42 protein-coding genes, 7 tRNA genes and 1 riboswitch (2 of these 50 only partly in view) are annotated in these 57,671 nt (G+C 71.1%); of the genes, 21 read left to right on the top strand and 28 right to left on the bottom strand.

Annotated elements, in window-relative coordinates; genetic code table 11:
* A protein-coding gene (locus IE263_RS03465; RefSeq protein ID WP_189931959.1) for an ATP-binding SpoIIE family protein phosphatase crosses the window boundary here: on the bottom strand, positions 1–1,309 show its 5' portion. It extends 344 nt beyond the left edge of the window; the window shows 1,309 of its 1,653 coding nt (coding positions 1–1,309); the start codon lies at positions 1,307–1,309; its stop codon lies off the left edge, out of view.
* Between the two features lie 285 nt (positions 1,310–1,594).
* Entirely contained in the window at positions 1,595–3,004 is a 1,410-nt protein-coding gene (locus tag IE263_RS03460) for an NAD(P)/FAD-dependent oxidoreductase (RefSeq protein WP_189931956.1), read from the bottom strand.
* A gap of 382 nt (positions 3,005–3,386) precedes the next feature.
* Here IE263_RS03460 and IE263_RS03455 point away from each other — a divergent pair, with 382 nt between their 5' ends.
* Positions 3,387–4,154, top strand: a complete 768-nt coding sequence (locus IE263_RS03455) for a TetR/AcrR family transcriptional regulator (RefSeq protein WP_189931954.1) — start codon at positions 3,387–3,389, stop codon at positions 4,152–4,154.
* Positions 4,155–4,486: 332 nt separating this feature from the next.
* Positions 4,487–6,448, top strand: coding sequence for a sigma-70 family RNA polymerase sigma factor (locus IE263_RS03450; RefSeq protein WP_189931952.1), 1,962 nt, complete (start codon positions 4,487–4,489; stop codon positions 6,446–6,448).
* Positions 6,449–6,451: 3 nt separating this feature from the next.
* Here IE263_RS03450 and IE263_RS03445 read toward each other — a convergent pair whose 3' ends face one another.
* Together IE263_RS03445 and IE263_RS03440 are read right to left on the bottom strand one after the other, a co-directional pair.
* On the bottom strand, positions 6,452–9,850 hold the full coding sequence (locus IE263_RS03445) for an ATP-binding protein (protein ID WP_189931950.1): 3,399 nt from the start codon (positions 9,848–9,850) through the stop codon (positions 6,452–6,454).
* 146 nt (positions 9,851–9,996) lie between these two features.
* Entirely contained in the window at positions 9,997–12,099 is a 2,103-nt protein-coding gene (locus IE263_RS03440) for an asparagine synthase-related protein (protein WP_189931948.1), read from the bottom strand.
* 723 nt (positions 12,100–12,822) lie between these two features.
* Between IE263_RS03440 and IE263_RS03435 the strand changes: the two genes are divergently transcribed.
* The 4 genes from IE263_RS03435 to IE263_RS03420 all read left to right on the top strand — a co-directional run bounded on the left by IE263_RS03435 (position 12,823) and on the right by IE263_RS03420 (position 18,048).
* Positions 12,823–14,247, top strand: coding sequence for an NsdA family TPR-like regulatory protein (locus IE263_RS03435; protein ID WP_189931946.1), 1,425 nt, complete (start codon positions 12,823–12,825; stop codon positions 14,245–14,247).
* Between the two features lie 162 nt (positions 14,248–14,409).
* Entirely contained in the window at positions 14,410–15,636 is a 1,227-nt protein-coding gene (gene lhgD / locus IE263_RS03430) for an L-2-hydroxyglutarate dehydrogenase (protein WP_189932064.1), read from the top strand.
* 118 nt (positions 15,637–15,754) lie between these two features.
* On the top strand, positions 15,755–16,561 hold the full coding sequence (trmB, locus tag IE263_RS03425; RefSeq protein ID WP_189931944.1) for a tRNA (guanosine(46)-N7)-methyltransferase TrmB: 807 nt from the start codon (positions 15,755–15,757) through the stop codon (positions 16,559–16,561).
* Positions 16,562–16,611: 50 nt separating this feature from the next.
* Positions 16,612–18,048 carry a PrsW family intramembrane metalloprotease gene (locus IE263_RS03420; RefSeq protein WP_373311842.1) on the top strand — a complete coding sequence of 479 codons (1,437 nt, stop codon included), beginning with the start codon at positions 16,612–16,614 and terminating at the stop codon, positions 18,046–18,048.
* Between the two features lie 40 nt (positions 18,049–18,088).
* Here the strand turns inward: IE263_RS03420 and IE263_RS03415 are convergent, their stop codons facing one another.
* From IE263_RS03415 to IE263_RS03400, 4 genes are all read right to left on the bottom strand, one after another.
* Positions 18,089–19,033, bottom strand: coding sequence for an aldo/keto reductase (locus IE263_RS03415; RefSeq protein WP_189931942.1), 945 nt, complete (start codon positions 19,031–19,033; stop codon positions 18,089–18,091).
* Positions 19,034–19,171: 138 nt separating this feature from the next.
* Entirely contained in the window at positions 19,172–20,212 is a 1,041-nt protein-coding gene (locus tag IE263_RS03410; protein ID WP_189931940.1) for a M23 family metallopeptidase, read from the bottom strand.
* Between the two features lie 9 nt (positions 20,213–20,221).
* A riboswitch (cyclic di-AMP (ydaO/yuaA leader) is annotated at positions 20,222–20,379 on the bottom strand.
* 311 nt (positions 20,380–20,690) lie between these two features.
* Positions 20,691–20,764 (bottom strand) — tRNA-Met (locus tag IE263_RS03405).
* Between the two features lie 73 nt (positions 20,765–20,837).
* Positions 20,838–21,965: a dihydrofolate reductase family protein gene (locus IE263_RS03400; RefSeq protein ID WP_189932062.1), complete on the bottom strand. Its 1,128-nt coding sequence runs from the start codon at positions 21,963–21,965 to the stop codon at positions 20,838–20,840.
* Positions 21,966–22,184: 219 nt separating this feature from the next.
* On the opposite strand from IE263_RS03400, the gene IE263_RS03395 reads away from it, so the two are divergent.
* Together IE263_RS03395 and IE263_RS03390 are read left to right on the top strand one after the other, a co-directional pair.
* A complete protein-coding gene (locus IE263_RS03395; RefSeq protein ID WP_189931938.1) occupies positions 22,185–22,706 on the top strand; it encodes a MarR family winged helix-turn-helix transcriptional regulator in 522 nt (173 codons plus the stop codon).
* Between the two features lie 164 nt (positions 22,707–22,870).
* The gene (locus IE263_RS03390; protein WP_189931935.1) at positions 22,871–23,506 is read left to right on the top strand and encodes a GTP cyclohydrolase II; all 636 of its coding nucleotides are present in this window, start codon (positions 22,871–22,873) and stop codon (positions 23,504–23,506) included.
* Between the two features lie 17 nt (positions 23,507–23,523).
* Here the strand turns inward: IE263_RS03390 and IE263_RS03385 are convergent, their stop codons facing one another.
* From IE263_RS03385 to IE263_RS03370, 4 genes are all read right to left on the bottom strand, one after another.
* A complete protein-coding gene (locus IE263_RS03385) occupies positions 23,524–23,922 on the bottom strand; it encodes an ASCH domain-containing protein (RefSeq protein ID WP_189931933.1) in 399 nt (132 codons plus the stop codon).
* A 42-nt stretch (positions 23,923–23,964) separates the two neighbouring features.
* Positions 23,965–24,645, bottom strand: a complete 681-nt coding sequence (locus tag IE263_RS03380; protein ID WP_189931931.1) for an NUDIX domain-containing protein — start codon at positions 24,643–24,645, stop codon at positions 23,965–23,967.
* Positions 24,642–25,010 (bottom strand): TIR domain-containing protein, encoded by a 369-nt coding sequence (locus tag IE263_RS03375; RefSeq protein ID WP_189932059.1) that lies wholly within the window; start codon positions 25,008–25,010, stop codon positions 24,642–24,644. The genes IE263_RS03380 and IE263_RS03375 overlap by 4 nt, the downstream gene beginning before the upstream one ends.
* Before the next feature lie 115 nt (positions 25,011–25,125).
* On the bottom strand, positions 25,126–25,914 hold the full coding sequence (locus IE263_RS03370) for a DeoR/GlpR family DNA-binding transcription regulator (protein ID WP_189931929.1): 789 nt from the start codon (positions 25,912–25,914) through the stop codon (positions 25,126–25,128).
* A gap of 185 nt (positions 25,915–26,099) precedes the next feature.
* On the opposite strand from IE263_RS03370, the gene IE263_RS03365 reads away from it, so the two are divergent.
* Positions 26,100–27,869 carry a SpoIIE family protein phosphatase gene (locus tag IE263_RS03365; protein ID WP_189931927.1) on the top strand — a complete coding sequence of 590 codons (1,770 nt, stop codon included), beginning with the start codon at positions 26,100–26,102 and terminating at the stop codon, positions 27,867–27,869.
* Positions 27,870–27,889: 20 nt separating this feature from the next.
* On the opposite strand, the gene IE263_RS03360 is transcribed toward IE263_RS03365, so the two are convergent.
* Complete coding sequence (locus IE263_RS03360) at positions 27,890–28,609, bottom strand: leucine-rich repeat domain-containing protein (RefSeq protein WP_189931925.1); 720 nt, start codon at positions 28,607–28,609, stop codon at positions 27,890–27,892.
* A 252-nt stretch (positions 28,610–28,861) separates the two neighbouring features.
* Between IE263_RS03360 and IE263_RS03355 the strand changes: the two genes are divergently transcribed.
* Entirely contained in the window at positions 28,862–29,413 is a 552-nt protein-coding gene (locus tag IE263_RS03355) for a TSCPD domain-containing protein (protein WP_189931923.1), read from the top strand.
* Between the two features lie 125 nt (positions 29,414–29,538).
* Here IE263_RS03355 and IE263_RS03350 read toward each other — a convergent pair.
* The 6 genes from IE263_RS03350 to IE263_RS03325 form a co-directional block, all read right to left on the bottom strand.
* A tRNA-Lys gene (locus IE263_RS03350) sits at positions 29,539–29,611 on the bottom strand.
* 90 nt (positions 29,612–29,701) lie between these two features.
* Positions 29,702–31,228 (bottom strand): amino acid permease, encoded by a 1,527-nt coding sequence (locus tag IE263_RS03345; RefSeq protein WP_189931921.1) that lies wholly within the window; start codon positions 31,226–31,228, stop codon positions 29,702–29,704.
* Between the two features lie 48 nt (positions 31,229–31,276).
* Complete coding sequence (locus IE263_RS03340; protein WP_189931919.1) at positions 31,277–34,345, bottom strand: FG-GAP repeat domain-containing protein; 3,069 nt, start codon at positions 34,343–34,345, stop codon at positions 31,277–31,279.
* Positions 34,346–34,560: 215 nt separating this feature from the next.
* Positions 34,561–36,717, bottom strand: a complete 2,157-nt coding sequence (locus tag IE263_RS03335) for a DEAD/DEAH box helicase (protein ID WP_189931917.1) — start codon at positions 36,715–36,717, stop codon at positions 34,561–34,563.
* Between the two features lie 217 nt (positions 36,718–36,934).
* Positions 36,935–37,465 (bottom strand): hypothetical protein, encoded by a 531-nt coding sequence (locus IE263_RS03330; RefSeq protein ID WP_189931915.1) that lies wholly within the window; start codon positions 37,463–37,465, stop codon positions 36,935–36,937.
* 87 nt (positions 37,466–37,552) lie between these two features.
* Complete coding sequence (locus tag IE263_RS03325; protein ID WP_003999986.1) at positions 37,553–37,903, bottom strand: metallopeptidase family protein; 351 nt, start codon at positions 37,901–37,903, stop codon at positions 37,553–37,555.
* Positions 37,904–38,020: 117 nt separating this feature from the next.
* Here IE263_RS03325 and IE263_RS03320 point away from each other — a divergent pair, with 117 nt between their 5' ends.
* The 8 genes from IE263_RS03320 to IE263_RS03285 all read left to right on the top strand — a co-directional run bounded on the left by IE263_RS03320 (position 38,021) and on the right by IE263_RS03285 (position 45,023).
* The gene (locus IE263_RS03320) at positions 38,021–39,580 is read left to right on the top strand and encodes a metallophosphoesterase family protein (protein ID WP_229910772.1); all 1,560 of its coding nucleotides are present in this window, start codon (positions 38,021–38,023) and stop codon (positions 39,578–39,580) included.
* Between the two features lie 80 nt (positions 39,581–39,660).
* Positions 39,661–39,733: transfer RNA gene (locus IE263_RS03315), tRNA-Glu, on the top strand.
* Between the two features lie 37 nt (positions 39,734–39,770).
* Positions 39,771–39,845 (top strand) — tRNA-Asp (locus IE263_RS03310).
* Positions 39,846–39,869: 24 nt separating this feature from the next.
* Positions 39,870–39,943, top strand: a tRNA-Phe gene (locus IE263_RS03305).
* 194 nt (positions 39,944–40,137) lie between these two features.
* Positions 40,138–40,205 (top strand) — tRNA-Phe (locus IE263_RS03300).
* A gap of 149 nt (positions 40,206–40,354) precedes the next feature.
* Positions 40,355–44,299, top strand: a complete 3,945-nt coding sequence (gene hrpA / locus IE263_RS03295; RefSeq protein ID WP_189931911.1) for an ATP-dependent RNA helicase HrpA — start codon at positions 40,355–40,357, stop codon at positions 44,297–44,299.
* Between the two features lie 94 nt (positions 44,300–44,393).
* Positions 44,394–44,468, top strand: a tRNA-Asp gene (locus tag IE263_RS03290).
* A gap of 363 nt (positions 44,469–44,831) precedes the next feature.
* Complete coding sequence (locus IE263_RS03285) at positions 44,832–45,023, top strand: DUF6274 family protein (RefSeq protein WP_189931909.1); 192 nt, start codon at positions 44,832–44,834, stop codon at positions 45,021–45,023.
* Between the two features lie 473 nt (positions 45,024–45,496).
* On the opposite strand, the gene bldC is transcribed toward IE263_RS03285, so the two are convergent.
* Both bldC and IE263_RS03275 read right to left on the bottom strand, forming a co-directional pair.
* On the bottom strand, positions 45,497–45,703 hold the full coding sequence (gene bldC, locus IE263_RS03280; protein ID WP_003949541.1) for a developmental transcriptional regulator BldC: 207 nt from the start codon (positions 45,701–45,703) through the stop codon (positions 45,497–45,499).
* Positions 45,704–46,261: 558 nt separating this feature from the next.
* Entirely contained in the window at positions 46,262–47,104 is an 843-nt protein-coding gene (locus tag IE263_RS03275) for a DUF8083 family protein (protein ID WP_189931907.1), read from the bottom strand.
* Between the two features lie 221 nt (positions 47,105–47,325).
* On the opposite strand from IE263_RS03275, the gene IE263_RS03270 reads away from it, so the two are divergent.
* Together IE263_RS03270 and IE263_RS03265 are read left to right on the top strand one after the other, a co-directional pair.
* Positions 47,326–48,420 carry a Leu/Phe/Val dehydrogenase gene (locus IE263_RS03270; RefSeq protein ID WP_189931905.1) on the top strand — a complete coding sequence of 365 codons (1,095 nt, stop codon included), beginning with the start codon at positions 47,326–47,328 and terminating at the stop codon, positions 48,418–48,420.
* 338 nt (positions 48,421–48,758) lie between these two features.
* Positions 48,759–49,007: a DUF3073 domain-containing protein gene (locus IE263_RS03265; RefSeq protein ID WP_189931904.1), complete on the top strand. Its 249-nt coding sequence runs from the start codon at positions 48,759–48,761 to the stop codon at positions 49,005–49,007.
* A 68-nt stretch (positions 49,008–49,075) separates the two neighbouring features.
* On the opposite strand, the gene purM is transcribed toward IE263_RS03265, so the two are convergent.
* The 7 genes from purM to purS all read right to left on the bottom strand — a co-directional run bounded on the left by purM (position 49,076) and on the right by purS (position 57,289).
* The gene (gene purM, locus IE263_RS03260; protein WP_189931903.1) at positions 49,076–50,188 is read right to left on the bottom strand and encodes a phosphoribosylformylglycinamidine cyclo-ligase; all 1,113 of its coding nucleotides are present in this window, start codon (positions 50,186–50,188) and stop codon (positions 49,076–49,078) included.
* Positions 50,189–50,225: 37 nt separating this feature from the next.
* A complete protein-coding gene (purF, locus tag IE263_RS03255; RefSeq protein ID WP_189931902.1) occupies positions 50,226–51,752 on the bottom strand; it encodes an amidophosphoribosyltransferase in 1,527 nt (508 codons plus the stop codon).
* Positions 51,753–52,004: 252 nt separating this feature from the next.
* A complete protein-coding gene (locus tag IE263_RS03250) occupies positions 52,005–52,442 on the bottom strand; it encodes an META domain-containing protein (RefSeq protein WP_229910771.1) in 438 nt (145 codons plus the stop codon).
* A gap of 111 nt (positions 52,443–52,553) precedes the next feature.
* The gene (locus IE263_RS03245) at positions 52,554–53,351 is read right to left on the bottom strand and encodes a maleylpyruvate isomerase family mycothiol-dependent enzyme (protein WP_189931900.1); all 798 of its coding nucleotides are present in this window, start codon (positions 53,349–53,351) and stop codon (positions 52,554–52,556) included.
* A gap of 718 nt (positions 53,352–54,069) precedes the next feature.
* Complete coding sequence (gene purL / locus IE263_RS03240; protein ID WP_189931899.1) at positions 54,070–56,328, bottom strand: phosphoribosylformylglycinamidine synthase subunit PurL; 2,259 nt, start codon at positions 56,326–56,328, stop codon at positions 54,070–54,072.
* On the bottom strand, positions 56,325–57,029 hold the full coding sequence (gene purQ, locus IE263_RS03235) for a phosphoribosylformylglycinamidine synthase subunit PurQ (protein WP_189931897.1): 705 nt from the start codon (positions 57,027–57,029) through the stop codon (positions 56,325–56,327). Before purQ ends, purL begins: the two co-directional genes overlap by 4 nt.
* Positions 57,026–57,289: a phosphoribosylformylglycinamidine synthase subunit PurS gene (gene purS, locus IE263_RS03230; protein ID WP_015659417.1), complete on the bottom strand. Its 264-nt coding sequence runs from the start codon at positions 57,287–57,289 to the stop codon at positions 57,026–57,028. Before purS ends, purQ begins: the two co-directional genes overlap by 4 nt.
* A gap of 362 nt (positions 57,290–57,651) precedes the next feature.
* On the opposite strand from purS, the gene IE263_RS03225 reads away from it, so the two are divergent.
* Positions 57,652–57,671, top strand: partial view of a histone-like nucleoid-structuring protein Lsr2 gene (locus IE263_RS03225; RefSeq protein ID WP_189931895.1) — the 5' portion only. 298 nt of this gene lie beyond the right edge of the window; the window shows 20 of its 318 coding nt (coding positions 1–20); it begins with the start codon at positions 57,652–57,654; its stop codon lies off the right edge, out of view.

Here is a 57,671-nt window from a genome sequence, read left to right as displayed (position 1 = left end):
GGGCCGCTTCGACGCCGCCGAGCAGTTCCAGGGCCGCGTTGCGGAACAGCTCGCTGTCGGCGCCGGTGCGGGCCGGGTGCTGGAGGACCAGGACGGCCACGTCGTCGTCGTGGTCGGCGGTGACGCCGGCCGAGCGGACCAGTCGGTCGCAGACGACCTGGGGTGTGCCGGTGGCGCCGGCCAGGGCGCGCTCGAGGGAGGCGATGCCCTCGTCGAGGTCCTCGTCGCGGCGCTCGACCAGGCCGTCGGTGTAGAGGACGGCGGTGGAGCCGGGGCCCAGGGAGATCGAGCCGGAGGAGTGCATCCAGCCGCCGGTGCCGAGCGGGGGGCCGGTGGGTTCGTCGGCGCGCTGGACGGCGCCGGTCTCGTCGCGGACCAGGATGGGCAGGTGGCCGGCGGAGGCGTACACCAGCCGTCCCTCGTTCGGGTCGTGGACGGCGTACACGCAGGTGGCGATCTGGTTGGCGTCGATCTCCGTGGCGAGGCCGTCGAGGAGCTGGAGGACCTCGTGCGGAGGGAGGTCGAGGCGGGCGTAGGCCCTGACCGCTGTGCGGAGCTGGCCCATGACGGCCGCCGCGCGGACGCCGCGGCCCATGACGTCGCCGATGACGAGGGCGGTGCGGCCGCCGCCCAGGGTGATGACGTCGTACCAGTCGCCGCCGACGGCGGCCTCGGTGCCGCCCGGATGATAGGTGGCGGCGATGCGCAGGTCGTCCGGTTGTTCGAGCTCCTGGGGGAGGAGGGAGCGCTGGAGGGTGACGGCGGTTTCGCGCTGACGGCGTTCGCTGGCTCGGAGGCGTTCGGCGGCCTCGGCGTGGTCGGTGACGTCGGTGGCGAAGATCAGGACCGCGCCGTCGCCGTTGTGCTCGGCGACCGGGGTGCAGGTGAAGGTGTAGGAGCGGCCGTCGGGTGCCTTGCGGGACTTCAGGGTGCGGGGCTTGCCGCTGCGCAGGGCCTGGTCGAGGAGGGGCATCAGGCCGAGGTCGCGCAGTTCGGGGAGGGCCTCGGCGGCGGGTTCGCCGCAGGGGCGTACGCCGAAGGCCGCCGTGTAGGCGTCATTGACGTAGGCGAGGCGGTGGTCGGGGCTGTGGACGAGGGCGACGAGGGCCGGGAAACGGTCGAGGACCTCACGGACCGGGAGTTCGTCGACGGCGGGCACCGGGGGCGGCTCGTCGGTGAGTTGTTCGACGCGGGCCGCGGGTACGGAGCCCTCGCTCCGCCGGTCCGTGGTGGTGACCGTGTGCTCGGCCCGCGCGGCGGCGCGGCGCTGTGTTCCGGGGAGCCGGGCGCTCCAGCGCGTGAAGTTCACGAATCCTTGCCTCGTGTAGTCGTCGACGGCCGGCTCCGGGCCCGGCCTGGGCTCCGGGGGCCGCGCGGCGGTGACCGCACATTGTTGCAGCACCCGGGATATGCAGCACTTGGGAACAGCCTCGTCAGTTCGCGGGGCGGGCGGTGGCCCGCGGGGGCTCGGGGAGAGGTTCGGAAGAAGGGCTCGGAGAGGGCTTGTGAGGGCGTGGGCAGCAGTCTGGCAGTGTGGCCGTCCGGGCCGACATCCGTCAGACGCCGGGGCGGCCGGAGGAGTTCCTGTATCCGGTCAGGACAACCCCTTCGGGTTGTTGTTCGAGTCGCCCTGTGAACCGTCCTGGGGGCCGTTCTTCGGGGTGTCAGAAGGCTTTCCACCCGCGGCCAGTTCGAACTCCGCACGGGGATGTTCGAGTGAACCGAGCGAGACGATCTCTCGTTTGAAGAGCCCTGACAGCGTCCACTCCGCGAGCACGCGCGCCTTGCGGTTGAAGGTGGGCACGCGGCTGAGGTGATACGCGCGGTGCATGAACCAGGCCGGGTAGCCCTTGAGCTTGCGTCCGTAGACGTGTGCGACGCCCTCGTGCAGTCCGAGGGAGGCGACCGAGCCGGCGTACCGGTGGGAGTACGTCTGGAGGGCCTGGCCGCGCAGGGAGCGCACGATGTTGTCGGCGAGGACCCTGGCCTGGCGTACGGCGTGCTGGGCGTTGGGGGCGGTGTGGGTGCCGGGGGCGGTGACGTCGGGGACGGCGGCGGCGTCTCCGGCGGCCCACGCGTGCGTGACGCCCTCGATCGTCAGCTCGGGGGTGCACTTCAGCCGGCCTCGCTCGGTGAGGGGGAGGTCGGTGGCGGCGAGGAGGGGGTGGGGTTTGACGCCGGCGGTCCACACGACCGTACGGGTCGGGAAGCGGGCGCCGTCGCTGAGGACGGCGACGCGGTCGGCGCAGGACTCCAGGCGGGTGCCCAGGCGGACGTCGATGTTGCGGCGGCGCAGTTCGCTGACCGTGTAGCGGCCCATGTCCTCGCCGACCTCCGGAAGGATCCGGTCGGAGGCCTCGACGAGGATCCATTTCATGTCCTCGGGCTTGACGTTGTGGTAGTAGCGCGTGGTGTAGCGGGCCATGTCCTCCAGCTCGCCGAGCGCCTCCACGCCGGCGAAGCCGCCGCCGACGAAGACGAAGGTGAGGGCGGCGTCGCGGATCGCGGGGTCGCGGGTGGAGGAGGCGATGTCCATCTGTTCGATGACGTGGTTGCGCAGGCCGATGGCCTCTTCGACGGTCTTGAAGCCGATGCCGTAGTCGGCGAGGCCCGGGATGGGCAGCGTGCGGGAGACGGAGCCGGGTGCGAGGACGAGTTCGTCGTACATCACCTGTTGGGGGCCGGTGCCCTCCTCGTCGGTGGCGAGGGTGGTGAGGGTGGCGGTGCGCTTGGCGTGGTCGATGGCGGTGACCTCGCCGACGACGACCCGGCAGTGCGGCAGGACGCGGCGCAGCGGCACGACGACGTGCCGGGGGGAGATGGAGCCGGCGGCCGCCTCGGGCAGGAACGGCTGGTACGTCATGTACGGGTCGGGCGTGACGACCGTGATCTCGGCCTCGCCCCGGCCGAGTTCCGGTTTCAGCTTCTGCTGGAGCCGCAGGGCCGTGTACATCCCGACGTAGCCGCCGCCGACAACGAGAATGCGCGCACGTTCCTTCACCATCCCATGACGCACCCGACGCCGGAGTTTGTCCACAGCCCCGGCAAATTGTGTGACCATGGGCCGGCCGGGCGCGGGGTTGGCCGAAACGCTGGCATGGCGGGAAGGCGCGCAGGTCAGCGGGTGTGCGCCGGAGTGCGGGATGTGGCGCAATCGGGACGTATACGACCCGTACTCCGATCGGGGGGCGACCCGTGCGGAACCTGCCCCTTCTGAATTGACTGCCTCTCAACTATGTTCGTGTGTCGACGGGGTGTAGGGGGAAGCGCTCCTGGGTCCGCGACGGGCGGGTCCGGGTGGTTCGCGGTCCCCCTGTTCCACGCACTCCGGCTTTCGATGGCGGGGAGAGTCTCCGGGGGGAGACGTCATTACCGGGGGATCATTCATGCACATTCAGGACACGCATTGGTCGTCCGCGTCCGCCCTTGCACCGGGCGGCGCGGTGAGCGCGGCGGTGGGCAACGGGCGCGGGGACGGCCCGCGGACCACGCCGCTGCGCGTGGACGCACAGCGCAATCTGGAGCACGTGCTGCGCGCGGCGCGCGAGGTCTTCGGCGAGCTGGGCTACGGCGCGCCGATGGAGGACGTGGCGCGGCGCGCGCGGGTCGGGGTCGGCACGGTGTACCGGCGCTTCCCGAGCAAGGACGTACTGGTGCGGCGGATAGCCGAGGAGGAGACCTCCCGGCTGACCGACCAGGCGCGGGCCGCGCTAGGCCAGGAGGACGAGCCGTGGTCGGCGCTGTCGCGCTTCCTGCGGACGTCGGTGGCCTCGGGTGCCGGGCGGCTGCTGCCGCCGCAGGTGCTCAGCGTCGGGGTCGCCGACGAGGGTGCCGAGGGCTCGTCGGCAGGCGAGGCGCGGGTGCCGCAGCAGCGGTCCCAGCCGAGCGGCGGCGAGCTGCGGCTGGTGCCCGAGGAGGGTGTGCCGGCCGCCGTGGACGACGCCGGGGCGGCGGCGCTGCTCGACGTGGTGGGCCAGCTCGTGGAGCGGGCGCGGGCGGCGGGCGAGCTGCGGGCGGACGTGTCGGTGTCGGACGTCCTGCTGGTGATCGCGACGGCGGCTCCCTCGCTGCCGGATGCGGCGCAGCAGGCGGCGGCTTCGGCGCGGTTGCTGGACATCCTGCTGGAGGGGCTGCGGTCGCGGCCGTTGTCATGAGGGGCGGGCAGCCTCGTCGTGTCCGTCCCGTGAGGGCAGGGCGGGGTTGCCGGCGCAGTCAACGGGAGCGGTTCGCGCTGCTCGAAAAGGTGACTGTGGGCGAGGGTGCGGTGTGGCCCTCGCCCCGGTACACCACGGGGGGCTGATCCGGGCATTTCCGGCTCGCTGATCAACTCCTGTCTGCAGTAGGGCAGTTGACACCTTCGCGTCCGGATGAGCCCTGGGTGGACGGTCCGAACCGCCGGATTCTGAACAGATTCTGAACAAAAGCCAATATGGCACTCTGACCTGGTGTTCGGGACTGTTTGGGCAGGCGGCGGGGGCTTTCCGCGATGAGTGTTGACAGGCGGGACGAGTCGCTGGGCGACCGTGACGCGGAGGCCGGTGGCCGGATCTCACCACAGGTGCCGATCCAGGGTGGGCGCGCGGGTGTCCCCCGGGACGACGCCGCAGCCGCGGAACCGCCGGGGAGCAGCGTCCCGGCGCAGCGCGGCCGGCACGAGGACGGCGTCCTGACGCCGGTGCGGGAGGCGCCGCCGGCCGACGCCGACCTGATCGCCCGGATGCGCTCGGGCGACGACACCGCGTACGAGGAGCTGTACCGGCGCCATGCCGAGGCCGTGCGCCGGTACGCGCGCACCTGCTGCCGGGACGCCCACACCGCCGACGACCTGACCGCCGAGGTCTTCGCCCGCATGCTCCAGGCGGTGCGCGGTGGCTCCGGCCCCGCGCACGCCGTACGCGCCTATCTGCTCACCTCCGTCCGCCGCGTCGCCGCGGGCTGGACGAAGTCGGCGAAGCGGGAGCAGCTCGTCGACGACTTCGCGCTGTTCGCCGCGCACGCCTCCCGCTCCTCCGAGGTCGGCGACGACGCCGCGTCCGTGGGCTCCTTCGGAGCGGGGGTCGATGTGGGCGCGGACGTACGGGCCATGCACGAGGCCGAGCGGTCCATGGCCATGCGGGCCTTCCGCTCGCTGCCGGAGCGCTGGCAGGCCGTGCTGTGGCACACCGAGGTCGAGGACGAGTCGCCGAGTGAGGTCGCCACGCTCTTCGGACTCGACGCCAACGGCACGCGCGTGCTCGCCAGCCGGGCCCGCGAGGGACTCAAGCAGGCCTACCTCCAGGCCCATGTCAGCGCCACCCTCACCAGCGACGAGGAGTGCGCCCGGTACGCCGACCAGCTCGGCACCTACGCCCGCCGCCGGCTGCGCACCCGCGCCGCGCGGGGCCTGCGCAAGCACCTGGAGGAATGCGCCCGGTGCCGGCTGGCCGCCCTGCAGATCGAGGAGGTCGCCAGCAGCATCCCCGCCGTCGTGCCGGTCGCGGTCATCGGCTGGCTCGGCGCCGCCGGGTACGGCAAGGCGGCGGGGCTCATCGCCGGTGGTGCCGGAGCCGGGGCGGCGGGCGCCGCGGGTGCGGCCGCCGCGAGCGGTGGTTCGTCCGGCGGGGCGACCGGCGGGGGCGGTGCCGCGTCGGAGGGGCTGGGCACGCCGGCGAAGGCCGGTATCGCAGCCGGTGTGATGGCGTTGGCGGCCACGGCGGTGGTCCTCGCCCTGGTCGGGGACGACAGCCCTGCCGCGGATCCGGTGGCCGAGCCCCCGGCTGCCGCGCCGGTCGTCCTGCCGGAGGGACCGGCGCCGAAGCCCACGCCCACCCGCGCGCCGAAGGATCCCGAGCCCCAGACTGCGGCGATCGTCCCCGCAGCGGCCCGTACGGCGACGCCCGCTCCCCCGACCGCTCGGAAGCCGGCGTCCGCCCTTACGCCGACGCCTTCGGCCACACCGCCTTCCACGCCCGCCCCGCCTCCGGCCCCCGCCCCGACACCGTCGCCCGCTCCCCCGACCGCCCCGGCCGTCCACCGGCTGAGCGAGCTGCCCGTCGACGTCGACGGCGACGGCAGCGGGCCCGAGATCCGGCTCGGTGGCAGCAGTTGGGTGTGGCAGCGCCATCAGCTGTCCATCGCCGACCGGCAGTACGCGCGCGGGGTGACCGTCCACGGCGACTCCTCCGTCACCGTCGACCTCAACCGCGCATGCATCTCCTACGACGCCCTGGTCGGCGTCGACGACCTCACGGCGAGGCCCGGCAGGGTCACCTTCTCCGTGTACGCCGACGGGGCCCGGCTGTGGACGTCCGGGGTGATCAGGCGCGGCGACCCGGCCGTGCCCGTACACGTGAACCTCATCGGACGCCAGACCGTCCGCCTGGTGGTCGAGCCGCACCACCACCTCGACTCGGTGGCGCTCGCGGACTGGGTGGAGTCGAGGTTCACCTGCTTCCAGGCAGCGCGCTGATCCCTACGGTGCGGCCGGGTGGGCGCGCACGGCCCAGGTCAGTTCCTGCAGGACGTCGGTCACCGTCAGGGACAAGCCCCGGGTGCGCTCAGTCTCGTAGCGCTCGGGGCCCAGGGCCTCGCGGGCGGCCGCGTCCGTGCGCTCGGCGTGGATGTGTTGCGGGGCGGGGCGCGCGTGGGGGCCGCGCAGCGCGTCGGCGGCCGCGAGCAGGCGCGCCGCGCGGGAGAAGTCCTGGAGGCGGGCCAGGTGGTTCGCCGCGGCGTCCATGATCGACGAGGTGATCGCCTCGGCGCACTGGTCGGACACCGCCTGCCGCAGGGTCTCGTCCAGCATCGGCAGAGCCTGCGCCGGGCCGGACTCGGCGGCCGTGAGCTCCGCGTCGAGCATGCTCAGCGCCGCGGTGAACTGGGGCGGCGGTGTGCCCTCCCCCATCGCCTCTCGCGTCGCCGCGCACAACTCACGCGCGCGGGTGGCATCGCCCTCGTGCAGCGCGATGAAGGCGCGCAGCAGGAGCACGAACGCCCGGGCGTCCGCCACGCCGTACCGGTCGGCCGCGGAGTTCGCCTCGTCCAGCGCGGCCAGCGCGTCGTCGACGTCGCCCGAGCGGTAGGAGATCTCCGCGAGGCGGGCGAGCAGGAACGGCGACTCGGCGTACGCGCCGACCTCGTAGGCGAGCCGCAGCGCCTCCCGGTATTCCCGCTCGGCCTCGTCGAAGTGGCCGCGCGCCATCTCCGCCTCGCCGGCCGCGCTGCACACCTGGGCCCGTATCCACCGGTCGCCGACGCGCAGGCTGAGCGCGCGCAGCTCCGCCAGGTCGTCGTCCACGCCCAGCAGCCCGCCCGGCGAGTCGACGACCGCGTGCGTACGGATCATCAGGATGCAGCCGAGCTCCCAGTCACCGCCGTAGGCACGGCAGTTGGCGACAGCCATGTCCAGAATGCCGCGTACGTCCACGGTGTCCCGCATCTGGAAGGCCGTCAGCGGCCAGGTCAGGCCGGGCATCCGGGCCGCCTCCGGACCACCCGACTCGTAGCGGGCGCGCAGGCGCAGGAGGTAGCGCTGATAGCGCGGATCCGCCGCCACGTCCTTCGGCTCGGACTCGGACAGCAGGAACAGGTGCAGCATCCGCAGGTTCATCCGCTGGGCGTGCCGTGGGTGGGTCTTTTCACCTTCGGGATCGGCGAGGAAGACGTCCACAGGGTCGAGGGCGGCCATGCGGGCGGTGAGGTCGACGGGGACGGCGAGGGACCGGCAGGTGAGGGTGGGGGAGGCGGTGGAGGTGTCTGCCCGGGTGGGGGTGTCCGCCGGGGAGGGGAGAGCCGTCGATGTGGACCGGAGCGTGTCCAGGGCCGCGCCCAGGCGCAGGGTGCGGTCGACCCATTCGGCGCCCTCGTGGCGGTAGTTGCGCAGCCACCAGAACCAGCCCATGGCGAGGCAGAGGGCGGCGGCCTCCGTCTCGTCATCCGTGGCGAGGGCGCGCTGGATCGCCACCCGGATGTTGTCCAGCTCGGTCTCCAGGCGGGAGATCCAAGGGAGTTGCTCGGCGGAGCGCAGCAGTGGGTCGGCCCGCTCGACGAGCGCGCGCACCCACGCTCGGTGCCGTCGCTCGGCCACCGCGCGCGCCTCGGGGACCTCGGCGGCGCGCTCGGTGGCGTACTCGTGGATCGTCTCCAGCATGCGGTAGCGCATGCCGTCGCTGCCGTTCCGCTCGCAGGGAGCGGCGACGACCAAGGACTTGTCGACGAGCGCTCCGACGAGGTCCGCGACCGGGCCGGTGCACACGGCCTCGGCGGCCTCGAGGTCCCAGCCGCCCGCGAACACCGACAGCTCGCGCAGCACCGTCCGCTCCGGCTGGTCGAGCAGGTCCCAGGACCAGTCGACGACGGCGCGCAGGGTCTGCTGGCGGGGCAGGACCGTGCGACTGCCGGAGGTGAGAAGGCGGAAGCGGTCGTCGAGGCGGTCGGCGATCTGACGGGGGGTGAGCAGCCGGAGTCGGGCCGCCGCCAGCTCGATGGCGAGCGGCAGCCCGTCCAGCCGCCGGCAGATCTCCGCCACCGCTTCCTCGTCCTGGAGCACGGCGGCCGCGTCGGGACGGACGGTGGTCGCGCGCTCGGTGAAGAGGCGGCGCGCCTGGTCGGGGAGGAGGGGCTCGACCGGGCGGACCGACTCGCCGGGGACGCCCAGGGGTTCACGGCTGGTGGCGAGGATCGTGAGCCCGGGGCAGCGGGTGAGGAGGGTCTCGGCGAGGGCGGCGGCCGCGCCGATGACATGTTCGCAGTTGTCAAGGATCAGGAGTTGGCTGCGCGGGGCGCAGTACTCGACGAGCAGGGCGACCGGGTCGTCCTGCAGGGTCGCCTGCTCGGTGGTCATCAGGACGGTCTCGCGCAGACCGAGGGCGCTGACCACCGCGCCCGGCACCGCCTCCGGCCGGTCGAGCGGCGCCAGCTCGACCAGCCACGCCTGCGGGAGCCCGGCGGCGGCTTCCTCGGCGAGGCGGGTCTTTCCAGAGCCGCCCGGTCCGGTGAGCGTGACGAGACGGGCCCTGTGCACTTCGGAACGGATGGCGTCGAGCTCCGGTTCCCGGCCCACGAAAGAGGTAAGCCGCGGACGGATGTTGCCGGTGCGGTCGGGGAGTCCCGGCGGGGCGGGGGCCGTCGGCCGGTGGGCCGGCTCCCGGGCCGGCTCCGGGCGGTTGAGCAACTCTGTGTGCAGGGCGCGCAGTTCCGGTCCCGGATCCGTGCCGAGGCCGTCGGCGAGGGTGCGGCGGGCTGTCTCGTACGCGGCGAGGGCGTCGGCGTCACGGCCCGTGTCACGCAGGGCGCGGATGTGGAGGGCGTGCAGCGGCTCGTCGTACGGGTGCGCCGCGGTCAGTTCCGTCAGCCGCGGTACGGCTTCGCGTGCGCGGCCGAGCAGAAGGTCCGCCTCGGCGCGGGTCCGGGCGGCCTCCAGACGCAGGGCTTCCGGGCGGGCGGCGGCGGTGCGGTCGGGGAGGTCGGCGAGGGCGGGGCCGCGCCACAGGGCGAGGGCCTCGTCCACCGCACGGGAGGCGGCGATGGGGTCGCCGTTCTCCAGGGCCGCGGTGGCCTGTCGTACGAGCCTTTCGAAGACGAAGAGGTCGACGTCGTCCTCGGTCGCCGCGAGCTGGTAGCCACCCGGTGCGGAGGTGACGGTGTCCTTGCCGACAGTACGGCGGAGGCGGCCGATCAGTGCCTGGAGGGCGGCCGGGGCGTCCTGGGGCGGGGTGTCGGACCAGACCTCGTCGATGAGGGTTTCCGGGGCGGTGGGGCGGCCGGGGCGCAGGGCCAGGGCGGTGAGAAGGGTGCGGAGGCGGGGGCCGGTCAGGGGTACGGGTGTGCCGTGTTCGTCCGCTGTCTGGGTGACGCCCAGGATTCTGTACCGCACGGGGTCATTGTCGCCGGGGCGTGGGGTCGGGGGTTCGGTTTTCGGGCCGGACGGTCGGGGAGTGACCGAGATCGGGGCCGGGGGCGGGCAGCGGGAATCCGGGTTCGTACGCCGCAGCGCCGGCTTCACCACCGGAGGTGCCTCCTTCACCCTCCGGAAGAAACCGCCCGTCTCTGCGGTGCGATTCCCGCTGGTACCGCACGCGCGCGTGCCGGGGTGCCGGTCCAACAGGTTCCCCGGCGGGACAGGAGGCGTCGCAGCCACAGTTCGAGGGAGATGAGGTCGGCGAGGCCGTCGAGGGGGAGGGGTTCGCCTGCGGCTGCGGAGCGGAGGGCCTTGCGGATGACGCGGGCCTCGACCAGGCCCGCTTCCGCCAGGAGGGGCGCGTCGAAGAGGGCGAGGAGGGGGTCTGCGGCCATGCGGATACCCGCGCGGGCCGCTGCGCTGGTGGAGGCCTGGGAGGGGGCGCCCCAGCCGGGCGGAAGGTCGGCCACCCCGGAGCTCTTCAGGACGGTGCGCAGGATCGCGGCGCGCGCCCCCGGTTGCACGCGCAGGGTCTCGGGGAGCGCACGGCAGGCGCGGACGACCTGGTTGTCGAGGAACGGAGCATGCAGGCGCTGGGAGCGGATCTCTGCGGCCTGCTCCAGGACGCGCAGGTCCGCGGCATGCCGGGCGAGGGCGGCACGCGCGCGATAGTCGCCGGGACGCTGGCCGGGACCCACGCCCGTGCGGTGCGCCATCCCCTGCAGACGAACCGACACTTCGGCCAGCGCCTCGCCGGTCAGCCAGCGTGCGGCCGGGCCGGGCCCGCCCCAGACGAGGGCCGCCAAGGAGGCGCCCACGGCACCGGCGGCGCCTGCGGGGTCGTCGAAACGGCGGTGCAGGAGCCGTTCGGCGAGGCCCTCCACGCCCGCCCGGTACGGGGTACGGGCCAGCCGGCGAGCAGCGCCGTACACGCGCGCGGGGACGAGCACGGAGCCCTCTGCCTTCGTCAGGGCGGCGACGGGACGCACGAGGTGGCGTCGCTTGCGGTCCATCAACAGGTCGGCCAGGCGGGCCGGGTGGGCGTCGAGGACCTGGCGGGCGCCGTAACCGGTGAAGTGGTCCGCGCTGCCCGCGGCGAGGCGCGCGCGGTGCCGGGCGGCCGTCACCAGGCTCGGGCCGGGTTCGTCGGTCAGGGGGCCGTCCAGGTCGGCGTACGGCAGGGCCTCCTCGCCGCCGGTCACGACGACGTGGTGCAGGCGCGGATTGGCCGCGAGGGTGCCGGCCCGCTCCAGTTCCTCCTCGTGGCCGCCGACGGCCAGGTCGTTGAAGGTGACGGCCAGCAGGCGCTCGCCCGCGCCCGTGCCGTGTCCCAGGAGCGTGCCCGGCCTGCCGGGCAGGCCGGCCGCCAGCAGCGCCAGCGTGCCGGACGCGGGGCCGCCGGACAGGTCGGCCCCGATGCCCGGGACCGGCATCCCGCGCGCGGCACGCCGTTCGGCGGGACCCATGCCGGGCACGGGCCCGGGGTCGATGTCGGGGACGTGGCGCGGCGCGGACAGACGCGTGCGTACCGCCTCGACGAGGGCGTCGCGCACGGCGTCGACCGCGCTGTCCGGGTCGGCCGGCGCCGCCGCCACGGCGAGGGAGGCGACCGGCTCGTACCCGGCGATCTCGCGCGCCCCGGCGCGCAGGATCAGTGCATGCCCCGGCGGAATGCGCCGCACGCCGTCGTACGGCGTGGAGTCGTGCACCGCGGCCGGTACGTCGGGCGCGGCGAGGAGAGCCGCCAGGTGTCCGAAGTCGAGGTTGGCCTCGATGAGGTCGGCCAGCGGCAGCGCGGCCGTCGCGTACGCCGTGCCGCCGGCCCAGGGCGTGTAGAACACCGGGCGCGCGCCCGCCAGATCGCCGCTGACGGTGATGCGGCGGCCGACCTGGACGATCGCGGTGTAGCTGCCCGGCCAGGCCGTCAGATGCCGAAGTGCGCCTCCGCGCGCGGCGAACAGTCCGACGCGCAGCTGCTCGTCCGTCGCCCCGCACGTGCCGAGAACGGCGATCCGGGTCTGGGCGTCGGCCTTCACCACCCGTACCTCGTCGGGCCGCCAGTCGCCGACCGCCCACAGCGGATCCGGGTCGCCCCACAGGAGTTGGGAGCCCACGGGGTGCAGCGTCTCGCCGTCGTAGCCGATCCCCCCGCCGTCCTCGTCGGCGTAGGCGCCGGGGCCGACGGCGCCCGCGGCGGTGCTGCTCCATCCCACCAACCACCGCATCGACGCCTCCACAGGCTGTGGACAACCAGTGCACCGTACGAACGGTTCACATGCTGCCACGAAGAACGCGCCGCAGAAGGAGGTGGCGCCGCTTGAGATCCCCGGAGTGCGCCCCTTGAACGCCCCCGCGCCGACCTGCAGGACCGTGCGCACTCACGCGCGCGGGGCGCCGACAACCGCGTGCACCCCCGCATGTGCGACGCGAATGCGCCCCCGATACGCTCCCTCAAAACGCCCTGCGCGCCCTCGATTTCCATGGTGGGAAGCGCAATCACCCACGGAACACAGGGTCGATTTTCAGCCAAATCCCGCGCGCGTGGCCGTCGTCGGGACAGGCTCGCACACGCTCCGTACACAGCCGCGCGCCTCGACCCGCGCGCCGGCCCGGGAGGCGGAGATCGCCCCCCGGGCCGTTCCGCCGCCCGCGGGGATGGTGGCGGCGGTGTCCCCCAGCCCACTGGATCCAGTACAGCGGGCCGACCCACGCACGACCCATGGAACCGCTCCCCCGATGGCCGGAGAAGAGCGCACGGACGGGCGCACGGCCACACAGCGGGAGCACGCGGCCACGGAACGTACCGGCGCCCGTACTCCCGTACGGGCCACAATCCCGCCATCCGGAAGAATGCCCCTTAACGCTTGGGATGCGGCGAACTACGCTGGGTTTACGAATGCCGCGTGGTTATGCCAGCGCGGCAGCCGTCTGTGTCGAGGGGTGGCGCAATGTCCAGGGAGCAACGCGGGCCGAACGAAAAGCTCGGCGCCGTTCTCGCCCTCGCGGGAATCAGCAACGCGGGACTCGCGCGACGTGTCAACGATCTTGGGGCTCAACGCGGGTTGACCCTTCGCTACGACAAGACGTCCGTGGCGCGCTGGGTGTCGAAGGGCATGGTGCCGCAGGGTGCCGCGCCGCACCTCATCGCGGCCGCGATCGGCCAGAAGCTCGGCCGTCCGGTGCCGCTCCACGAGATCGGTCTTGCGGACGCGGACCCCGCGCCCGAAGTGGGCCTCGCCTTCCCCAGAGACGTCGGCCAGGCCGTGCGCTCGGCGACGGAGCTGTACCGCCTCGACCTCGCCGGCCGCCGGGCCGGCTCCGGTGGCATCTGGCAGTCGCTGGCCGGTTCGTTCGCAGTAAGCGCATACGCAACGCCGGCCTCGCGGTGGCTGATAACCCCGGCCGACAGTTCGGTGGCGCGCGAGGCCCACACCGTGGAGGGCTCCGGCGCACCGCTCAAAGTCGGCCACAGCGATGTGCAGAAGCTGCGGGAGGCCGCGGAGGACGCCAGGCGCTGGGACTCCAAGTACGGGGGCGGCGACTGGCGTTCGTCCATGGTGCCGGAGTGCCTGCGGGTGGAGGCGGCGCCGCTGCTGCTCGGCTCGTACTCCGACGAGGTCGGGCGCGCCCTGTTCGGGGCGAGCGCCGAACTCACCCGCCTCGCCGGCTGGATGGCCTTCGACACCGGCCAGCAGGAGGCCGCCCAGCGGTACTACATCCAGGCACTGCGCCTCGCGCGCGCGGCCGCGGACGTCCCGCTCGGGGGGTACGTGCTGGCGTCGATGTCGTTGCAGGCGACGTACCGCGGCTTCGGCGACGAGGGCGTCGACCTCGCCCAGGCCGCCCTGGAGCGCAACCGCGGCCTGGCCACGGCCCGCACGATGAGCTTCTTCCGCCTGGTCGAGGCCCGCGCCCACGCGCGCGCGGGTGACGCCCAGGCCGCCGGCGCGGCCCTCAAGGCCGCCGAGAGCTGGCTGGAGCGCGCCCGCGACGGCGACAACGACCCGTCGTGGCTCGGTTTCTACTCCTACGACCGCTTCGCCGCCGACGCCGCCGAGTGCTACCGCGACCTGAAGGCACCACGCCAGGTGCGCCGCTTCACGGAGCAGGCGCTGTCGCAGCCGACGGAGGAGTTCGTGCGCTCGCACGGACTCAGGCTCGTCGTCTCAGCGGTCGCCGAACTCGAGTCGGGCAACCTGGACGCGGCCTGCGAGCAGGGTGTGCGGGCGGTGGAGGTGGCCGGACGCATCTCGTCCGCCCGCACCACCGAGTACGTCAAGGACCTCCTGCACCGCCTGGAGCCGTACGGCGACGAGCCGCGTGTGGTGGAGCTGCGGGAGCGGGCGCGGCCTCTGCTGATGGCTCCCGCGTAGCGCTCCGCCGGGGGCGGACCGGTGCTGGTGCTCCTGCCTTCCTGGTGCTCCTGCCTTCCAGGGGCTTCTGCCTCCCTGATGCTGCGCCCGGCCGGGCGCAGACCCGCACCTCCCGGGTTTCAAGGCATTGTCAGTGGCGCAGTGCACTATCGAAGCCGGGAGGTGGTGCAGGTGCGCGAGGGTCGGGCGATCGGGTACGACTGCGACGTGCTGGTGATCGGCGGTGGGATCGTCGGCCTGTCGACGGCGCACGCGATTTCGCGTGCCGCGCCGGGGACGCGGGTGACGGTGCTGGAGAAGGAGCCGGGGCCCGCCCGGCACCAGACGGGGCGCAACAGCGGCGTCATCCACAGCGGGATCTACTACCGGCCCGGCTCGCTGAAGGCACGGTACGCGGTGCGGGGCGCCGCCGAGATGATCAAGTTCTGCGCGGAGTACGGCATCCCGCACGCCGTCACCGGCAAGCTGATCGTCGCCACGGACCGGGCGGAGCTGCCCCGCCTGCACGCGCTGGTCCAGCGCGGCAGGGAGAACGGGATTCCGGTGCGGGAGCTGGGCCCCGCCCAGATCTCCGAGTACGAACCCGAGGTGCGCGGACTCGCGGCGATACGCGTGCGCACCACCGGCATCTGCGACTTCACGGCGGTCGCCCGACAGCTGGGCGAGGCGTCCGGGGCGGAGATCCGGTACGGCGCGGAGATCGTGCAGGTCGACCGGCGCCCGGAGCGGGGGGTCGCCGTCCGTACCGCGCGCGGGGACGTCGTGCGGGGCCGGGTGCTGGTGAACTGCGCCGGGCTCTACTGCGACGAGATCGCCCGGCTGACCGGGGACGAGCCCGAGGTGCGGATCGTGCCGTTCCGGGGGGAGTACTACGAGCTGGCCCGGCCCGAGCTGGTGCGGGGGCTGGTGTATCCGGTGCCCGATCCGGCGTTCCCGTTCCTCGGGGTGCATCTCACACGCGGGATCGACGGGGGCGTCCACGTCGGGCCCAACGCGGTGCCGGCGCTGGCGCGGGAGGGGTACGGGTGGGGGGTCGTACGACCGCGGGAGGTTGCGGCGACGGCCGCGTGGCCCGGGGTGTGGCGGATGGGGCGGCGGCACTGGCGGTACGGGGTGGGGGAGCTGCGTCGGTCGTGGTCCAAGAGGGCGTTCGTGGAGGCGGTGCGTCGATTGCTGCCGGCCGTGGAGGAAGGGGATCTGGTACCGGCGGCGGCTGGGGTGCGGGCGCAGGCGGTGCTGCGGGACGGGGGGCTGGTGGACGACTTCCTGATACGGGAGGAGGTGCGGGCGGTTCATGTGCTGAACGCGCCTTCACCTGCGGCGACGGCCTCTCTGCCGATCGGGCGGGAGGTGGCTCGGAGGGCGTTGGGGGTGTTGGGAGAGCTGTGAGGGTGGGGCGGGCGTGGAGGGGTTTCGCCCCCGCTGCCCGTACCCGCCCCGTCCTCCAGGGGCTCCTCCCCTACGCCCCTCCAGGACCCCACCCGCCCAGCGTAAAATCGAGCCCACTGTGTCTGATTCTCTGAACACTCCCGAAGTCCCCCGACCCGCCCCCGGCGAGTCTCTCCGGCGTGCCCGTGGCAAGGGGGAGCCGCGGTTTCCCGATGGGCCCAAGGCCGATCCTGCTGGATCTCACTTCGAGCGGCGGATTCGGAGTTTTCAGCCGCGGCGCAGTCGGGTGACCGCGGGGCAGGCCGATGCGTTGCAGCGGCTGTGGCCCAAGTGGGGGCTCGACATCGATGGGCGGCATGTCGATCTCGTCGAGTTGTTCGGGAATGACCGGCCCGTCGTCATGGAGATCGGGTTCGGGATGGGGGAGGCCACCGCGCAGATGGCCGCCGCCGATCCCGGCACCAACATCCTCGCCGTGGACGTGCACACGCCCGGGCAGGGGAATCTGCTCAACCTGGCCGACCGCGACGGGCTCACCAACCTCCGTGTCGGCAACGGCGACGCGATCATTCTGCTGCGCGAGATGCTGGACCCGGACTCCCTCGACGGGCTGCGCGTCTACTTCCCCGACCCGTGGCCCAAGAAGCGGCACCACAAGCGCCGCCTGATCCAGCCGGAGTTCCTCAGCCTGGCCGCGACCCGTCTGAAGCCGGGCGCGCTCGTGCACTGCGCGACCGACTGGGAGCCCTACGCGGAGCAGATGCTGGAGGTGCTCACCGCGCACCCCGAGTTCGAGAACACGCAGGCCGACGGCGGTTTCGCGCCCCGGCCCGAGTTCCGGCCGCTGACCCGTTTCGAGGGGCAGGGGCTGGACAAGGGTCATGTGGTGAACGATCTGCTCTTCCGCCGCGTACAGCACGGCTGACCGTCCCGACCCCCTCCACCACCGTCCTCTCCCTCGTTAGGGTCGATGCCGTGGCCATCAGTCCCCCGTATCCACCGCACCCGCCGCAGCCGCCCCAGCCGGGCGGCACACCCGAGGGAGGTGTGCTCCGGCACGCGCACTGGTGGCAGCACAGGTGGGTGCGTTACGGCGCGCTGATCACCCTGCTCGCGCTCTCCGGGCTCGTCATCCTGGCGCTGGTGCGGGAACAGACCGGCACGGAAGGGTTCCTGGTCGGGCTCGGGCTCGCCGTCTTTCCCGTACCGCTGCTCATCGCCGCCTTCCGGTGGCTCGACCGGGTCGAGCCCGGCCCCTGGCGGAACCTGATGTTCGCGTTCGCCTGGGGCGCGTGCGCGGCGGCGCTGATCGCGATCGTCGCCAACAGCTTCGCCACGAGATGGATCGCCACGGCGACCGCCGACCCCGCCGGCGCGGACACTCTGGGCTCGACCGTCATAGCGCCCGTCGTCGAGGAGTCCGCGAAAGCCGCCGCCGTCCTGCTCGTCTTCCTCTTCCGCCGACGGGACTTCACCGGAATCGTCGACGGCGTCGTCATAGCCGGGATCACCGCCACCGGCTTCGCGTTCACCGAGAACATCCTGTACCTCGGCACCGCCTTCGGCACCGACCAGCTCACCGGCGACAGCGGCATCGCCTCCGTCACCGCCGCGACCTTCTTCGTGCGCATCATCATGTCCCCGTTCGCGCACCCCCTGTTCACGGTCCTGACCGGCATCGGCTTCGGCATCGCCGCGCTCTCCGGGGACCGTCAGCGCGTACGGCGCGTCCTGCTTCCGCTGACCGGCCTGCTCCTCGCGATGGCCATGCACGCCTTCTGGAACGGCTCGTCGGTCCTCGGCGAGTGGGGGTTCTTCGCGGTGTACGGGGCGTTCATGGTGCCCGCCTTCGCGGTGCTGACCTGGCTGGTGGTGTGGACGCGTCAGCGCGAACTGGGCACCGTACGGGAGGAGCTGCCCGCCTACACTGCCGCGGGCTGGCTCACCCCGGCGGAGCCGTACGCGCTCGGCTCGATGCGGGCCCGGCGGCTGGCCCGCGACTACGCCCGCCGGCACCTGGGCAAACCGGCCGCGCGGGAGGTGGCGCAGTACGAGGCCTACGCGACCTCCCTGGCGTTCCTGCGGCACCGGGGGCGCCTCGGCCGCGCCGGTGCCGACTTCGTCGTACGGGAACGGGAGTTGCTGAACGAGCTGTGGCGGCGCAAGGACATCGCACGCCCCGCACTGGACCACGCGGCCCGGATGACGGCACCCCCGGTACCGGTGGCCGCACCGCCCTGGCCGGTCTACGGGGTGTACGGGCAGGGATACGGGTACGGGCACGGGCACGTGTATCCGGCGGGGCCGCAGCCGTATCCGCAGGCGCAACCACAGCCGCACCCGCACCCGCAGCCCGGGTACGCGGGGTACGGGTACAGCCAGCACGACCCCTACCGCCAGTCCCCCTTCTAAGGGGCCCACGGGACGGAGGCAGGGGGCAACGGACTCAGCCTTACGCCGACGCCTCCGTCAGCCGTCCGATCTCCGCCTCCGTCAGCTCCAGCTCGGCCACCCCCAGCAGTGCCGGCAGCTGTTCCACGGTCCGTGCGGAGGCGATCGGTGCCGCGATCGTCGGCTGGGCCGCGAGCCAGGCCAGCGCCACGGTGGCGACCTCGCTGTCGTGCGCCCGGGCGATCTCGTCCAGGGCGGTGAGGACCTTCCGGCCCCGCTCCGTCTCCAGGTGCTTCGCGGCGCCCTCGGCCCGTGCGCTGTCCACGGTCGTACCGGGCCGGTACTTGCCGGTGAGGAAGCCGGACGCCAGCGCGAAGTACGGCACGGCGGCCAGGCCCGAGGCGGCGGCGACGTCCTGGAGTCCGCCTTCGTACGTGTCGCGGGAGACCAGGTTGTAGTGCGGCTGGAGGGCCACGTACCGGGCGAGGCCCTCGCGGTCGGAGAACTCCAGGGAGGCCCGCAGGCGTTCGGGCGAGATGTTGGAGGCGGCGATGTGCCGGACCTTTCCGGCCTTCACCAGGTCGTCGAGGGCGCCGATGATCTCCTCGACGGGCACCTCGGGCTTGTCGAAGTGGGTGTAGTAGAGGTCGATGTGGTCGGTACCGAGGCGGCGCAGGGAGGCGTCGGCGGCGGCCTTGATGGTGGTGGCGCTGAGCCCCTGGAAGTCGGGGTGCTGGCTGACCTTCGTCGCGATCACGACGTCGTCGCGGTTGCCGCGCGCCTTCACCCACTTGCCGATCAGGGTCTCGGACTCACCGCCGCTGTTGCCCTCGACCCAGGCCGAGTAGGAGTCGGCGGTGTCGACGAAGTTGCCGCCGGCGGCCGTGTAGGCGTCGAGGACGGCGAAGGTGGCCGTCTCGTCCGCGGTCCAGCCGAAGACGTTGCCGCCGAGGGCGAGCGGGAAGACCTCGAGGTTGGAGGAGCCGAGCTTGCGCAGAGAAGTCATGCTCTGTGTCAACGCCTTGGCCGGAGACACGCATTCCGCGTCTCCGGCCAAGGGTTCGCAAACATCCGGGAAACATCCGGGCCGCATCCGGGAGACCTCACCGACCCCAGGAAGCCTCCGGAAATTCCCCGGAAGATCTCAGGGGTTGAGCCCCTTGTCCCGCAGCCAGGCCGCCGGGTCGATGCCGGAGCCGCTGCCGGTGTGGACCTCCAGGTGGAGGTGGGCACCGGTGACGTTGCCGGTGGCGCCGACACGGCCGATGACGTCGCCGGTGGCGACCTTCTGGCCGACGCTGACGCTGATGGAGGACTGGTGGGCGTACCAGATCTCGGTGCCGTCGTCGAGGGTGAGCACGGTCTTGTACCCGTACGACCCGTCCCAGCCGGCGGAGGTGATGGTGCCGCTGTGCACGGCCTTGAGCAGGGTGCCGGTGGGGGCGGCGAAGTCGAGGCCGGTGTGGTACCCGGAGGACCAGTAGGCGCCGGCCTGGCCGAAGCTCGAGGTGATGGTGTACGAGGAGGTCGGCAGCGTGTACTGCTTGGCGAGCTCGGCGAGGCGCTCGGCCTCGGCCTTCTTCGCGGCTTCCTCGGCGGCCTTCTGCTTGGCGGCGGCGGCCTGGGCCTCCGCCTCCGCCTTGGCCTTGGCGGCCGCGTCGGCCTCGGCCTTGGCGGCGGCGGCCGCCGCGGCGGCCTGGGCCTTGGCCTCGATCTGGGTCTGCTGCGACTCGGCCTGCGCCATGATGCGGCTGCGCAGCACCTCACCGGCGTCGGCAGTGCTCTGGGTGACGCTGTCGTCCGCGGCGACCGGGTCGGCGGCGACGCTGCCGAAGCTGGCGAGGGCCGGCGCGCTCTCCTCGGGGGTGTCCTCGTCGGATATCAGGGAACCCACGGAGGGGAGGTCCGGCATGGAGATGGAGACCGGCGGCTTGCCGGTGTTGGCGCTGGCCATGCCCGCGCCGCCGACGGCGGCTATGACGCCGACGCCGAGAACGGTGGAGCTGCGGGCGAGTCCGCCGCGCTGCTTGGCCTTGGCGACGCGGTGCCGGCCACGTACGGGGCGAATGGACTCCGCGGTGGGGTTCCACTCCTCCCAGGGGCCCTCGTCGGTGCGGTAGCTGCCGTAGCCGAAGGTCTGGCTGGGCACGGAGGGGGCTTCTGGGGCAGGCCGGTTGGACGCCACGCGGGCGTACTCCTTTCCTTCCGTCGCCTACCGGGTTAGCTGACGGGTTCGGAGCGGGAAGGTCTCCTACGCGCGTATACCGGCCGTTGCTACACGGCGGCTTCCGCGTGATTCACCCCATGGTGGTGGTTCCCCGGTTCCCTTACGGGATTCGGCGCGTGCGCACGGAGCCGTCTCTTGTGACGGCTGGGACGACCGCGCTGCGTTATCGAACGTTAATAGACCCGGGGCCGGGATTCCAAGCTGTTCCTCTTGATCAACAACATTTTTGACCTGGACTTTTGTCCCACGACTGGTGAAAAACGGGCGAGTTGACCTTGGGTCGGGGGTGCCTCATGCGTCACACCAGTTTTGATGGTGACTCAGCTGTTATGCGCAGGGCGCTTGGTCGATCACAGGCGGTGATGGCGGACGACGATCCGGGGTGAACGCACCGAGGGCCGGAACCCTGATCTGGGTTCCGGCCCTCGGCCTTCAGTAGCGGGGACAGGATTTGAACCTGCGACCTCTGGGTTATGAGCCCAGCGAGCTACCGAGCTGCTCCACCCCGCGTCGGTATGACACCAGTGTACGCCATGCGTGGGACACGAAGTACAACGGTTGATTCGCGGGGTGCCCGAGCGGCTCACAACAGGTGGGCGTTGGGCGCCTTGGCCTGCACCTCGTGGTCCGGGAGTACGACGACGTCCACGCCCGCCGCCGTCAGCAGCCCGGTGCCGTCGGCCTCGTGGACGAAGGTGTCCGGCTCCCGCCAGGCCGTCACGACCCGGCGGACGCCCGCGTCGAGGATGAGGCGGGCGCAGGGGGCCGGGCGGGAGGAGCGGCGGGTGCAGGGTTCCAGGCTGGTGTAGACGGTGGCCGCGGCCAGGCGGGGGTCGCCGGGGTCGATCTTCGCGAGGGCGGCCTCCTCGGCGTGGACGACGGGGTCGCCGGCCTCCCGGGAGTGGCCGCGCGCCAGCTCCGTCCCGTCGGCGGCCACCACCACCGCGCCCACGCTGAACGCGGTCCGCGAGGGCGGGCAGTCGGCCGCCAGCTCGCAGGCGAGGGCCAGCCAGTGCCGGTCGGCGGCGGCGGGGAGCGAGCCGGTGCCGGGGGCGGTGGGCTCGTAACGCATGAGGACGACGTCCTCGATGCGGCGCGTCTCGACGAGCCGCAGCCGTCCGCCCTGGTAGCCGCCCGGCCCGAAGAGCCGGGGCGCGTGCGGGTCGCCGACGAACAGGGGGGCCAGGACGAGCTGGAGTTCGTCGGCGAGGCCCTCCTGCAGGAGCTGGGTGTGGATGGTGCCGCCGCCCTCGACCATCAGCCGCCGTACGCCCCGGACGTCGTGGAGGTGCTCGAGGAGCCGTCGCCAGTCGAGGCCGGGTCCCAGGGGGACCACGTCGGCGGCGAGGCCGAGTGAGCGGGCACGTTCGGCGCCCTTGTCGGTCGTGTACACGACCTTCTCGCCGCCCGTGTGCCAGAACTTCGCCGCCGGGTCCAGCTCGCCGGAACCACTGACCGTGACCTTGAGGGGGTACTCCGGCTTGCCCGCGGCCAGACGGGCGGCCCGGCGGTCGGGCGAGTTGACCAGGAGGCGGGGGTTGTCGGCGCGGATGGTGCCGGCGCCGACCAGGATCGCGTCGACCGAGGCCCGTACCTCGTCGACCCGGTCGAAGTCGGCGGGGCTGGAGAGCAGCAGGCGGTCGGGGCCGGTGTCGTCGAGGTAGCCGTCGAGGGAGACGGCGGCGGACAGCAGGACGTACGGGTACGGCATCGGCGCGGTCTCTCCGGGCGTGGTCTGGCGGCGGGCTGGGGTCGGCGGCGAACTGGGGTTCACGGCGGGCTGGTCTGCGGCGAACTGGGGCTCGCGCGGGCTGGTCTGGCGGCGGGCTCGGCCGGGCGGGCTTGCTCGGGTGGGACTTGGTCGAGCGGTGGTGCGTGCCTGACCGGACAGGGTCTTGGTTCAAGTTTGAAACAAACCTACACTGGTGACATGACGACTCGCTGGCTCACCCCCGAGGAGCAACGCGCCTGGCGCGCGTACGTCGCCGGGTACCTCCTCCTGGAGGACACCATCGACCGGCAGCTCCAGCAGGAGGCCGGCATGCCTCATCTCTATTACTCCATCCTCGCCAACCTCTCCGAGGCGCCGGAGCGGCGGCTGCGCATGACCGACCTCGCGGAGCGGCTGAAGATCACCCGCAGCAGACTGACGTATGCGGTGACCCGCCTCGAGAAGGACGGGCTGCTGCGGCGCGAGGAGTGCCGCTGGGACAAGCGCGGGAGCGTCGCGGTCCTGACCGACGAGGGCATGACGGTCCTGGAGCGCGCGGCGCCCGGCCATGTCGAGACGGTCCGCGCCTTCCTGTTCGACCGGCTCACCCCCGAGCAGGTGGGTCAGCTGGAGGAGATCTTCACCCAGGTCACGCAGGGGCTCCAGGGGGGCGACAGCGAGGCCGTGCCCGAGGATCTCCCGTGGCGCCGGCGTTCGTCGCCCTGTTCGGGAACCCCATGAGGGGCGACCGCGTGAGCCACAGCCCGTGGGCCGCGGTCCGGGCCGCAACCTCATGAGTCCCCTCACAATTCGGTTGCTTCAAATTTAAAGCATAGGGTAGGGTCTCGATTCGTAGATCTGCTTCAAATCTGAAGCAGAGGATCGCCTGGACCCGGAGAACCCGCATGCCCGACACCCCCGCCGCCACCCCGCGTGCCCGCGTCCGGGTACCGCTGCGCTTCGCCGACGGCTACTCCGTCGACGCCGAGCTGGTCACCTTCCACGGCCTGACCGACGGCCAGGAGCACGTGGCCGTCGTCCTCGGCGACCCCGGCCCCGTCCCGCTGGTCCGGCTGCACTCCGAGTGCCTGACCGGCGACGTCTTCGGCTCCGCCCGTTGTGACTGCGGTCCCCAGCTGCGCGAGGCCGTCGAGCGCATAGCCGACCGCGGCGGCGTCCTGCTCTACCTCCGCCAGGAGGGCCGCGGCATCGGCCTGTACAACAAGCTCGACGCGTACGCCCTCCAGGACCAGGGCCTGGACACCTACGAGGCCAACGCCGCCCTCGGTCTGCCGGAGGACGACCGGGACTACACGGCCGCGGCCCAGATGCTGCGTGCCCTGGGCATCACCGCCCTGGACCTGCTGTCCAACAACCCCGACAAGGCCGACCAGCTCCGCGGGCTGGGCATCGACGTCCACGACCGTGTGCCCACGGGCGTCTTCACCACCCCGCACAACGTGCGCTACCTGCGCGCGAAGGTCCTGCAGACGCAGCACACGCTGCCGCTGGCGGACCTGACGGAGCTCAGCGTCGGCTGAGGCTTCCTCAGGCTTTCTCAGGCGTCCTCCACCACCCGGAACGCCAGGCACACCACAGGCGTGTCGTCCTCGACGGGGGTGCCCTCGCGGCTCCAGAAGCGGCGGTGGCCCGTGCGCCACTCGTCGAGGTCGGCGTCGCCCTCGCCCTCGGCCGCCGCGTGCTCCCAGGTGACCGCGGCGAAGGTGGTGAGTTCCACGCCGGTGATCTCGACGGTGGCGACGCGGCGGCCCTCGACGTCCAGCAGGGCCAACCGCTCACCGACGTACTCCAGGCCCTCCGTCTCCTCCACGTACTCCGCGAGGAGGCCCGTGGTGGCCGTCTTCTTCCCGGACAGGACAAGGGAGTTGAGCCGGACGCGCATCTCGTCGGGGGTGCCGAGCTCCAGCGCCCGCATGCCGTCGACCCGTGGCCACATCGTCGTCTCCTCGCTTGTCACTGGTGCCCGAAGGGGCTGTTGTCACCGGTGCCCGAAGGGGCCCTCGAGCGCGGCCCACTGAAGCAGCATGATGGTCTTCGCGTCGGCGATCGCGCCGTTCCGGATCAGGGCGAGCGCCTCGGTGAAGGGCAGTTCCACGACGGTGATGTCCTCGCCCTCGTCGGCGACGCCGGCCGTGTCGGCACCGGGGGCCGACCCGTCGTAGGGCGCGGCGAAGAAGCTCAGGCGTTCGGTGACCGAGCCGGGGCTCATGTACGCGTCGAAGACGTGCTCGACCTCGTGGACGGTCCGGCCGGTCTCCTCCTCGGCCTCGCGGCGGATCGCCTCCTGCGGGTCGTCGCCGTCCAGCAGCCCGGCCGCCGTCTCCAGCAGCATGCCGTCGGGGTGCCCGTTGACGTACGCGGGCAGCCGGAACTGACGGGTCAGCAGGACCGTACGCCGGTCGGGGTCGTAGAGCAGGATCGTCGCGCCGTCGCCGCGGTCGTACGTCTCGCGCCGCTCGCGGCTCCAGTGGCCGTCGCTGTGCTGGTAGTCGAAGGTGGTGCGACGCAGGACGGACCAGTCGCAGGCGAGGACCTCCACGTCGTGGATACGGACGCGGGGGTTGCCGGTGAGGTCGCGTCCCTGGCGGTCGAGTCCGGTGCGGCCGCGGGCGTCGGGGAGGTCGATGCCCGGGCGGCCCGGGGCGGTGTTCTCCGTCATCGGCGGCCGCCGGCCGGTACGGCGATGAACTCGGCGAGATCGGTGTACACGTCCTTGCCCTGCGCCCGCGCCCGCGCCACCATCCGGTCGGCTCCCTCCGAGGGGCCGCCGATGCGCAGGACCGCGTCGCAGCGGTCGAGCAGGCGTTCGGCGACGGGGTGGAAGAGTTCCTCGAAGAGCGGGTCGTCGGGGCCGGTACTGCCGGCCGTCTCCAGCAGGGGCAGCGCGAGCGCCTCACCGGTGACGGGAAGGTGCCCGGCGCGGAAGAGGGCCAGGGCGGCCTCGTTCATGGCCCGTACGTTCGCGGCGAGCTTGGCGGGGTCGTCACCGGTGCCGGAACGGTACGGCCCGGCGACGAGGACCATCAGGGGTGGACGGGTCACTGAGTCACTCCTTGAGAGGCTCGGTTGTTGAAATCGGGCTCGGTTCCTGAGGGAGGGCTCAATTCCCCCGAGGGATGGCGCGGTTCCTGAGGCGGACTCAGACGAGCACGGTCTCGACGCCCGCCTCACGCAGGGCGTCCAGGGTCTGGGGGCCGCCGGGGTGGGTGACGGGGTCGGCCGCGGCGGCGTCGGTGACGAAGGTGTCCACGGCGTCGAGCGGGGCGACCTGACTGAACGCGCGTACGCCCAGCTTGGTCGCGTCGGCCACGGCGACGGTGCGGCCGGCCTGGCCGAGTCCCGCCTGCTTCACTGCGGCGTCGTCCAGGGAGAACTCGGACCAGCCATGCGTGGCGTGCACTCCGCCGATGGACATCACGAACACGTCGAAGGCGAGCGACTCCACGGTCCGCAGCGCCAACGGCCCCACCAGGGACCGCTCCCCCGGCCGCGACCGCCCGCCGACGACCAGCAGGTCGATCCCGGGCCGGTCGGCCAGCCGTACGGCCGCCTGCAGACTGAGCACGGCGACGGTCAACGGCCCGCGTGCGGCGAGGTGTTCGGCGACATGCACGGTCGTGGTCCCGGCATCGAGCAGCACCCGCGCCCCCGGCTCGACCAGCCCGGCGACGACGGCCCCGAGCCGATCCTTGGTAGCGGCCTGCCACCCGTCCCGCGCCTCGAACCCGCCCCCCTCCTCCCGAGCCCTGTCAGCGACGGCCCCACCGTGCACCCGCCGCACGAGCCCCTGCTTCTCCAGCGCGTCGAGATCCCTGCGCACGGTCATCTCGGACACCCCGAGCCGCTGGGCCAACTCGGCCACGGAGACGCGGCCTTCGGCGCCTTGGACGAGGCGGAGGGTCAGGTCGAGGCGGTTGGCGGCACCCATGGGGGTATTTCTACCATGGGAATGATCGAATGAACATGTATATGTTCGAGTCAGGGGACCTGCTCACTGGGGACAGCGAACGCCTGAAGGGCCCGCCGAGCCCCACCCCGCTGAGATGCGCAAAGCCACCCCACCCCACACGATGGGAAAGGGATCGATGCGGCCTGGACAGCAGGAGAAAACAGGTGAACGCTGAACAACTCCCGCCGTCGTGGCTGCTCCCCCAGGATCAGGTCGAAGGCCTGCGGATGACGCTGCCGGACCTCCTGGTCGACGGGACGGAGAGGGCCTGCGAGTGCGGATTTCTGCGCCGGATCGTCGAGGGCACGGCCGCTCCGGTCATCATCCTCGACGAGTACCTGCGCTACCTCTACGTCAACCCGGCCTGGGTACACGTCACCGGCGTGCCCGCCGCCGCCTTCCTCGGCAAGAAGCTCGGCGAGGTGCTGCCGGACATCCACAGCCCCGACGACATCCTGATCGAGGTGCTGGCGGACGGGCAGCCCCGCGAGGTGACGCTGACGGGCACCACCCGCATCCCGTCACGCGTGGGCCGCCGGCTCTGGCGCGCGGTGTTCCACCGGCTGGAGTCACACGGACGGGTCATCGGGGTGTGCGGGATCTGCGTGGAGGCCAGCAACCTGCGCCAGTACCTCGACGACCTCGAGAACGCCCACCAGCGGCTCGCCCTGCTGGACGCCGCCGCCACCCGGGTCGGAACCACCCTCGACGTAGAGGCCACCTGCGCCGAACTCGCCGACTTCCTCGCCCCGTCCCTGGCCGACGTCGCCGCCGTGGCCATCGTCGAGGAGGAGTCCCTGGGCGCGCCCGCGCCGGCACCGGGAATGCTGCGCCTACGGAAGATGAAGCTCTCGGCGCCGCCGGAGCTGCAGTGGCATCTGCGCGGCCTGGGCGGCCCGGAACCCTATCTGGACCTGCCACGGGGCTCGACCACCCGGCGCTGCATCGACAGCGGACGGCCGTGGTTGAGCAACATGGCCAGCGACGAGCTGCTCCAGAAGATGACCCTGATCCCCGACCGCGCAAAGATCATCCGCGCGGCCGGCGTCCATTCGGTGCTGATGGTCCCGCTGCCCACCGCCGGCCGCTGCGTCGGCGTCGTGATCCTCATGCGGGCCGGCACGTCGACCCCCTTCACCGAGGACGACGTCCTCACCGCCCAGGGCGTCGCCGCACGCGCCGCCTCCTCCATCGACAGCGCCCGCAGGTACTCCGACGAGCACACCATGGCGCTGGAACTCCAGCGTGCGCTGCTGTCCGAACCCGACAGCCCCCACCCCAGCGTCGAGGTGGCCACCCGCTATCTGCCCTCCGGCCGCAGCGCCCTCGTCGGCGGGGACTGGTACGACTCGATCGCCCTGCCGGACTGCCGGACCCTGCTGGTCATGGGCGACGTGATGGGCCACGGCTTCCAGGCCGCGGTCGCCATGAGCCAGTACCGCTCCGTCCTGCGCACCGTGGCCGCCGCCGGCCTCCCCGTCGACGCCATGCTCCGCGAAGCGGACCGCCGAGCCGCACGCATCGGCCTCGACCGCGTCGCCACCTGTCTCCTCGTCCTGGTCGACCCCCAGGCCCACACCTGTACGGCGGCCAGCGCCGGACACCTGCCACCCGTTGTCATCCGCCCGGACGGCGGCACGGACGTACTGACCCTCCCGGCCGGCCCCCCGATCGGCACGGAACTCGGCGACTACGAGATGACAACGTTCGCATTCGACCCGGGCGCCGTACTGCTCCTCTACACGGACGGCCTGGTGGAACAGCGCAACACGGACATCGACGAGGCGGTACGCGCCCTCACGAACCTGAACCTGTCCGCGGACGGCTCCCTCGAGCACCTCCTCGACACCGTCCTGGACCATCTGACGAACAGCCTGTGCGAGGACGACATCGCGCTTCTGGCCGCCCGGGGGCGGCCTGCGGGGGGCCGCTGAGCAGCAGCTTCCGTCTACCTCTACAGGAGGACGACGCACCCTCGCCGCTCCAGTTCCGTCAGCAACGACGGGGAGGGTTCGCAGGCGTTCCAGCGCAGGTCCAGCTTCTCCAGCGCGGGCATGTCGACGACCCAGTCCGGCAGCCGTGTGAGGCGGTTGCTTCGCACGTCGAGCTGGCGCAGTCGGGGCAGGCCCGCCATCGCCTCCGGAAGTTCGGCGAGGGCGTTCTCCCTCAGGTCCAGGTGGCGCAGTTCGCAGAGGTCGGCCATGGACGTCGGCAGGCTGTCGAGCACGTTGCCCCGCAGCCAGAGCTCGCGCAGGCCGCGGAGGGCGCCGATCCCTTCGGGCAGCGTGGTGAGCCGGTTGTGCTGGGCCCGGAGTTCGATCAGGCCGGTCATGCGGCCGATGGTCTCGGGCAGGGCGGTGAGGGTGTTCTCGCCGACGTTGAGGTAGCGCAGCCGCGTCAGGTTTCCCAGCGAGTCCGGGACCTCCGACAGCTTGTTGTCGTGCAGGTAGAGGCAGCCGCTGAGGCCGGCCAGGTCGCCCAGTTCGGCGGGCACCGAGGTGAGGTGGTTGTGGCCGAGGTCCAGGGTGGCGAGCCGGTGCAACCGTCCGATCTCGGGCGGGAGGTCCGTGAGCCCGTTGTCCGCGAGGATCAGCACCTGGAGTTCGGTGTCCTGCCAGACCGACTCGGGTACTTTTCCCAGCTGTTGACGCCAGAGGTTCAGCACGTGCGGCACGGCGTGATCCCTTCTCGGTGTGCCGACGGGTCGGACGAAGACTCGCAGCAGGGTCGCGATCGACGACAGCATTACCCGTCGAGGCCGTATAGGGCCGGCCCCGGCGTGCCGAGGTTGGTGGCGATGACCTTCCCTCCCTATGGTGAACCCCAACATGTTGTGGTCATCGGAGATTTGATGCCCACAGATTGTGTGCATGGGTGCGCTCTGCCCGATTTCGCCACTACGGATCGACGACGAGTGAGGACGTTCATGACCGAATGGTTCGGGGACGGTACGACGCGGGCGACCAGCGACGAGCGGACGGCACCCCGACCCGCCGTACCGCGCCGCCCGAGGCGCCTGCAGTCGACGACCCGGTCGTTCACCGTCGGCGAGGGCAAGGGGTACCTCACCGTCGCCCGCACCCCCGACGGGCGGGTCGCCGAAGTGATGGTCCGCATGGCCAAGCAGGGATCCACGCTCGCGGGGATGATGGACGCCTTCTCCACGACCCTCACCCGGGGTCTCCAGCACGGTGTCCCTCTGGAGGTCCTGCTCGCCGACTACGTCGGGATGCGCTTCGAGCCCTCCGGTCTCACCAACGACCCGGACATCAAGCAGGCCGGCTCCGTCCTGGACTACGTCGGCCGCCGGCTGGCCTTCGACCACCTGCCCTACGACGTCCGGGCCGGCCTGGGCGTCCTCACCACCGAGGAACGCGCCGCGAAAGCCACCATCGACGGAGTCGGTGACGCCGTGTGGACCGACCTCGTGGGCCTGTCCATGTCCGCGCCCCTCGTGGTGCGACCACGCCGTGGCTGATTCCCGGGCGCACCCCTGCCGAGGCCGGCGGCAGCCACGCCCGGCGGCCCGGAGCAAATGATCCGCACGCCCCGGAACACACCTCAGCCCCAGGCCAGACACGTCTCTGACCTGGGGCTTCTGGGTAGGCCCTGTGGGACTCGAACCCACAACCAATGGATTAAAAGTCCACTGCTCTGCCAATTGAGCTAAGGGCCCAGGCGATGTTGCCACCCCGAGCATAGCCGGACGAGGCCGTGTCTCCGATCGGGTATCGGGGACACGGCCCTGCCGGAGGACGAAGATCGGTCACGGATCCGCCGTTTCGGCCGTCACCGCCTCCCGGGCCGCCGTCTTCTTGTGCGCCGGGTTGAGGAACCAGTGCCGGGCCGAGGCCACCCACCAGACAGCGGCGAAGCCGAGGACGACCAGGACGGCGACCGGGGCGTAGTTGAAGGTCTCCCATGTCACCGGGGAGACCTGGGGCAGCATGAAGAGGACCGTGATGACGGCCACCCAGGTCACCGACACCACGCCCACCGCCCGCGACCACCGGCCCAGGTGCCACGGCCCGCGTTCGAAGGCCTCGCCCTTGCGCAGGCGCAGCAGCGTGGGGATGACGTAGGCGATGTAGAGGCCGATCACCGCGATCGAGGTGACGGCCGCGTACGCCGTGACGTTGATCAGGTACGGCAGGCCCAGCAGCAGCGCGCCGCCGGCCGCCAGCCACACCGCGGCGACGGGCGTACGGGTGCGCGGGCTGACCGTGTGCCAGACGCGCGAGAAGGGCAGGGCGCCGTCACGGGAGAAGGCGTAGATCATGCGGCTGTTGGCCGTCACGGACGCCATCCCGCAGAAGAGCTGGGCGCCGATCACGACGAGCAGGAGCAGCTTGCCCGCGGTCGCGCCGAGGGCGTCGAGGAGGATCTGGGCGGGCGGCGCGCCGGTCGGCGACGTGAGGGCGCCCTCGTAGGACTGGATCGCGAAGGTGAAGCCGAGGAGGAGGACGAAGCCGGCGATCCAGGACGTCCAGATGGACCGCACGATGCCCTTCGGGCCGGCCGTCGACGCGTCGTGGGTCTCCTCCGTCATGTGGGCGGAGGCGTCGTAGCCGGTGAAGGTGTACTGGGCCATCAGCAGCCCCAGCAGCACCACGTACACCCCGCTGCCCCATCCCGTGTTGTTGACGAACTCGCCGAAGACGAAGGACGCGGACTGGTGCTTGTCGGGGGCGAAGGTGAGCGCACCCACGATGACCGCGACCCCCAGCACGTGCCACCACACGCTCACGCTGTTCAGCAGCGCGACGATGCGCACGCCGAAGGTGTTCAGCAGGCCGTGCAGCAGCAGGATCGCCGCGAACAGCAGGATGGTCCGTTCGGGCGTCACCTCGAAGTCGAACTGGAGGTTCAGGTACGCGCCGAGGAAGGACGCGGCCCCGAAGTCGATCCCGGCGGTCACCGCCACCTGCCCCAGCACGTTGAACCACCCCGTGAACCAGGCCCACGCGGCCGCGCTCCGGGGCGGCGCCAGCCGGTGCGCCCAGAAGTACAGACCGGCCGACGTCGGGTACGCCGAGCAGATCTCGGCCATCGACATCCCGACGAACAGCGTCATGAGCCCGACGGCCACCCAGCCCCAGGTGATCACCGCCGGGCCACCGGTGTTCATGCCGAACAGATACAGCGTCAGACATCCCGAGAGCACCGAGATGATCGTGAAGGAGACCGCGTAGTTGGAGAACGCCGACATGCGGCGGGCGAGAACCTGCGTGTAACCGAGCTGGGCCAGCCGTTCCTCGTCAGACAGCCCACTCGCTTTGGCGTCATCTGTCATGCCCCCAGCAATTCCCTCGCCGGGGGCGTGACACACGTCACGACTTGGCTAGAAAAGGCCCTTGTAGTTCTGCCAGCCCGCGCCGATCTTCACCCGCGCCCCGAACGTGCCCGTCCCGGTGCCGGGGAGCCGGTACAGCCCACCCGCGGTGTCCCGCGCGACGAGGTCGGCCTTTCCGTCACCGGTGATGTCCCCGACGCCGACGACCGCGTTGTACGACGCGCCCCAGTTGGCGAACAGCTTCACGCGGGCGGTGAAGGTGCCGTTGCCCTTGCCGAGGTAGCGGTACAGGTTGTTCGCCTTGTCCTGCGCGATGAGGTCGCCGATGCCGTCGCCGTTGAGGTCACCTACACCGACGATCTTCTTGTACGTCTTCCAGTCGTCGTAGAGCTTCACGGGCGCGGACAGCTTGCCGGTGGCCGTGCCCTTGTACAGGTACACCTTGCCGGTCGAGGGGTTGCGGGCGATCAGGTCGGGCAGGCCGTCCTTGGTCACATCGCCCGGCGAGGTCATGACGTCGAACTGGGTCCAGCCGCTGGTGCCCAGCGTGGTGTACGGCGACGTGGGCTGCACCGCGGCACCGCAGCCCGTCCGGTACAGGCGCAGCGCCCCGCTGCTCAGCCGGACGAGGACGTCGTTGCAGCGGTCGCCGCTCAGGTCCCCGAAGGGCACCGCCTTGATGCCGCTCGGCCAGCCGGAACCGCTGACCTGGCCGGAGAACGTGCCCTGGCCCGTGCCCTGCTGGTAGGTCAGGGTGCCCGTGGCGGGCATGGTCAGCATGTCGCCGACACCGTCCGGCTTCGACCCGGGCCCCACGTAGTCGTGGAACACGGCACTGCCGCCCACCATCCGGACCGTGCCCCGCACCACCAGCGGATCGCCGACGCCGTCGGCGGGCTTGACGGTCAGCGTCCAGTCGTAGGAGCCGTTCGGAACGGGCCTCCCTCCGGACAGCGCGCTGCCGTCCCAGTCGACCTTCAGCGCCCCGCGCACGGCACCGCCGTCCGTGCCGCCGACGTGCTTGCCCGTCGCCTTGCTGCGGACGTCCAGCACCCAGCCCGCGGCCGGCTTCGACAGCAGCACCGTCGTGAGGGTGCGGTAACCGGGAGACGTCTGGGTCACGCTCTGAGCGGGCTCCAGCTGCCGCAGCGGCTGCTGTGGCACCCCCGAGGGCACCAAGTGCACCCGCTCCTGCGCGTCGACGTAGGCCGCGTTCGCCCCGGACTCGTCCACGGTCCAGCGCACGTCACGCTGCGAGACGCCGGTGTCGGGCAGATCGCCGATGACCCGGCTGGCGGGTGTGCCGTCGTCCACCGTCGTAAGGACCAGCTTCCCGGCCTGCTTGTCGTGCGTGACGACGTACCCGTCGCCGAGCGCGGCCTCGTCGGCCGGCACCGGCACGGACTTGCGCGCCGTACGGTCGTAAACGCCCGCGCGCCCGTCACAGGTCCAGTAGATCCAGCGGCCCAGCGCCTGGAGGTCGGTGGGGGTGCAGCCGACGTCGGTGGTGAGGGTCTCGGTGGTCTTCTTGGCGGTCAGGTCGTACGCCGTCAGAGTTCCCGGGGTCGCGCCCGGGGTCCACAGGGTGTCGCCGGAGAGGGCGGCGGGGCCGGGGGTGCGGGTGACGGTCGCGATACCGGTGCCGCCGATACGGAAGACGTACTGCTGGGTGGTGCCCGTGTAGATCAGGAACCGGCCGGAGACGTCCGTGAGGCGTCCGCTCTGCAGGTTGGTACGCGACCAGTTGTCGCCGCCAAGCCCGTCGACCATGATCGTGTCGGAGCTCGTCCCGTGCGAGACCCAGGCGATCCGGCCGTCGTCGGTGCCGTGGAAGAGGGCGCAGGCAGGGTCGGTGCTTGCGCAGGCGTCGAGCCTGCGGCTGTACGTGGTGCGCGCGCCGAAGGTCGGGCTCCCGGTCGCGGCGACGGTCCGGCCGGAGACCTCCCTGCCGCCGTTGAGGTCGTAGTCCGCAACGACCAGTTTCCCGTGACTCAGGGAGAGCCCCTGAACGATTAGCGGCGGCTTGGGCAGGGCCTTGACCTGGGTGACGACCGGGGTGCCGTCGGGACCGGGCTGGATGCGCTGAACGCCCCAGTCATCAGTAGCGGACGTCGTACGGCCGACGGCGAGGGCGGTGCCGTTTGAGACACCGGAGAGGGACCGGTTGGAAGAGGGCAGCAACGTCACCGAGGAGCCGCCCGCGATGGGGGTGGCAATCGTCCTGGTGGAGGTACCCGTCTGGTAGACCAGCCAGTCGCCGACCACTGCAAGGTCCACCACCGAGGATGTGTCGCTGACGCCGTCGAGCGGGACCGAGACCGGCGGGGCGGACAGGTCGGAGCGGGAGTACACAAGCGCGGCCTTCTGGCTTCCCGTGAACCAGACCACGTAATCGCTGGTGACACTTGCCTTGAGATACGCCGTCGATACCGGCTCGGTCCAGCCCGTGACCTGTCCGGTCCTCCGATCGACCATGACGGACAGGTACGGCCCGCTCGGCTGCCCGGCGTGGAACAGCAGGCCGTCGGCGTCCCCGCCCCTGGGGAACCCGAGGGTCACCCCCTCAGGCACCCCCGTGACCAGCACGTCACGCGTGCTGCCGTCGGCCTCCGGGAACAGCAGGTGCACCTCCCGCCGGGATGTCCCGCTCTCGTCCTGCACCGCGCGGGACGCGACCACCAGGTCGTCGTAGGCGGTGAGCATGGACAGGCCCTCGGGTATCCGAACGGTGTGCGTCGTGCCGTCGGCCGCGTTCCACAGATCGACCCGGCCGCCCGCGAAGCGGTGCCAGAAGACGTCGCCGCCGGTCGTCCCGTAGCCGATGGTCCCCGTCGGGTACACCACCTTCACGGACATGCCGTCCGCGTACCGCGTCCATACGAGCCCGGAACCCTCCAGGGTGTGGAAGACACCCTGGGCGCCGGCACCGTCCTGTCCGTAGTTCGTGAGCCCGCCGTAGAGCGCACCCGAGGTGTACGTGTCGCGCAACGCCGCCGGCACCACCGTCTCCACCGCCCCGTCCGCCACCGCGCTCGACGGCAACAACGGACTCAGACCCGCCGCCAACACGGCGGAAGCGGCGACAAGACGCAGACGTACGAGGCCATGGCGAGCCAAGAGGGTCCCTCCCCGGGAACGCGGAGACGGGCTGGACACCACTCCGGCGCCCTCGGCCCCCCGGCCGTCACATCCGTCTCACAAGTCGGCTGATCCTACAGCCGTTCCACAGCCCCGGAGAAAGGGGTTTCGGACAGCGCGGGCACGGAAAACGCCGTGGCCCCCACCGGAGAGTCGGTGGGGGCCACGGCGTTCACTCACCTGGACCGTTGCGGTCAGCCGTTGCGCTTCCAGCGCGGCTTGTCCTCGCGGCGCCCGAAGGAGCCGCCGCCGCGGTGGTCGTCACGGCGGTGGTCGTCACGGCGGTGGTCGTCGCGGCGGCCGTACGGGCGGTCGTGGCCGCCGGTGCGGAAGCCCGGGCGGTCGTCGCGGCGGTCGCGGTTGAACGGACGGTCGCCGGCACGGTGGCCGCCGCGGTCGTCCCGGCGGAAGCCACCCCGGTCGTCGCGGCGCTCGAACGAACGGCCGCCACGGTCGTCACGGTCCCGGCCGAAGCCACGGTCGCGGTCACGGTCGAACGGACGACGCTCGTCGCGCCGCTCGAAGGACCGGCCGCCCCGGTCGTCACGCCGCTCGAAGCCGCGCCCACCCCGGTCGTCCCGGTTGAACGGACGACGGTCGTCGCGCCGCTCGAAGCCACGGCCGCCACGGTCGTCCCGGTCCCGGTTGAACCCACGGTCCCGGTCACGGTCACGGTTGAAGCCGCCGCGGTCACCGCGGTCACCCCGCTCGTCCCGGCGGAAGCCACCCCGGTCGTCCCGCCGCTCGAACGAACGGCCACCACGGTCGTCACGGTCCCGCTCGAACGACCGCCCGCCGCGCTCGCCCCGGTCGGTGTCCCGCGGGGCCCGCTGCTCCGGCAGGGAGACCTCGGCCACGGCCGGAGCCTCGACGGTCCCGACGGTCTCGACAGCCGACGCCTGGGCCTCGGCCGACGCCTGCGCCTCGGCCACCGCCGCCTCCGGGTCCTCGCCCCGCTCGCGGGCGACCCGGGCGACCAGCCGGTCGGCCTCCTCGCGCAGCTCGGCCGCGCGGCGCTGCGCACGCTCCAGCTGCTTGGTGAGGTGGGCGACCTCACGCTCGGCCTGCTGCGCGGCGTTGCCCGCGGACTCGGCCTGGACCTCGGTCATCGAGCGGGCGCCGGTGATCTCGGCGACCTCCGGGTCGAAGGCCGCGCCGCCCTGGATGATGTGCCGCCCGGCGTCGACGCCGGCGTCCTCCATCAGACGGAAGATCTGACGCCGCTGGTGCGGCAGCGACAGGGAGACGACCGTGCCCGTACGACCGGCGCGCGCCGTACGGCCGGCGCGGTGCAGGTAGTCCTTGTGGTCGCCGGCCGGGTCCACGTTCAGGACCAGGTCGATGCCGTCGACGTGGATGCCGCGGGCGGCGACGTCGGTGGCGACGAGGACGTTGACGTACCCGTCCTTGAAGTCGGCCAGCGTCCGCGTCCGCGCGCCCTGCGTCATGCCGCCGTGCAGCGCGTCGGCCTTCACACCCGCCTCGCGCAGCTGCTCGGCGACACGGTCGGCGCCCAGCTGGGTGCGGACGAAGATGATGGTGCGGCCCTTGCGGGAAGCGATGGCAGCCGTCACCGGCGCCTTGTCCTTCGGCTTCACGATCAGGATGTGGTGCGACATGGTCGTCACCGCGCCCTGGGCGGCGTCCACCTCGTGCGAGACCGGGTCGTTCAGGTACCGGTCGACGAGGGTCTTGATCTCGTTCTCCATCGTCGCGGAGAAGAGCATCCGCTGACCGCCCGCCGGCACCTGGTCCAGCAGCTCGGTCACCTCGGGCAGGAAGCCCAGGTCGGACATCTGGTCGGCCTCGTCGAGGACGGCGACCTCGACGTCCTCCAGGGAGCAGGCGCCGCGGTTGATGATGTCGCGCAGCCGGCCCGGGGTGGCGACGAGCACGTCGACACCGCGCTCCAGGGCGTAGATCTGGTTGCCCATGGACGTACCGCCGCAGACGACCTTCATCTTCAGGCCGAGCTGGTCGCCGTACGGCTGCAGCGCGTCCGCGACCTGCATCGCGAGCTCACGGGTCGGGGTGAGGATGACGGCGCGCGGCTTGTGCTTCTCGGTACGGCCGCCGGACAGACGGGCCAGGGTCGGCAGACCGAAGGAGAGGGTCTTGCCGGAGCCGGTGCGGCCGCGGCCGAGGATGTCCTTGCCGGCCAGGGCGTCCGGGATGGTCGCCGCCTGGATCGGGAAGGGGGTGGTCACGCCGTTCTGCGCGAGCTTGCGCACGACGCCCTCGGGGAGACCGAGGTCCTCGAAGGTGACCTCGGGGGTGCTGGTCGCCTCGTCGTTGTCGATGTTCTCGACGTTCTCGGGCACGACGACGTGATCAGTACTGGAAATGGACATGCGTATGCGAAACCTTCCGGAGTCTCGTCGGCACGCGCCCGTCAACTCCGTGATTCGCAATACGACCGCCTCTATGCGGTCCGCCACGGCAAGGGAGAGTACGCGCCACACGGCGCGCTCTGCGTTGGCGCCGGGCAAATGGGATCAAACGATCTACCACCATACGCACCCTCCACCCCCGAAGGCAAACCGAGCCCGGTAGACGTACGTCACACCCCTACGCCGGCGACCCGGCCTCCGGTGCCGGCTCCCGCTCCACCAGTTGGGGCGCCGGCTCCCCGGGCGCCGACGACGACGGCTCCGCGACCGTCGGCTCCGGCGAGGGCGACGGCGGGGGCTCCGGTGACGGCGGCGGCTCGGGGTCGGCGGAGCGCGTGGGCGTCGGCTCCTCCTTCGGCGGCTTCGGATCCTTCGGCTTCTCGCTCTTGCCCGGCTTCACCCCCGCCGAGGCCGAGGCGCTCACGCCCGCCGACGGCGAGGCCGAAGCGGGAGATGCGGAGTCGTCCGCCTTGCCCTTCTTTCCGCCCTTGCCGTGCCCGCGCTTGTCGTCGCCGCCCGCCGCCCCGTACCCGTGCCCGCCGGCGGACCCGCCGGGTCCGCCGTCCGGCGCCTCACCACCCGGCTGCCCCGCCGAGTGCGACGGCTTGACCTGGCCCCCCTCCCCGTCCCCCACGCTCATGCAACCGGCGGCCGCGGCGACGGCCATGACCGTGGCGGCCAGGCGAACGGGAAGGTACAAGGGGCGCACGGGGCCACCTCCGGGGGGCAGACGCAGGAGTCAACCTCCCCAACTCCCGCCGCCCGCAAGAGGACACGCGCCCCGCGACGTGACGGCTCAGCCGTACCCGAGCGCGTGCAGCCGGGCGTCGTCGATCCCGAAGTGATGCGCGATCTCGTGCACCACCGTCACCTCGGTCTCCTCGACGACCTCCTCCCGCGTCTCGCACATCCGCAGGGTCGGCCCCCGGTAGATCGTGATCCGGTCCGGCAGCACACCCGCGTACCACTCGCCGCGATCGGTCAGCGGAGTCCCCTCGTACAGCCCGAGCAGCTCGGGATCGTCCGCCGGGGGCTCGTCCTCGACGAACACCGCGACGTTGTCCATCAGCCGCGTCAGCTCCGGCGGGATCCGGTCCAGCGCCTCGGCGACCAGTTCCTCGAACTCCTCGCGCGTCATCTCCAGCACAGGCCCATTCTCCGGCACGACCCGGCCGACGGGGGGTACGCCCGCATGTCCGGGCGCGCACTTGGGCATACGGGACCAATGGCCCGCGCCCGCGTCCCCGTCGCAGCCCTGAACCCCATGAACCGGAAACGGAAGACCCGCCACCCCCGCCCCACCACCCCCGAACTCGCCGCCCAGCCCCGCCCCTGGGCGCGCGCCCTCGGCCTCACCGCGGTCGTCCTCCTGGGCGCGTGGCTCGGCCTGTTGATCGTCGGGAACGTCCGCACCCCCGTCGGGCCCATGGACACGACGATGACCCTGCGCCCCTCCGCCACCGGCGGCACCAAGATCAACGTCTCCCCGCTGGGCGCCCTCCACCTCGACAGCCACCACGCCCCCGTCCGCCTGGACGTCAACGTCGACCAACTCGACCCCGCCCGCGCCCAGGCCCTCGTCGACCACCCCGAACGCCTCTCCGGCCTCCAGGACGAGGTCGCCCGCGACGTCGAGCACGGCACCCTCGACCTCGCCGTCCGCTCCTGCGTCGCTGTCGTCTCCGGCGCCACCGCCCTCGGCCTCGCCGTCTACCGGCGCCCCCGCCGCGCCCTCGCCGCCGGCGGCCTGGCCCTCGCCCTCCTCGCCGCGTCCGGCGCCACCGCCTACGCCACCTGGAACCCCAAGTCCGTCCTCGAACCCCGTTTCTCGGGCCTGCTCTCCTCGGCCCCCTCCCTGGTCGGCAACGCCCGCAGCATCGTCACCGAGTTCGACGTCTACCAGCAGGAACTGGCCCGCCTGGTCACCAACGTGACCAAGCTCTACGACGTCACCTCCACCCTCCCCGCCTACCAGCCCGACCCCACCACCGTCCGTGTCCTGCACGTCTCGGACATCCATCTCAACCCGGCGAGCTGGAAGATCATCGCCTCGCTGGTCGAGCAGTACAAGGTCAACGTCATCGTCGACTCCGGCGACACCATGGACCACGGGACGGCGGCGGAGAACGGCTTCCTCGACCCCATCGCCGACCTCGGCGCGCCCTACGTCTGGGTCCGCGGCAACCACGACTCGACGGTCACCCAGCGCTACCTGGAGGGCATCAAGAACGTCCACGTCCTCGACGACGGCCGCGCGGTCACGATCGGGGGCCTGCGTTTCGCCGGCATCGGCGACCCCCAGTTCACCCCCGACCGCTCCTCCGTCCCGGCCGCCGAGGGTCTGCAGGAAGCGGCCGGCGCCCGCCTCGCGGCCGCCCTGCGCGCCGAGCGGGCCGCGGGCAAGCCCGTCGACGTGGCCATCGCCCATGAGCCCTCCGCCGCCCGCGAGACGGACGGCGAGGTGCCGCTGGTGCTGGCGGGGCACCTGCACCACAACGAGATGGAGGTCCTGCCGAAGGGAACCCGGCTGCGTATCGAGGGCTCCACGGGCGGCAGCGGCCTGCGCGCCGTCGAAGGCAAGTACCCCGACCCCATCGAGGCGTCGATCCTCTACTTCGACCGCGACACCCGCCGCCTCCAGGCCTGGGACGCGATCAAACTGGGCGGCCTGGGCCTGACAACAGCCGAGGTCAGCCGTCACCTCCCCAAGGAAAACCAACCCGGCGCCACCCCGTCGCCGACCTCTTCCCCCACCCAGTCCCCCACACCCTCGTCCCCTGCCCCGACGACCCCGTCCCCGGCCCCCTCCGGCACCGCTCCGTAAACCGTTTTGGCGATCCCTCCCGCCATCCCATATGCTTCTCACGTCCCCGACGCGCTGAGAAGCGCCCAGGCGGGCCGATAGCCCTCATCGTCTAGCGGCCTAGGACGCCGCCCTTTCAAGGCGGTAGCACGGGTTCGAATCCCGTTGGGGGCACGCAACACCGTGTGCGACACTGTCGTACACAACGCTTGGTCCTGTGGAGCAGTTTGGAGTGCTCGCCACCCTGTCAAGGTGGAGGCCGCGGGTTCAAATCCCGTCAGGACCGCTGAGGTTTAACGTGAAACCTCGCGGCTGGGTAGCTCAGTTGGTACGAGCGTCCGCCTGAAAAGCGGAAGGTCGCCGGTTCGACCCCGGCCCCAGCCACAGCCCGAGAGCCCCGTCCACTTGGACGGGGCTCTCGACGTTGCCCGGCCCGTCTCACCAAAATCGCACCGCACCAGCGCCGCGCGCCACTCGCCACCCTGCCAAGGTGGAGGCCGCGCCCGCGGCGCAGCCGCAATCGGGTACAGCAAATCCCGTCAGGACCGCTGAGGTCTCACCTGAAAACCTCACCGCCGGGCAGCTCAACTGGTAGGAGCGTCCGCCTGAAAAGCGGAAGGCGCCGGTTCGACCCCGGCCCCAGCCACAGCCAAGGCCCCGATCTTCGGATCGGGGCCTTGTTGTGTGCCGGGGTTGTGCCGAGGGTGCGCCGGGTCCTCGCGTGGTGCGTCGCCAGTCCGCCGGAGGCAAAAGCGTTCGCCACGTTTTTCTCCGGGATGAGATCCTGGGTCGCGTATGTCTACGCACCCTTCCCCCGCCCTCGGCGCCCTCGCCCCCCGCCTGGCCGAGCTGTCCCTGCGTGATGCGCATCGGCTCGGGCGCAGGCTCGAAGGTGCGCGCAAGATCCGCAAGCCGGAGGCCCGTGCCGCCGTTCTCGCCGAGATCGAGGCGGAGGTCGCACAGGCCGAGGAGCGGATGGGCGCGCGGCGCACCCGTGTGCCTGCCGTGACCTATCCCGAGCAGCTCCCGGTCAGCCAGAAGAAGGACGACATCGCGGACGCCATCCGTGATCACCAGGTCGTCATCGTCGCAGGTGAGACCGGGTCCGGCAAGACCACCCAGATCCCGAAGATCTGTCTGGAGCTGGGGCGGGGTGTCCAGGGCATGATCGGGCACACCCAGCCCCGTCGTATCGCCGCCCGTACCGTCGCCGAGCGCGTCGCCGAGGAGCTGAAGACGCCGCTCGGGGAGACCGTCGGCTGGAAGGTGCGGTTCACCGACCAGGTGAACCCGGACGCGACCTTCGTGAAGCTGATGACGGACGGCATCCTGCTCGCGGAGATCCAGACCGACCGCGAGCTGCGCGCCTACGACACGATCATCATCGACGAGGCCCACGAGCGGTCCCTCAACATCGACTTCCTGCTGGGCTATCTCGCCCAGCTGCTGCCGCGCAGGCCCGACCTCAAGGTCGTCATCACCTCCGCGACCATCGACCCCGAGCGTTTCTCCCGGCACTTCGGCGACGCCCCGATCATCGAGGTCAGCGGCCGGACGTACCCCGTCGAGGTGCGGTACCGCCCGCTCCTCGAGGAGGACTCCGAGGACGCCGACCGGGACCAGATCACCGCGATCACGGACGCCGTAGAGGAGCTGATGGGGGAGGGGCAGGGCGACATCCTCGTCTTCCTCTCCGGTGAGCGGGAGATCCGGGACACCGCCGACGCGCTGGAGAAGAAGAAGTATCGCTTCACGGAAGTGCTTCCCCTCTACGCCCGGCTCTCGCACGCCGAGCAGCATCGCGTCTTCCAGCCGCACACCGGGCGCAGGATCGTTCTGGCGACCAACGTCGCCGAGACCTCGCTGACCGTCCCGGGCATCAAGTACGTCATCGACCCCGGCTTCGCCCGTATCAGCCGGTACAGCCACCGCACCAAGGTGCAGCGGCTCCCCATCGAGCCGATCTCGCAGGCCAGCGCCAACCAGCGCAAGGGCCGCTGCGGCCGTACGTCCGACGGCATCTGCATCCGGCTGTACAGCGAGGACGACTTCCTCGCCCGCCCGGAGTTCACGGACGCGGAGATCCTCCGGACGAACCTCGCCTCCGTCATCCTGCAGATGACCGCGGCCGGCCTCGGCGACATCGAGAAGTTCCCCTTCATCGACCCGCCGGACCACCGCAACATCCGCGACGGCGTCCAGCTCCTCCAGGAGCTGAACGCGCTGGACCCGGCGCAGAAGGACCCGCGCAAGCGGCTCACGGAGACCGGCCGCAAGCTGGCCCAGCTGCCCGTCGACCCCCGCCTCGCCCGGATGGTCCTGGAGGCCGACAAGAACGGCTGTGTCCGCGAGGTCATGGTCATAGCCGCAGCGCTGTCCATCCAGGACCCGCGCGAACGCCCGGCCGACAAGCAGACCCAGGCCGACCAGCAGCACGCCCGCTTCAAGGACGAGACCAGCGACTTCCTCGCCTACCTCAACCTGTGGCGGTACGTCCGTGAGCAGCAGCGCGAGCGCGGCTCGTCGTCCTTCCGCCGGATGTGCAAGCAGGAGTACCTCAACTTCCTGCGCATCCGCGAATGGCAGGACATCTACACGCAACTCCGTACCGTCGCCAAGCAGATGGGCATCCACCTCAACGAGCAGGACGCCTCCGCCGACAGCATCCACACCTCCCTCCTCGCCGGTCTGCTCTCGCACCTCGGCATGAAGGACGTGAAGGACGGCAACAAGAACGAGTACCTCGGCGCCCGCAACGCCAAGTTCGCGATCTTCCCTGGCTCGGCTCTGTTCAAGAAGCAGCCCCGGTTCGTCATGTCGGCGGAGCTGGTGGAGACGAGTCGCCTCTGGGCCCGCGTCAACGCGAAGATCGAGCCCGAGTGGGTCGAACCGCTCGCCGAGCATCTCCTGAAGCGGACGTACAGCGAGCCGCACTGGGAGAAGGACCAGGCGGCGGTGATGGCCTACGAGAAGGTCACGCTGTACGGCGTGCCGATCATCGCCCAGCGGAAGGTGAACTACGGGCGGATCGACCCGGAGACCAGCCGCGAGCTTTTCATTCGCAACGCCCTCGTCGAGGGCGACTGGCGGACGCACCACAAGTTCTTCGCCGACAACCGCAAACTCCTCAGCGAGGTCGAGGAGCTGGAGAACCGCGCCCGGCGCCGGGACATCGTGGTCGACGACGAGACGCTGTTCGACTTCTACGACCAGCGGGTGCCCGAGCACGTCGTGTCCGGCGCCCACTTCGACTCCTGGTGGAAGCGCAAGCGGCACGAGCAGCCCGACTTCCTGGACTTCGAGCGGGAGATGCTCATCCGGGAGTCGGCGGAGGCGGTCACCAAGGCCGACTATCCGGACTCCTGGCGGCAGGGGCCGCTGAAGTTCCGCGTCACCTACCAGTTCGAACCGGGCGCGGACGCGGACGGCGTGACCGTCCACATCCCGCTCCAGGTCCTCAACCAGGTCACGGACGAGGGCTTCGACTGGCAGATCCCGGGCCTGCGGGAAGAGGTCGTCACCGAGCTCATCCGCTCCCTCCCGAAGCCGATCCGCCGCAACTACGTGCCGGCACCGAACTTCGCGAAGCGTTTCCTGGACCAGGCGGTCCCTCTCCAGGAACCGCTGTCCACGGCGATGGCCCGCGAGCTGAAGCGGATGGTCGGCGTCCCCTTCGAGGCCGACGACTTCGACTGGGCGAAGGTCCCCGACCACCTGAAGATCACCTTCCGGATCGTCGACGAGCGGCGCCGCAAGCTGGCCGAGGACAAGGACCTGGAGGCGCTGAAGCTCCAGCTGAAGCCGAAGGCCCGCAAGGCCCTCTCCCAGGCCGCCGCGGCCACCGCCGAGCGCCGGGGCGGTGAGTCTCTGGAGCGCTCGGGCCTGACCGACTGGACGATCGGCTCCCTCACCCGCGTCTTCGAGACACGCCGCGCCGGCCAGCCGGTGAAGGCGTACCCGGCGCTGGTCGACGACGGCGACACGGTCTCCGTACGCCTCTTCGACACCGAGGCGGAGCAGACGGAGGCCATGTGGAAGGGCACCCGTCGGCTGATCCTGCGCAACATCCCGGTCAACCCCGCGAAGTTCGCGTCCGAGAAGCTGACGAACCCCCAGAAGCTCGCCCTGTCCGCGAATCCGCACGGTTCGATCCAGGCGCTGTTCGACGACTGCGCGATGGCCGCGGCGGACAAGCTGATCGGCGACTTCGGCGGACCGGCGTGGGACGAGGAGTCGTACCGGAAGCTGTACGACAAGGTGCGCGCCGAGATCGTCGACACGACCGTGCGGACGGTCGGCCAGGTGCAGCAGGTGCTGGCCGCCTGGCAGGCCTGTGAACGCCGCCTGAAGGCCGTACGCAGCCCCGCGCTGCTGGCCAACCTCACGGACGTACGCAAGCAGCTGGACGCGCTCGTACGGCCGGGCTTCGTGACGCAGGCGGGGCTGCGCCGGCTGCCGGACCTGATGCGGTACCTGGTGGCCGCGGACCGGCGTCTGCAGCAGATGCCGACCAGCGTCCAGCGGGACACCACCCGCATGGAGAAGGTCCACGAGATGCAGGACGAGTACGCGTGGCTGCTGGAGCAGCTGCCCCAGGGCCGCCCCGTCCCCTCCTCCGTCCTCGAGATCCGCTGGATGATCGAGGAGCTCCGGGTCAGCTATTTCGCCCACGCGTTGGGCACGGCGTACCCCGTCTCCGACAAGCGGATCGTGAAGGCGATCGACGCGGCCGTGCCGTGACGCATCCTGCACGGAGGGTGAGTTCGACCAAGGGCCCACCCTCCTGTACAGTCTCTTCTCGCAGCACAACGCACCAGCAAGTGCCGCGAAACCTGGTCCTGTGGAGCAGTTTGGAGTGCTCGCCACCCTGTCAAGGTGGAGGCCGCGGGTTCAAATCCCGTCAGGACCGCACAGAGTGAGAGCCCGGGTCTTCGGACCCGGGCTCTTCGCATACCCGCACCACCCCGTCACCCTTCCACCCCGCCAAGACGGGGGCCGCGCCCGCGGCGCAGCCGGATCCGTGGCGCGTCTCCACGCCGGTCAGCACGATCCGCCCGTCTGGGGGCACCCCCTCTGGGGGAGTTCGAGGACGAGCCCCGTTCAGGGCCGAAGCGGGGTCTGGGGCGGCAGCCCCCAGGAGACGGTCGCACCGGTGCCGGCGTCGGCATCGGTGCGACCGGCACAGCCCCCGCTCTCTTGACGGCGTCACATTCCCTCGGTACCCCAGAGTTCAGGGCCCCGTTCCCTGCGTGGGCCCTCTTGGAGGTGGCGTATGGCGGCATCGGCTAGGCACGAGACGCGGGCGCTGCTCCGCGCGCATCTGTCGGCCGCGTCGTCCTATCGGCATGTGACCCGCCACTGCCCGATCTGCCACCGTCTGCTGCGGCTGGCGATGGACGGCGCTCCACGGGGCGCACAGGGCCCGGAGAAGACCGTCGAGGACGAGAGCCCCTCGGCGCCGTGACCGTCGGCCGCGTCAACAGCCGTACCGGCGGGGGACGATGGAGCGGCGGGAGCAAGCGCTTCCTATAACTCACATGCGCCAGTGGCAACAAGGCCAGTGGCATGTGACGGGAGTCACGGCATGAGTTTCCGGAGCATGGGTTCTTACCAGGCTCCTACAACTGGTCAATTTAATATGTGCAATTGCACCACTCCGTGCACCACTCCGCCGGATGTCCGGAGGGCGCCTCCCGGAACCCCCCGCAACTCTCCCAGAGACTCCCCAGACTCTGACAAGGCCGCTCACAGAGCGACCCGCTAGACAGGTCCCGGCGCACAAAAAAGATCGCGCTGGACCCGGCGGAGTCCAGCGCGATCGACGACGCACCGTGTGGGCAACGGGCCTGTTGGGGCAGGACCCGCGTCGTTTGGAGCTAGGGTTCGGGCGTTTCGACAGGTTGGGGGACCTGGCGTTCTGCCCGGTTATTCAGTTGTTCAGGCCTCGCTGCGCTGCTGCGGAATGCCCGCCAGCAGGGCACGAACCTCGGCCTCGCGGTAACGGCGGTGCCCGCCGAGCGTACGGATCGACGTGAGCTTGCCGGCCTTCGCCCACCGCGTGACCGTCTTCGGGTCCACGCGGAACATGGTGGCGACCTCAGCCGGGGTCAGCAGCGGCTCAGCATCAGGGGTGCGAGCGGTCATGAGCGGCCTCCTCGGGAGAACCGAACCTTCTCGGTTCTTTCCTCTAAATTCTGCACCTTGACCCGCGTTGCCCGAAATGGCGGACGCGGGCCGAGTCGGTTATAGGACGAACGGCTTGTCCTCGGCACTACAACTACACCATCTGTCCAGCCGCGTCGGCCAAACCGATGGAATTGCCCCCCAGGTGTTCATCGGCGACGGAAGCCGATGGACCATGCCATAGCGGACAGTCACGCCAGTGTGACGATCAGTCACACGGGCGATCAGGAGTCACCAGACCCCCCAAAGCGTGCAATGCTGAGATTCCCCCCACGATGGAGCACAAGTGGACGGATGGAGCCCTCCCCGGACTCCTTGTCCTATTTTGGCACGAGGAGGGGCAAGCGACGCAAGGGCCGCGTACGTGCGGTCCGTCACCCTTGCGACTCTTGAGCCATAAGCCCGGATCGGGACCTACATCCCGTCACTTCCGTGAAGTGGGTAGACCGTACGCTGTTCGACATCTTTGTGGCCGTGACGTACGTCACTAAGGACACGCTTGTCGCATCTGTCACACCGTCAGTTCGCCGAGCGCCGGTCCCGTACCGACCGCCACCGCTCCACGAGCCGGGCGTACGCCTCCCCCGCCGCGCTCCCGTCGCCGCGGCGCAGGGCGTCGATCCCCTCGGCGACGTCCGCCGCCGAGTGATCGCTCTCCAGGTCGCCGGCCGGGAGGGCGTGCACGAGGCCGCCGTAGTCCAACTCGACCAGGGACCGCGGGTGGAACTCCTCCAGCCAGCGCCCCACGTCCACCAGGCCGTCGATGAGCGGCCCCTCGTCCATGGCGTCCTTGAGCGCGCGCAGGCCCCGGGCCACGCGGCGCCGCGCCTGCACCATCGGGGTGCGGTAGCGCAGCACCGGGGGCAGCTCAGCGGTCCCCTTGTCCCACTCGCGCTCCTCGTCGGAGACGAGCACGAACCAGTTGAGCGGGACCTGCCAGGCCGCCGAACGGATCCAGGGCCGGGCGTCGGGGTTGCGGGCCAGCCAGCGCTCGTAGTCCTGGGCCGCCTGGAGGCGGACCACGGGAGGCAGGACGGCGTCCAGCACCGGACCCGGCAGTTCGTCGCCCAGCTCCCCCAGGGCCTGCCAGCCACGCAGCCGGGTCCGCCAGGGGCACACGCACAGCACGCCGTTCACCTCGAGCACGAACGCGTCGCCGCTCTCGTGGACCGGCACCGCGACCGGCGGGGTGGGCAACAGGTCGGCCAGCGAGCGGCGCAGCTCGTCCTGGTAGGAGGGGCGGTCGGGGCGGAGGGCGTAGCGCGCCCAGTGGTTGCGCTCCGGCTCGGGAAAGGCGGCCAGCGGCTCGTACACGCGCAGATAGGCCGCGTATGGAACGATCACCGAGGACACCTGGGGCACGCCTGCTCCCTCCCCTTTCGGCCGAACGGGAAACCTTCCGGACCCGCTCCTGGAGGGGCCGGAAAACATGCAAATCGTCCCACGCGCGTACTCCGGGAGAAGGTGATCCCGAACACCTCCCGATCGACGGCGCCCGCAGGCTCTACGCTCATCCCACGGGCCCCGCCACCCGTACGGGAGCCCGCGTCCCGACCGCCGCCAGTTACCCAGGAGTCACCACCGTGACCGACGTATCAAACGGCGTCCTGCACACCCTGTTCCACTCGGACCAGGGAGGTCACGAGCAAGTCGTGCTCTGCCAGGACCGCGCCAGCGGCCTCAAGGCCGTCATCGCCCTCCACTCCACCGCCCTGGGCCCCGCGCTCGGCGGTACCCGCTTCTACCCCTACGCGACCGAGGAGGAGGCCGTCGCCGACGCCCTGAACCTCGCGCGCGGGATGTCGTACAAGAACGCCATGGCCGGTCTGGACCACGGCGGCGGCAAGGCTGTGATCATCGGTGACCCCGACGTGATCAAGACCGAGAAGCTGCTGCTCGCGTACGGCCGTTTCGTGGCCTCGCTCGGCGGGCGGTACGTGACCGCCTGCGACGTCGGCACCTACGTGGCCGACATGGACGTCGTGGCACGCGAGTGCCGCTGGACGACCGGGCGCTCGCCGGAGAACGGCGGCGCGGGGGACTCGTCGGTCCTGACCGCCTTCGGCGTCTACCAGGGCATGCGGGCCAGCGCCCAGCACCTGTGGGGCGACCCCTCGCTGCGCGGCCGCAGGGTCGGCATCGCGGGCGTCGGCAAGGTCGGCCGCCACCTGGTGGAGCACCTGCGGGACGAGGGCGCCGAGGTCGTGATCACGGACGTGCGCGCGGACGCCGTACGCCGGATCCTCGACCGGCACCCTGAGGGCGTGACGGCCGTCGCGGACACCGAGGCGCTGATCCGGGTCGACGGGCTCGACATCTACGCCCCCTGCGCGCTGGGCGGGGCGCTGAACGACGACTCCGTGCCGGTGCTGACCGCAAGAATCGTGTGCGGCGCGGCCAACAACCAGCTCGCGCACCCGGGCGTCGAGAAGGACCTCGCCGACCGCGGGATCCTCTACGCGCCGGACTACGTGGTGAACGCCGGCGGGGTCATCCAGGTCGCCGACGAGCTGCACGGCTTCGACTTCGACCGGTGCAAGGCGAAGGCCGCGAAGATCTTCGACACCACGCTCGCAATCTTCGCACGTGCGAAGGAGGACGGGATTCCGCCGGCCGCGGCGGCCGACCGGATCGCCGAGCAGCGAATGCACGAGGCGGCGCAGGCGCGGGGGTGGTGACAGGGAGGGCAGGCTTCCGCTGAGGCTCGAAAACGCCCCGCTCTCATCTCGGTCGCTGATTTGTTCGGTACCAGTCGGTGGAAAGTTAGAGAGAACTCTCACTCTTCCCGGCGGGTCGTCCGCCGATAAGTGGTTAAAATCGCCACTGACCAGCGAGGACGGGGCGCCTCGAAGGTTCTGCGCACACGCGCGTCCTACGGGCGACGTACCGTATGGGTGCGGGCTCAGGTACCGTGGAAGCCCTACGGACCGGCCTCTCTGCGGAGAGTCCGTTCCGGATCATGAACGCGTGTCAAGACTCTGGGGCCGTCGAGCCCCGTCGTTGAGGGGGTCGAGCCATGGGGCGCGGCCGGGCCAAGGCCAAGCAAGCGAAGGTCGCCCGCCAGCTGAAGTACAACAGCGGCGGGACGGACCTCTCACGCCTGGCCGAAGAGCTGGGCGCATCGACGTCGAACATGCCGCCGAATGGCGAGCCGTTCGAGGACGATGAGCAAGACGACGACCTCTACAGCCGGTACGCCGATCTGTACGAGGACGACGAGGACGAGGACGAGGACTCCTCGCAACAACACCGTCGCGGCGCTTGACCTTGCACTGAGCACTCACCCGGTCGGTGACTTCGGTCACCGACCGGGTCTTGTGCTGCCTGCAGGGTTCAGCCGGCGTAGTCCCCGACCAGAGTCGCTCCGGTGGTGTGCTCGCCGCGCTCGGTGATCTCACCGGCGACCCAGGCGTCGACCCCGCGGTCGGCCAGGGTCGCCAGGGCCACGTGCGTCGACCCCTCCGGGACGATCGCGATCATGCCGACGCCCATGTTGAGGGTCTTCTCCAGCTCCAGTCGCTCGACGTCGCCGGTCCTGCCGACGAGGTCGAAGACCGGGGCGGGGGTCCAGGTGGAGCGGTCGACGGTCGCGTGCAGTCCGTCGGGGACGACCCGGGCGAGGTTGGCCGCGAGTCCGCCGCCGGTGATGTGGCTGAAGGCGTGCACCTCGGTGGTGCGGGTCAGGGCCAGGCAGTCCAGCGAGTAGATCTTGGTCGGCTCCAGGAGCTCCTCGCCGAGGGTGCGGCCAAGTTCCTCGATGTGTGCGTCGAGAGAGAGGCCGGCCTGGTTCAGCAGGACGTGCCGGACGAGGGAGTACCCGTTCGAGTGAAGGCCGGAGGACGCCATGGCGATCACCGTGTCACCCGTACGGATGCGATCCGCGCCCAGCAGGCGGTCCGCCTCCACCACGCCTGTGCCGGCGCCGGCGACGTCGAAGTCGTCCTCGCCCAGCAGGCCCGGGTGCTCGGCGGTCTCGCCGCCGACCAGGGCGCAGCCGGCCAGGACACAGCCCTCGGCGATGCCCTTGACGATGGCGGCGACGCGCTCGGGGTGGACCTTGCCGACGCAGATGTAGTCGGTCATGAACAGCGGCTCGGCGCCGCACACCACGATGTCGTCCATCACCATGGCGACCAGGTCGTGGCCGATGGTGTCGTAGACGCCGAGCTGACGCGCGATGTCGACCTTGGTGCCGACGCCGTCCGTGGCGGAGGCGAGCAGCGGGCGCTCGTAGCGCTTGAGGGCGGAGGCGTCGAAGAGGCCGGCGAAGCCGCCGAGGCCGCCGAGGACCTCGGGGCGCTGCGTCTTCTTCACCCACTCCTTCATCAGCTCGACCGCGCGGTCGCCCGCTTCGATGTCGACGCCGGCAGCCGCGTAGGAAGCACCGGATCCGGAAATACCGGATGGGCCCGTCGCCGGAGGCGACTGATCTGGCACAGCAGACATTGCCTGGGATCTTTCGGTTGGTGAGTACGTACGAGGCTTACGGGCGGCGGATCGCGTCGGCCGCGGCCGTGGCGGCCGGGCCCGCGGCCAGCTCCGTCTCCAGCAGCTGCTTGCCGAGCAGCTCAGGGTCGGGGAGCTCCATCGGGTACTCGCCGTCGAAGCAGGCGCGGCAGAGGTTCGGCTTGGCGATGGTGGTCGCCTCGATCATGCCGTCGATGGAGATGTAGGCCAGGGAGTCGGCGCCGAGCGAGGTGCCGATCTCGTCGATCGTCATGCCGTTGGCGATGAGCTCGGCGCGGGTGGCGAAGTCGATGCCGAAGAAGCAGGGCCACTTCACGGGCGGCGAGGAGATCCGGATGTGGACCTCGGCGGCGCCCGCCTCGCGGAGCATGCGGACCAGGGCCCGCTGGGTGTTGCCGCGCACGATGGAGTCGTCGACGACGACCAGGCGCTTGCCCTTGATGACTTCCTTCAGCGGGTTCAGCTTCAGGCGGATGCCGAGCTGGCGGATGGTCTGCGAGGGCTGGATGAAGGTCCGGCCGACATACGCGTTCTTGACCAGGCCCGCGCCGAAGGGGATGCCGGAGGCCTCCGCGTAGCCGATGGCGGCCGGGGTGCCGGACTCCGGGGTCGCTATGACCAGGTCGGCCTCGGCCGGGGCCTCCTTCGCCAGGCGGCGGCCCATCTCCACGCGGGAGAGGTACACGTTCCGGCCGGCGATGTCGGTGTCGGGACGGGCCAGGTACACGTACTCGAAGACACAGCCCTTGGGCTTCGCTTCCGCGAATCGGGAGGTGCGCAGGCCGTTCTGGTCGATGGCGACGAACTCGCCCGGCTCGATCTCGCGGACGAAGCTGGCGCCCGTGATGTCGAGGGCGGCGGTCTCGGAGGCGACGACCCAGCCGCGCTCCAGCCGGCCGAGGACCAGCGGGCGGATGCCCTGCGGGTCGCGGGCGGCGTAGAGGGTGTGCTCGTCCATGAAGACGAGGGAGAAGGCGCCGCGGACCTGCGGGAGGACCGTGTGGGCGGCCTCCTCGATGGTCAGGGGCTTGCCGTCCTCGTCGACCTGGGCCGCGAGCAGCGCGGTGAGCAGGTCGGTGTCGTTGGTGGCCGCCACGCGCGGGGTGCGGCCTTCCTGCTTGGGCAGGTCGGCGACCATCTCGGCGAGCTGAGCGGTGTTGACGAGGTTGCCGTTGTGGCCGAGCGCGATCGAGCCGTGCGCGGTGGCGCGGAACGTCGGCTGGGCGTTCTCCCACACGGAGGCGCCGGTGGTCGAGTAGCGGGCGTGTCCGACCGCGATGTGACCCTGGAGCGAACCGAGCGAGGTCTCGTCGAAGACCTGGGAGACCAGGCCCATGTCCTTGAAGACGAGGATCTGGGAGCCGTTGCTGACCGCGATACCCGCGGATTCCTGGCCCCGATGCTGGAGGGCGTAGAGCCCGAAGTACGTGAGCTTTGCGACCTCTTCGCCCGGAGCCCAGACACCGAAGACGCCACAAGCGTCCTGGGGGCCCTTCTCGCCGGGAAGCAGATCGTGATTGAGTCGACCGTCACCACGTGGCACGCCATCGAGTGTAGGCGAGGTCGACCACTGGTCCGAATTGGGGATACTCGCCGGTAACTAAATCAGGGACCGGCCGGATCACCCATGATCCACTCATTCCAGCAGGTCAGAGCGGGATTGGGATGATCCACTCGGCCGTCGGGCGGGCTCTGGACGCGGTCGGCCGGGGACCGGTTGCCGATCCGTGAGTGAGGTGTCGCACATCATTCGGGCCGCTCGGGCGGGTTGCGCCGGGTGTGCGCGGGCGGGGTCTCATGTCCTGCTCAGGCGAACCTGGTTGCCGTCGTCGGTGCTCAGCGTCAGCGTGGTGCCCTTGACCTCGGTGGTGAGGGCACCTTCGGTGAGGGTGCGGGACAGGACGCGTTCGAAGGCCATCGGTGCGTCCTCGCATGCCATCCTGGTCGACCTGACGTCGCTGAGCCGGACGCGGTCGCCCTCGAAGGCGGCGTTGGCGTTGAAGGTGTTGCAGCCATAGGTGCCGGCCGCCTTGCCGTCCTTGATCTCGACGTGTGCCTCGGCGGGAGCACGGTGGGTGGTGCCGTCCACAGTGACGCTGTCGACGTTCCACTTGACGCCGGTGACGGGCTGCTCGGCGCTCACCGACCCGCTCCCTGCCTGCTCGCCGTCCGCCTTCTCGCTGCCGCAGGCCGCCGCGAGGGGGAGGAGAACGACGGCGGCGGTCAGCATCATGCGCTGCGTGTGCCTGGGCCTGTTCCTCTGCCTGTACATGCCGATTCGACGGGGCGGGTGGGGTGGTTGGTTCCACCCGATTCCGGCCCTGCTCCATCCAGCAGCCCCGGCTCAGCTCAGCAGCGGCAGCAGCGCCGTGAGGTCGGCCCGCTCCCCGCTCGCGCTCACCTTCGCGTCCTCGACGGCGTCCTTCCAGGCCAGCCGCCCGGTCGCCAGCCGGACCCAGGTCAGCGGGTCGGTCTCGACGACGTTGGGCGGGGTGCCACGGGTGTGCCGGGGCCCCTCGACACACTGCACGACGGCGTACGGCGGGATGCGCACCTCCGTGGCGCCGCCGGGTGCCTTGACGGCGAGGGCGTCGGCGAGAAGCCGGGTGGCGGCGGCGAGGGCCTGGCGGTCGTACGGGATGTCCAGGCCGGGGACGGCGGCGTTGAGGTCGTCGGTGTGGACGACGAGTTCGACGGTACGGGTGACCAGGTAGTCGTCGAGAGTCAGGGCGCCGGCGCTGGTGGCGAGCAGGCGAGTGCCGGGGTGTTCGGCGAGCGCGGCCGTGAAGCATTGCTCGCGGTCGGTGAGGTGGGCGACGAGGTCCGGGTTCTTCTCGGCGAGCGCGTGGGCGTGGTCGGCGATGGCCGGGGCGTCGGCGCCGATCGCGCCGGGCCAGTCGGCGGGTGTGGCCTCCTGCTTCGCCGGCGCGGGCTCGTCGACCAGCCGGATCACGGCTCCGAGGGACATCCCGACGTGCGCCACGAGGTCCCGCACGGTCCACTCCCCGAGCCGGGTCGGCAGCGCGAGCTGCTCCGGCGTGAGGGTGCCCACCGCCTCCCGTACGTTCCCGAACTGTGCCCGCACCGCGGTGCGGGTCCTGGCCGGGTCATAGGTCCGGGTGCGCTTCTTTGTCGGGGCCATGGCGTGAGCCTAGTTCGCGCGGAAGGCGGAGCCGGAGGGGAATTCCAGGTCCGTGCAGCCGCGGCGGGCGGCGACGTCGGTGACATAGGCCCGGAAGAGCCGTTCGAAGTGCGGGGCTGCGCGCAGGGAGAGGGAGCTGTAGCCGTAGTGCAGGCGCAGGACGTGGACGGCGGGCTCGCCGGCGCAGACGGAGGTGGCCCACCACTGGCCGGTGTGCCCGTGGCGGCCGGCGGTGCCCGGGGAGAGGGGCGCGTCGGCGGCCTTGGTGGAGCCTGTGGAGCCGAAGTAGACGTTCGGGGTGTCCTGGTCGTAGAAGGTCTGGACGTCGGCCCACCATGCCTCGTAGGGGTCGTCGGTGGGTGCGTCGTCCGGGCCGACGTTCTCCGTGCCGGCGTATTCCGTGTCGAAGAGGGTGCGGGCCCTGTCGGTGGTCAGCCGCAGGGCGCACCGCTCACGGAAGACGTGTGGGTCGGCCGGGGCATCCAGCGCCTCGTCGGGCAGCCAGAGCTGCTCGGAGGCGGGGGACTCCAGGCGCGCGTACCAGGCGCAGGTGCCGTCGGCCGCGCACCCGGCTCCCCCATCCCCCGATGAATGCCGCCGACGTTAACAGCCGCCTCTGACAGCGCGGCCGAGGGCGTCCGTCTCGCCACACGACCTCGACACGTGTGAAGGCCCCGCCCGTCGGAACGGGCGGGGCCTTCGTCGTTTTTACGGCCGACTACGCGAGCAGCGCCGGGATGGTCTCCTCGTGGGCCGTGCGCAGCTCCTCCAGGGACAGCTCGAACTCGCCCTGGAGCTCCACCGTCTCGCCGTCGACGACGCCGATGCGGGTGGCCGGGAGGTCGCGCGCACCGCACATGTCGTTGAAGCGGACCTCCTCCGAGCGCGGGACGGCGACGACAGCGCGGCCGGCCGACTCGGAGAAGAGGAGGGTGAAGGCGTCCAGACCGTCCGGAACGACCAGGCGGGCGCCCTTGCCGCCGAGCAGGGCCGACTCGACGACCGCCTGGATCAGACCGCCGTCGGACAGGTCGTGCGCGGAGTCGATCATGCCGTCGCGGGAGGCGGAGATCAGGATCTCGGCCAGCAGGCGCTCGCGCTCCAGGTCGACCTTCGGGGGCAGGCCGCCGAGGTGGTCGTGGATCACCTGGGACCACGCCGAGCCGCCGAACTCCTCGCGTGTGTCACCGAGGAGGTACAGCAGCTGGCCCTCCTCCTGGAAGGCGACCGGCGTACGCCGGGCCACGTCGTCGATGACGCCGAGGACCGCGACGACCGGGGTCGGGTGGATGGCCGCCTCGCCCGTCTGGTTGTAGAGCGAGACGTTGCCGCCGGTCACCGGAGTGCCGAGCTGCAGGCAGGCGTCGGCCAGGCCGCGCACCGCCTCCGCGAACTGCCACATCACCGCCGGGTCCTCGGGCGAGCCGAAGTTCAGGCAGTCGGAGACGGCGAGCGGCTTGGCACCGGTCGTCGCCACGTTCCGGTAGGCCTCGGCGAGGGCCAGCTGCGCGCCCGCGTACGGGTCCAGCTTGGCGTACCGGCCGTTGCCGTCCGTCGCGATGGCGACGCCGAGGCCGGTCTTCTCGTCGATGCGGATCATGCCCGAGTCCTCGGGCTGGGCCAGCACCGTGTTGCCCTGCACGAAGTGGTCGTACTGGGACGTGATCCACTTCTTGGAGGCCTGGTTGGGGGAGCCCACCAGCTTCAGGACCTGGTCCTTCAGCTCCTCGGAGCTCTGGGGACGCGGGAGCTTGTTCGCGTCGTCCGCCTGGAGGGTGTCCTGCCAGGACGGGCGGGCGTACGGGCGCTCGTAGACCGGGCCCTCGTGCGCCACGGTCCGCGGGTCGACGTCGACGATCTTGCCGCCGTGCCAGTAGATCTCCAGGCGGTCGCCGTCGGTCACCTCACCGATGACGGTGGCGATGACGTCCCACTTGTCGCAGATCTCGAGGAAGCGGTCGACCTTCCCGGGCTCGACGACCGCGCACATGCGCTCCTGCGACTCGCTCATGAGGATCTCCTCAGGAGACAGGGTCGAGTCGCGCAGGGGTACGTCGTCGAGCGTGACGCGCATGCCGCCCGAGCCGTTCGACGCCAGCTCGCTCGTCGCGCAGGACAGGCCCGCCGCGCCGAGGTCCTGGATGCCGACGACCAGCTTCTCCTTGAAGGCCTCCAGGGTGCACTCGATGAGGAGCTTCTCCTGGAAGGGGTCGCCGACCTGGACGGCCGGGCGCTTGGAGGGCTTCGCGTCGTCGAAGGTCTCGGAGGCGAGGATCGACGCGCCGCCGATGCCGTCGCCGCCGGTGCGGGCGCCGTACAGGATGACCTTGTTGCCCGCGCCGGACGCCTTGGCGAGGTGGATGTCCTCGTGCCGCATGACGCCGATGGCACCGGCGTTGACCAGCGGGTTGCCCTGGTAGCAGGCGTCGAAGACGACCTCGCCGCCGATGTTCGGCAGGCCGAGGCAGTTGCCGTAGCCGCCGATGCCGGCGACGACGCCCGGGAGGACGCGCTTGGTGTCGGGGTGGTCGGCCGCGCCGAAGCGCAGCGGGTCCACGACCGCGACCGGGCGCGCGCCCATCGCGATGATGTCGCGGACGATGCCGCCGACGCCCGTGGCCGCGCCCTGGTAGGGCTCGACGTAGGAGGGGTGGTTGTGCGACTCGACCTTGAAGGTCACGGCGTAACCCTGGCCGACGTCCACCACGCCCGCGTTCTCGCCGATGCCCACGAGCATCGCGTCGCTCTGCGGGGCCTTCTCGCCGAACTGGCGCAGGTGCACCTTCGACGACTTGTACGAGCAGTGCTCGGACCACATGACGGAGTACATGGCGAGCTCGGCACCGGTGGGCCGGCGGCCGAGGATCTCGACCACGCGCTCGTACTCGTCCTTCTTCAGGCCGAGTTCGGCCCAGGGCAGCTCGACGTCGGGGGTCGCGGCCGCGTGCTCGACCGTGTCCAGAGGCGTCCGGCTCATGCGTTGACCAGCTTCTTGAGGATCGAGGTGAAGAAGGGGAGGCCGTCGGTGCGGCCGGTGCCGATGAGCGGCTCCACGGCGTGCTCCGGGTGCGGCATCAGGCCTACGACGTTGCCGGCCTCGTTGGTGATGCCGGCGATGTCGCGGAGGCTGCCGTTGGGGTTGCCGTATCCATCAGCGGCTTCGCCGCGGGCGATGTACCGGAAGGCGACCCGGCCCTCGGCTTCCAGCTTGTCCAGCGTGTACTGGTCGGCGACGTAGCGGCCGTCCATGTTCTTGAGCGGGATGCTGATCTCCTGACCCTGCTCATAGTCGCTGGTCCACAAGGTGCCGGCGTTCTCCACCCGCAGCTTCTGGTCCTTGCAGATGAAGTGGAGATGGTCGTTGCCGAGCATCGCACCCGGGAGGAGGTGGGCCTCGGTGAGGATCTGGAAGCCGTTGCAGATGCCGAGGACCGGAAGGCCGGCCTTCGCCTGCTCGATGAGGGGTTCCATCACCGGCGAGAAGCGGGCGATGGCACCGGCCCGCAGATAGTCGCCGTAGGAGAAACCACCGCACAGCACCACGGCGTCGACCTGGTGGAGGTCCTTGTCCTTGTGCCAGAGGGCGACCGGTTCTGCGCCCGCGAGGCGGATCGCGCGCTGGGTGTCCCGGTCGTCGAGGCTGCCCGGGAAAGTGACGACGCCAATACGAGCGGTCACTTCGCGGCCTCCGCGACTTCCTCCACCTTGACGGTGAAGTCCTCGATCACGGTGTTGGCGAGGAAGGATTCCGCAAGATCGTGGATGCGGGCGAGCGCGGCCTCGTCGACCGGACCGTCAACTTCCAGTTCGAATCGCTTTCCCTGACGTACGTCGGAGATGCCTTCGAAACCCAGCCGCGGCAGCGCGCGCTGCACCGCCTGGCCCTGGGGGTCGAGGATCTCCGGCTTGAGCATGACGTCGACTACGACGCGTGCCACTGGCACTCCCGGTGTTGTGGTGCTGAGCAGGTCCCTGCAGGTGTCTTCAGACTACCCGCACAAAATTTCTACGCGAGTAGAGTTGTAGGAATCTACGTGAGCGCCATCACTTTCGCTGGCTGGATCGGGTGGCGGAGCAGGCCCTTCACGAAAAGTTCAGCGAAAGATCCCCGATGGACCCTGCTCGCCTATTGCGCTGGGACACGCGGGAAGATTTAGTTCAGCTTCACATTCCATTGCCGGGCACTGTACAAATGAAATGGCAATAGCCGATACTTTGCCCCATAACAGGCGGACAGTCGACAACTCCGTGACGTCTTGGCACGTCATCGCAGAGCTGTCGCACGAAGGGACCGATATTCGTGGCGCAGAAGGTCGTGGT

This window comes from Streptomyces aurantiogriseus, from assembly GCF_014649375.1.
Lineage (GTDB): Bacteria > Actinomycetota > Actinomycetes > Streptomycetales > Streptomycetaceae > Streptomyces > Streptomyces aurantiogriseus.
This window is presented reverse-complemented; position numbering and strand designations above follow the sequence as displayed.

Bases quoted from the DNA above. Each gene is read 5' to 3' on its own strand.
- IE263_RS03460 (WP_189931956.1), bottom strand. From the start codon at position 3,004: ATGGTGAAGGAACGTGCGCGCATTCTCGTTGTCGGCGGCGGCTACGTC.
- IE263_RS03455 (WP_189931954.1), top strand. From the start codon at position 3,387: ATGCACATTCAGGACACGCATTGGTCGTCCGCGTCCGCCCTTGCACCG.
- IE263_RS03450 (WP_189931952.1), top strand. From the start codon at position 4,487: ATGAGTGTTGACAGGCGGGACGAGTCGCTGGGCGACCGTGACGCGGAG.
- IE263_RS03440 (WP_189931948.1), bottom strand. From the start codon at position 12,099: ATGCGGTGGTTGGTGGGATGGAGCAGCACCGCCGCGGGCGCCGTCGGC.
- IE263_RS03435 (WP_189931946.1), top strand. From the start codon at position 12,823: ATGTCCAGGGAGCAACGCGGGCCGAACGAAAAGCTCGGCGCCGTTCTC.
- IE263_RS03415 (WP_189931942.1), bottom strand. From the start codon at position 19,033: ATGACTTCTCTGCGCAAGCTCGGCTCCTCCAACCTCGAGGTCTTCCCG.
- IE263_RS03400 (WP_189932062.1), bottom strand. From the start codon at position 21,965: ATGCCGTACCCGTACGTCCTGCTGTCCGCCGCCGTCTCCCTCGACGGC.
- IE263_RS03395 (WP_189931938.1), top strand. From the start codon at position 22,185: ATGACGACTCGCTGGCTCACCCCCGAGGAGCAACGCGCCTGGCGCGCG.
- IE263_RS03390 (WP_189931935.1), top strand. From the start codon at position 22,871: ATGCCCGACACCCCCGCCGCCACCCCGCGTGCCCGCGTCCGGGTACCG.
- IE263_RS03385 (WP_189931933.1), bottom strand. From the start codon at position 23,922: ATGTGGCCACGGGTCGACGGCATGCGGGCGCTGGAGCTCGGCACCCCC.
- IE263_RS03380 (WP_189931931.1), bottom strand. From the start codon at position 24,645: ATGACGGAGAACACCGCCCCGGGCCGCCCGGGCATCGACCTCCCCGAC.
- IE263_RS03375 (WP_189932059.1), bottom strand. From the start codon at position 25,010: ATGGTCCTCGTCGCCGGGCCGTACCGTTCCGGCACCGGTGACGACCCC.
- IE263_RS03370 (WP_189931929.1), bottom strand. From the start codon at position 25,914: ATGGGTGCCGCCAACCGCCTCGACCTGACCCTCCGCCTCGTCCAAGGC.
- IE263_RS03355 (WP_189931923.1), top strand. From the start codon at position 28,862: ATGACCGAATGGTTCGGGGACGGTACGACGCGGGCGACCAGCGACGAG.
- IE263_RS03345 (WP_189931921.1), bottom strand. From the start codon at position 31,228: ATGACAGATGACGCCAAAGCGAGTGGGCTGTCTGACGAGGAACGGCTG.
- IE263_RS03335 (WP_189931917.1), bottom strand. From the start codon at position 36,717: ATGTCCATTTCCAGTACTGATCACGTCGTCGTGCCCGAGAACGTCGAG.
- IE263_RS03320 (WP_229910772.1), top strand. From the start codon at position 38,021: ATGAACCGGAAACGGAAGACCCGCCACCCCCGCCCCACCACCCCCGAA.
- hrpA (WP_189931911.1), top strand. From the start codon at position 40,355: ATGTCTACGCACCCTTCCCCCGCCCTCGGCGCCCTCGCCCCCCGCCTG.
- IE263_RS03285 (WP_189931909.1), top strand. From the start codon at position 44,832: ATGGCGGCATCGGCTAGGCACGAGACGCGGGCGCTGCTCCGCGCGCAT.
- bldC (WP_003949541.1), bottom strand. From the start codon at position 45,703: ATGACCGCTCGCACCCCTGATGCTGAGCCGCTGCTGACCCCGGCTGAG.
- IE263_RS03265 (WP_189931904.1), top strand. From the start codon at position 48,759: ATGGGGCGCGGCCGGGCCAAGGCCAAGCAAGCGAAGGTCGCCCGCCAG.
- purM (WP_189931903.1), bottom strand. From the start codon at position 50,188: ATGTCTGCTGTGCCAGATCAGTCGCCTCCGGCGACGGGCCCATCCGGT.
- IE263_RS03250 (WP_229910771.1), bottom strand. From the start codon at position 52,442: ATGATGCTGACCGCCGCCGTCGTTCTCCTCCCCCTCGCGGCGGCCTGC.
- IE263_RS03245 (WP_189931900.1), bottom strand. From the start codon at position 53,351: ATGGCCCCGACAAAGAAGCGCACCCGGACCTATGACCCGGCCAGGACC.
- purL (WP_189931899.1), bottom strand. From the start codon at position 56,328: ATGAGCCGGACGCCTCTGGACACGGTCGAGCACGCGGCCGCGACCCCC.